This window comes from Sphingomonas gilva (assembly GCF_003515075.1).
Lineage (GTDB): Bacteria > Pseudomonadota > Alphaproteobacteria > Sphingomonadales > Sphingomonadaceae > Sphingomonas > Sphingomonas gilva.
In genome coordinates, this window is sequence record NZ_QWLV01000004.1 from 57281 (window position 1) to 113318 (window position 56038).

At 67.9% G+C, this 56038-nt stretch carries 58 protein-coding genes, 2 tRNA genes and 1 pseudogene (2 of these 61 cut by a window edge); 35 read left to right on the plus strand and 26 right to left on the minus strand.

Annotated features, from left to right (window positions below; genetic code table 11):
• Nucleotides 1-383, minus strand: partial view of a 50S ribosomal protein L10 gene (gene rplJ, locus D1610_RS10350; RefSeq protein WP_118864244.1) — the 5' portion only. Its footprint begins 133 nt before the window's first position; only the first 383 of its 516 coding nucleotides appear in the window; its start codon is at nt 381-383; its stop codon lies off the left edge, out of view.
• Between the two features lie 487 nt (nt 384-870).
• Between rplJ and D1610_RS10355 the strand changes: the two genes are divergently transcribed.
• Nucleotides 871-1119 (plus strand): hypothetical protein, encoded by a 249-nt coding sequence (locus D1610_RS10355; RefSeq protein ID WP_118864117.1) that lies wholly within the window; start codon nt 871-873, stop codon nt 1117-1119.
• Between the two features lie 17 nt (nt 1120-1136).
• Nucleotides 1137-2456 carry a L,D-transpeptidase scaffold domain-containing protein gene (locus D1610_RS10360; protein WP_118864118.1) on the plus strand — a complete coding sequence of 440 codons (1320 nt, stop codon included), beginning with the start codon at nt 1137-1139 and terminating at the stop codon, nt 2454-2456.
• A 4-nt stretch (nt 2457-2460) separates the two neighbouring features.
• Here the strand turns inward: D1610_RS10360 and D1610_RS10365 are convergent, their stop codons facing one another.
• The 7 genes from D1610_RS10365 to rplK all read right to left on the minus strand — a co-directional run bounded on the left by D1610_RS10365 (nt 2461) and on the right by rplK (nt 9118).
• A complete protein-coding gene (locus D1610_RS10365) occupies nt 2461-2847 on the minus strand; it encodes a Dabb family protein (protein WP_245942136.1) in 387 nt (128 codons plus the stop codon).
• A 59-nt stretch (nt 2848-2906) separates the two neighbouring features.
• Nucleotides 2907-5513, minus strand: coding sequence for an HWE histidine kinase domain-containing protein (locus tag D1610_RS10370; protein WP_118864119.1), 2607 nt, complete (start codon nt 5511-5513; stop codon nt 2907-2909).
• 2 nt (nt 5514-5515) lie between these two features.
• A complete protein-coding gene (locus tag D1610_RS10375; RefSeq protein WP_118864120.1) occupies nt 5516-6064 on the minus strand; it encodes a biliverdin-producing heme oxygenase in 549 nt (182 codons plus the stop codon).
• Nucleotides 6065-6072: 8 nt separating this feature from the next.
• A complete protein-coding gene (locus tag D1610_RS10380) occupies nt 6073-6369 on the minus strand; it encodes a hypothetical protein (protein ID WP_245942138.1) in 297 nt (98 codons plus the stop codon).
• Nucleotides 6370-6383: 14 nt separating this feature from the next.
• The gene (locus D1610_RS10385; RefSeq protein WP_245942171.1) at nt 6384-7772 is read right to left on the minus strand and encodes a L,D-transpeptidase family protein; all 1389 of its coding nucleotides are present in this window, start codon (nt 7770-7772) and stop codon (nt 6384-6386) included.
• A gap of 217 nt (nt 7773-7989) precedes the next feature.
• The gene (gene rplA / locus D1610_RS10390) at nt 7990-8682 is read right to left on the minus strand and encodes a 50S ribosomal protein L1 (protein ID WP_118864122.1); all 693 of its coding nucleotides are present in this window, start codon (nt 8680-8682) and stop codon (nt 7990-7992) included.
• 4 nt (nt 8683-8686) lie between these two features.
• Nucleotides 8687-9118: a 50S ribosomal protein L11 gene (rplK, locus tag D1610_RS10395; protein WP_118864123.1), complete on the minus strand. Its 432-nt coding sequence runs from the start codon at nt 9116-9118 to the stop codon at nt 8687-8689.
• Nucleotides 9119-9278: 160 nt separating this feature from the next.
• On the opposite strand from rplK, the gene D1610_RS10400 reads away from it, so the two are divergent.
• From D1610_RS10400 to D1610_RS10410, 3 genes are all read left to right on the plus strand, one after another.
• Complete coding sequence (locus D1610_RS10400; protein WP_118864124.1) at nt 9279-10238, plus strand: hypothetical protein; 960 nt, start codon at nt 9279-9281, stop codon at nt 10236-10238.
• Between the two features lie 130 nt (nt 10239-10368).
• Complete coding sequence (locus D1610_RS10405) at nt 10369-13356, plus strand: PAS domain S-box protein (protein ID WP_118864125.1); 2988 nt, start codon at nt 10369-10371, stop codon at nt 13354-13356.
• Between the two features lie 80 nt (nt 13357-13436).
• The gene (locus D1610_RS10410) at nt 13437-13988 is read left to right on the plus strand and encodes a hypothetical protein (RefSeq protein WP_118864126.1); all 552 of its coding nucleotides are present in this window, start codon (nt 13437-13439) and stop codon (nt 13986-13988) included.
• Nucleotides 13989-14224: 236 nt separating this feature from the next.
• Here the strand turns inward: D1610_RS10410 and nusG are convergent, their stop codons facing one another.
• The 6 genes from nusG to D1610_RS10440 all read right to left on the minus strand — a co-directional run bounded on the left by nusG (nt 14225) and on the right by D1610_RS10440 (nt 22201).
• Nucleotides 14225-14758: a transcription termination/antitermination protein NusG gene (gene nusG / locus D1610_RS10415; protein ID WP_118864127.1), complete on the minus strand. Its 534-nt coding sequence runs from the start codon at nt 14756-14758 to the stop codon at nt 14225-14227.
• 15 nt (nt 14759-14773) lie between these two features.
• Nucleotides 14774-14986 (minus strand): preprotein translocase subunit SecE, encoded by a 213-nt coding sequence (gene secE / locus D1610_RS10420; RefSeq protein WP_245942140.1) that lies wholly within the window; start codon nt 14984-14986, stop codon nt 14774-14776.
• 335 nt (nt 14987-15321) lie between these two features.
• Complete coding sequence (locus tag D1610_RS16860) at nt 15322-17433, minus strand: pectate lyase family protein (RefSeq protein WP_147414314.1); 2112 nt, start codon at nt 17431-17433, stop codon at nt 15322-15324.
• 296 nt (nt 17434-17729) lie between these two features.
• A tRNA-Trp gene (locus D1610_RS10430) sits at nt 17730-17806 on the minus strand.
• Between the two features lie 48 nt (nt 17807-17854).
• On the minus strand, nt 17855-20206 hold the full coding sequence (locus D1610_RS10435; RefSeq protein ID WP_118864130.1) for a putative bifunctional diguanylate cyclase/phosphodiesterase: 2352 nt from the start codon (nt 20204-20206) through the stop codon (nt 17855-17857).
• Between the two features lie 228 nt (nt 20207-20434).
• Nucleotides 20435-22201, minus strand: coding sequence for a fatty acyl-AMP ligase (locus D1610_RS10440; RefSeq protein WP_118864131.1), 1767 nt, complete (start codon nt 22199-22201; stop codon nt 20435-20437).
• Nucleotides 22202-22305: 104 nt separating this feature from the next.
• On the opposite strand from D1610_RS10440, the gene D1610_RS10445 reads away from it, so the two are divergent.
• From D1610_RS10445 to D1610_RS10465, 5 genes and pseudogenes are all read left to right on the plus strand, one after another.
• Nucleotides 22306-22839 carry a regulatory protein RecX gene (locus D1610_RS10445; protein WP_245942142.1) on the plus strand — a complete coding sequence of 178 codons (534 nt, stop codon included), beginning with the start codon at nt 22306-22308 and terminating at the stop codon, nt 22837-22839.
• Nucleotides 22840-22906: 67 nt separating this feature from the next.
• Nucleotides 22907-23479, plus strand: coding sequence for a cold-shock protein (locus D1610_RS10450; protein ID WP_342768333.1), 573 nt, complete (start codon nt 22907-22909; stop codon nt 23477-23479).
• Nucleotides 23480-23486: 7 nt separating this feature from the next.
• Nucleotides 23487-23990, plus strand: coding sequence for a DUF192 domain-containing protein (locus tag D1610_RS10455; RefSeq protein WP_342768334.1), 504 nt, complete (start codon nt 23487-23489; stop codon nt 23988-23990).
• A gap of 48 nt (nt 23991-24038) precedes the next feature.
• Complete coding sequence (locus tag D1610_RS10460) at nt 24039-24431, plus strand: NADH:ubiquinone oxidoreductase subunit NDUFA12 (protein WP_118864133.1); 393 nt, start codon at nt 24039-24041, stop codon at nt 24429-24431.
• 218 nt (nt 24432-24649) lie between these two features.
• A pseudogene (locus tag D1610_RS10465) lies at nt 24650-24883 on the plus strand (DUF2155 domain-containing protein); the annotation flags it as partial.
• A gap of 35 nt (nt 24884-24918) precedes the next feature.
• Here D1610_RS10465 and aat read toward each other — a convergent pair.
• From aat to aroQ, 5 genes are all read right to left on the minus strand, one after another.
• A complete protein-coding gene (gene aat, locus D1610_RS10470; protein ID WP_118864134.1) occupies nt 24919-25653 on the minus strand; it encodes a leucyl/phenylalanyl-tRNA--protein transferase in 735 nt (244 codons plus the stop codon).
• A 69-nt stretch (nt 25654-25722) separates the two neighbouring features.
• Nucleotides 25723-26067 (minus strand): arsenate reductase (glutaredoxin), encoded by a 345-nt coding sequence (gene arsC / locus D1610_RS10475; protein ID WP_118864135.1) that lies wholly within the window; start codon nt 26065-26067, stop codon nt 25723-25725.
• A 131-nt stretch (nt 26068-26198) separates the two neighbouring features.
• Nucleotides 26199-27548, minus strand: coding sequence for an acetyl-CoA carboxylase biotin carboxylase subunit (gene accC, locus D1610_RS10480; RefSeq protein ID WP_118864136.1), 1350 nt, complete (start codon nt 27546-27548; stop codon nt 26199-26201).
• A 6-nt stretch (nt 27549-27554) separates the two neighbouring features.
• Complete coding sequence (accB, locus tag D1610_RS10485) at nt 27555-28034, minus strand: acetyl-CoA carboxylase biotin carboxyl carrier protein (RefSeq protein WP_118864137.1); 480 nt, start codon at nt 28032-28034, stop codon at nt 27555-27557.
• Between the two features lie 42 nt (nt 28035-28076).
• Nucleotides 28077-28511 carry a type II 3-dehydroquinate dehydratase gene (aroQ, locus tag D1610_RS10490; protein ID WP_118864138.1) on the minus strand — a complete coding sequence of 145 codons (435 nt, stop codon included), beginning with the start codon at nt 28509-28511 and terminating at the stop codon, nt 28077-28079.
• A gap of 124 nt (nt 28512-28635) precedes the next feature.
• On the opposite strand from aroQ, the gene thiS reads away from it, so the two are divergent.
• The 3 genes from thiS (at nt 28636) to D1610_RS10505 (ending at nt 31042) form a co-directional block, all read left to right on the plus strand.
• On the plus strand, nt 28636-29640 hold the full coding sequence (thiS, locus tag D1610_RS10495) for a sulfur carrier protein ThiS (protein WP_118864139.1): 1005 nt from the start codon (nt 28636-28638) through the stop codon (nt 29638-29640).
• Nucleotides 29641-29747: 107 nt separating this feature from the next.
• Nucleotides 29748-29918 carry a CsbD family protein gene (locus tag D1610_RS10500; RefSeq protein WP_118864140.1) on the plus strand — a complete coding sequence of 57 codons (171 nt, stop codon included), beginning with the start codon at nt 29748-29750 and terminating at the stop codon, nt 29916-29918.
• A gap of 152 nt (nt 29919-30070) precedes the next feature.
• Nucleotides 30071-31042, plus strand: a complete 972-nt coding sequence (locus D1610_RS10505) for an ankyrin repeat domain-containing protein (protein WP_118864141.1) — start codon at nt 30071-30073, stop codon at nt 31040-31042.
• Nucleotides 31043-31071: 29 nt separating this feature from the next.
• On the opposite strand, the gene D1610_RS10510 is transcribed toward D1610_RS10505, so the two are convergent.
• Entirely contained in the window at nt 31072-32718 is a 1647-nt protein-coding gene (locus D1610_RS10510; protein ID WP_118864142.1) for a thiamine pyrophosphate-binding protein, read from the minus strand.
• Between the two features lie 59 nt (nt 32719-32777).
• Here D1610_RS10510 and D1610_RS10515 point away from each other — a divergent pair, with 59 nt between their 5' ends.
• From D1610_RS10515 to grxD, 14 genes are all read left to right on the plus strand, one after another.
• The gene (locus D1610_RS10515; protein WP_118864143.1) at nt 32778-33701 is read left to right on the plus strand and encodes an SMP-30/gluconolactonase/LRE family protein; all 924 of its coding nucleotides are present in this window, start codon (nt 32778-32780) and stop codon (nt 33699-33701) included.
• Between the two features lie 74 nt (nt 33702-33775).
• Nucleotides 33776-34483, plus strand: a complete 708-nt coding sequence (locus D1610_RS10520) for a CoA transferase subunit A (RefSeq protein WP_118864144.1) — start codon at nt 33776-33778, stop codon at nt 34481-34483.
• Nucleotides 34480-35520, plus strand: a complete 1041-nt coding sequence (locus tag D1610_RS10525; protein ID WP_118864145.1) for an HAD family acid phosphatase — start codon at nt 34480-34482, stop codon at nt 35518-35520. The genes D1610_RS10520 and D1610_RS10525 overlap by 4 nt, the downstream gene beginning before the upstream one ends.
• 2 nt (nt 35521-35522) lie before the next feature.
• The gene (locus D1610_RS10530) at nt 35523-36173 is read left to right on the plus strand and encodes a 3-oxoacid CoA-transferase subunit B (RefSeq protein WP_118864249.1); all 651 of its coding nucleotides are present in this window, start codon (nt 35523-35525) and stop codon (nt 36171-36173) included.
• Entirely contained in the window at nt 36170-37033 is an 864-nt protein-coding gene (locus tag D1610_RS10535; protein WP_245942144.1) for an alpha/beta hydrolase, read from the plus strand. The genes D1610_RS10530 and D1610_RS10535 overlap by 4 nt, the downstream gene beginning before the upstream one ends.
• Nucleotides 37030-37716, plus strand: coding sequence for a glutathione S-transferase family protein (locus D1610_RS10540; protein WP_118864146.1), 687 nt, complete (start codon nt 37030-37032; stop codon nt 37714-37716). Before D1610_RS10535 ends, D1610_RS10540 begins: the two co-directional genes overlap by 4 nt.
• 104 nt (nt 37717-37820) lie before the next feature.
• Nucleotides 37821-38555: a hypothetical protein gene (locus tag D1610_RS10545; protein WP_118864147.1), complete on the plus strand. Its 735-nt coding sequence runs from the start codon at nt 37821-37823 to the stop codon at nt 38553-38555.
• 38 nt (nt 38556-38593) lie between these two features.
• Complete coding sequence (gene leuC, locus D1610_RS10550; protein WP_118864148.1) at nt 38594-40042, plus strand: 3-isopropylmalate dehydratase large subunit; 1449 nt, start codon at nt 38594-38596, stop codon at nt 40040-40042.
• Complete coding sequence (locus tag D1610_RS10555; protein WP_118864149.1) at nt 40039-40884, plus strand: N-acyl homoserine lactonase family protein; 846 nt, start codon at nt 40039-40041, stop codon at nt 40882-40884. Before leuC ends, D1610_RS10555 begins: the two co-directional genes overlap by 4 nt.
• Nucleotides 40884-41462, plus strand: a complete 579-nt coding sequence (leuD, locus tag D1610_RS10560) for a 3-isopropylmalate dehydratase small subunit (protein ID WP_118864150.1) — start codon at nt 40884-40886, stop codon at nt 41460-41462. Before D1610_RS10555 ends, leuD begins: the two co-directional genes overlap by 1 nt.
• A 17-nt stretch (nt 41463-41479) precedes the next feature.
• Nucleotides 41480-42481, plus strand: a complete 1002-nt coding sequence (locus tag D1610_RS10565) for an NADPH:quinone oxidoreductase family protein (protein ID WP_118864151.1) — start codon at nt 41480-41482, stop codon at nt 42479-42481.
• A gap of 170 nt (nt 42482-42651) precedes the next feature.
• Entirely contained in the window at nt 42652-42978 is a 327-nt protein-coding gene (locus D1610_RS10570) for a DUF1476 domain-containing protein (protein ID WP_118864152.1), read from the plus strand.
• 6 nt (nt 42979-42984) lie between these two features.
• A complete protein-coding gene (locus D1610_RS10575; protein WP_118864153.1) occupies nt 42985-43215 on the plus strand; it encodes a BolA family protein in 231 nt (76 codons plus the stop codon).
• A gap of 11 nt (nt 43216-43226) precedes the next feature.
• Nucleotides 43227-43559: a Grx4 family monothiol glutaredoxin gene (gene grxD / locus D1610_RS10580; RefSeq protein ID WP_118864154.1), complete on the plus strand. Its 333-nt coding sequence runs from the start codon at nt 43227-43229 to the stop codon at nt 43557-43559.
• 47 nt (nt 43560-43606) lie between these two features.
• Here grxD and D1610_RS10585 read toward each other — a convergent pair whose 3' ends face one another.
• Nucleotides 43607-44005, minus strand: a complete 399-nt coding sequence (locus D1610_RS10585) for a hypothetical protein (protein WP_222926991.1) — start codon at nt 44003-44005, stop codon at nt 43607-43609.
• A 126-nt stretch (nt 44006-44131) separates the two neighbouring features.
• Between D1610_RS10585 and D1610_RS10590 the strand changes: the two genes are divergently transcribed.
• The 8 genes from D1610_RS10590 to D1610_RS10625 all read left to right on the plus strand — a co-directional run bounded on the left by D1610_RS10590 (nt 44132) and on the right by D1610_RS10625 (nt 51849).
• On the plus strand, nt 44132-44902 hold the full coding sequence (locus D1610_RS10590; RefSeq protein ID WP_245942147.1) for a helix-turn-helix transcriptional regulator: 771 nt from the start codon (nt 44132-44134) through the stop codon (nt 44900-44902).
• Between the two features lie 359 nt (nt 44903-45261).
• Nucleotides 45262-45630 (plus strand): BlaI/MecI/CopY family transcriptional regulator, encoded by a 369-nt coding sequence (locus tag D1610_RS10595; RefSeq protein WP_118864156.1) that lies wholly within the window; start codon nt 45262-45264, stop codon nt 45628-45630.
• Complete coding sequence (locus D1610_RS10600; RefSeq protein WP_118864157.1) at nt 45627-47093, plus strand: M56 family metallopeptidase; 1467 nt, start codon at nt 45627-45629, stop codon at nt 47091-47093. Before D1610_RS10595 ends, D1610_RS10600 begins: the two co-directional genes overlap by 4 nt.
• Before the next feature lie 306 nt (nt 47094-47399).
• Nucleotides 47400-48254, plus strand: a complete 855-nt coding sequence (locus D1610_RS10605; protein WP_118864252.1) for an MBL fold metallo-hydrolase — start codon at nt 47400-47402, stop codon at nt 48252-48254.
• Nucleotides 48239-48955, plus strand: a complete 717-nt coding sequence (locus D1610_RS10610) for a DUF4230 domain-containing protein (RefSeq protein WP_245942149.1) — start codon at nt 48239-48241, stop codon at nt 48953-48955. Before D1610_RS10605 ends, D1610_RS10610 begins: the two co-directional genes overlap by 16 nt.
• A gap of 170 nt (nt 48956-49125) precedes the next feature.
• A complete protein-coding gene (nadA, locus tag D1610_RS10615) occupies nt 49126-50136 on the plus strand; it encodes a quinolinate synthase NadA (RefSeq protein ID WP_118864158.1) in 1011 nt (336 codons plus the stop codon).
• Nucleotides 50137-50302: 166 nt separating this feature from the next.
• Nucleotides 50303-51148 (plus strand): carboxylating nicotinate-nucleotide diphosphorylase, encoded by an 846-nt coding sequence (gene nadC / locus D1610_RS10620; protein ID WP_118864159.1) that lies wholly within the window; start codon nt 50303-50305, stop codon nt 51146-51148.
• A complete protein-coding gene (locus tag D1610_RS10625; protein ID WP_118864160.1) occupies nt 51148-51849 on the plus strand; it encodes a ribonuclease T2 family protein in 702 nt (233 codons plus the stop codon). The genes nadC and D1610_RS10625 overlap by 1 nt, the downstream gene beginning before the upstream one ends.
• Here the strand turns inward: D1610_RS10625 and D1610_RS10630 are convergent.
• From D1610_RS10630 to rpsA, 5 genes are all read right to left on the minus strand, one after another.
• Nucleotides 51821-52264, minus strand: a complete 444-nt coding sequence (locus tag D1610_RS10630) for a DUF4112 domain-containing protein (protein ID WP_118864161.1) — start codon at nt 52262-52264, stop codon at nt 51821-51823. The genes D1610_RS10625 and D1610_RS10630 overlap by 29 nt on opposite strands.
• A gap of 6 nt (nt 52265-52270) precedes the next feature.
• A complete protein-coding gene (locus D1610_RS10635) occupies nt 52271-53695 on the minus strand; it encodes an ABC transporter substrate-binding protein (RefSeq protein WP_245942156.1) in 1425 nt (474 codons plus the stop codon).
• Between the two features lie 104 nt (nt 53696-53799).
• Nucleotides 53800-53886, minus strand: a tRNA-Leu gene (locus D1610_RS10640).
• A gap of 50 nt (nt 53887-53936) precedes the next feature.
• Nucleotides 53937-54215: an integration host factor subunit beta gene (locus tag D1610_RS10645; RefSeq protein WP_118864163.1), complete on the minus strand. Its 279-nt coding sequence runs from the start codon at nt 54213-54215 to the stop codon at nt 53937-53939.
• Between the two features lie 214 nt (nt 54216-54429).
• Nucleotides 54430-56038, minus strand: the 3' portion of a protein-coding gene (gene rpsA, locus D1610_RS10650) for a 30S ribosomal protein S1 (RefSeq protein WP_118864164.1). It continues 110 nt past the right edge of the window; only the last 1609 of its 1719 coding nucleotides appear in the window; its start codon lies off the right edge, out of view — the gene reads right to left on this strand; its stop codon occupies nt 54430-54432.

Below are 56038 nucleotides of genomic sequence, written 5' to 3' on the forward strand. Positions count from 1 at the left end.
GAGGGGAGGGTCGCAAGCGCCTTCACCCCGTCCACGTCGAGCACGGTGTCGCCCATCGCGCCGCCAACGATCTCGAACTTGTCGTTGGTCTTGGCGAATTCGACCGCGACCTTGGCGGCGGCGATCGGATCGACCGAGGTGGCGAGCGCCACCGGGCCGGTCAGCATCTCGCCGATCGACAGATAGTCGGTGCCATTGAGCGCGATCTTCGCGAGCTTGTTCTTCGATACCCGGTATTGGGCGCCGGCTTCGCGCATCTTCGTCCTGAGCGCCGACGACTGGGCGACGGTCAGGCCGAGGTTGCGGGTGACGACCACCACGCCGACCTCGGAGAAGGTGCGGTTCAGCTCGGCGACCGCTTCGACTTTCTGGGCACGATCCATGCCATTCTCCACGTCTGGCCCGTGGGAGGCGCGCCTCCCGCGAACCGGTTGCCGCCCCGCGCAGCCGCGAGGGCGGTTACTCGATAGTCCGAGGGGAAGGATCGTTCGGCCCGCATGAAGCGCAGGCAGATCCGGAAATGCGGCAAGCGCCGGTCCGGCAAAATCATTTCCCCGTCTAGGCGGCGCGATTAAGCTCCATGCGGAGCAGCCACTGTCTCGGACGGAAACCCGCGGGCGAACCCATGGGTAAGCGCGCGCCTTTAGCGCAAAGCGCACGCCAGTCAAGCGCGATCGCGCAATTTGGCCTCGCTCCCGGGAACCCCGTCGCGCCTCGCGGATTTTTGACTGTGCGGAGCGCCAACCGGCGCGCGCCGCGCACATCTGGTCGCTAGACGGATGGACCGGCGCGGCGCGGCAGTCTCTGGCGGGCGCGGGGGTTGGCGTATCGGCGCGCAGGGGTTCCAGGCGCGCCTTGAGGGAGGTTTATATGCGTATCCAATCCATCATGCTGGCGGGCTTCGGCGCTCTGGCGCTCGCCGCTTGCGCTCAACGAGAAGAAGAGATGGCGGCCCTGCCGCCGCCGCCGGGCGCGGTGCCCGGCAGCACCGCCGCTGATCGCGACGGAGACGGGATTATCGACGGCTATTACACCGCCGACGGCATCTATCATGCCAACTACACCCCGCCGCCGCCCCCGCCGCCCCCGCCGCCGACGCAGCTGGGGGAACGGGGCTGATCGCTTCGAACCGGGGAATGCGGCCCAGCCGCATTCCCCACCTCGTCCTGTTCGCCACGGCCGCCGCCTCGATTCCAGCGGCGGGTTCTCCTGCGCACGCGACGCAGGCGCAGGCCGCGCCCGCGGCCGATGCGCTCGCCAGCGCGATCCGCGAGGAAGCCGGCGGCGCGGTCAAGCGCTTCTACGAGGAGCGTCAGTTCCGTCCGCTCTGGGTGAAAGGCGGAAGGATAGGGCCGCAGGCCGATACGCTGATCGGCTATCTCGAAACCGCGCGGCTCGACGGGCTCAAGCCCTCTTCCTACGATATCGACGACCTGCGCGAGGCGATCGCGGCAGCGCGTGGCGGCGATCCGCTGGCGGTCGCCCGCGCCGAGGTCGAGCTGTCCGAGGCTTTCGCCCGTTACGTCCGCGATCAGCGCCGTCCGCGCGACGTCGACATGGACTATGCCGATAGCAAGCTGAAACCGAAGAAGCCCAAGGTCGAAACGGTGCTGCGCGCCGCGGCCTTCCCCAAGTCGTTCGAGGGCTATGTCAAGGATATGGGCTGGATGAGCCAGCACTATGTCCGGCTGCGCCGCCTTGCCGCCACCGCGCAGAAACAGGGCTTGTCGGAAGCGGCGGCGGAGCGGCTTCGCCTGAACCTCGATCGCGCCCGGCTGCTGCCCAGCCCCTGGACGCGCCACATCGTCGTCGATTCCTCCTCCGGCCAGCTCTGGTACTTCGAAGCCGGGGAGCAGGTCGGCACGATGCGTGTCGTCGTGGGCGCGAAGGAGACGCAGACGCCGATGCTCGCCGGCATGCTGCAATGGGCGATCCTCAATCCCTATTGGAACGTGCCAACCTATCTCGCCCAGAACAACATCGCGCCGAAGGTCCTGTCCGGCCGGACGCTCGCATCGATGCGGATCGAGGCGCTGACCGACTGGAGCGCGGACGCGCAGAAGCTGCCCGCCTCCTCGATCGATTGGGCAGCGGTCGCGTCCGGCAATCAAGAGGTGCGCCTGCGCGAGCTGCCGGGGCCGGCCAACTCGATGGGCCGCGTCAAGTTCCTCTTCCCCAACGAACAAGGGATCTACCTGCACGACACGCCGGCGCGCGATCTGTTGAAGAAGAACGACCGCCATTTCAGCAATGGCTGCATTCGCCTGGAAAAAGCGGCCGAGCTCGGCCGCTGGCTGCTGCAGAAGTCGATCCGCACCAGCTCGAAGACGCCCGAGCAGGCGGTGCCGCTGCCCGTGCAGGTGCCGGTCTACCTGACCTACATCACCGCCGCCGCCACAGAGAGCGGCCTCGCCTTCCGCCCGGACGTGTACGGCAGGGACGGGGGCGACGGCTGAACGATCAAACGCTCAGCGTGTCGTAGACCACCACCTTGCGCCACAAATGGCTGCAGTTCGCGACGAACGCCTTGTGCACGGGGTGGTCCTGATAGGTCTTCTGATCGGCGACGCTGTCGAAGAACAGCAACTCGGAGACGTCGTAGCTCGAATCGACCACCTCGCGATCTTCGGTCGGCGCCGGGACGCCGATGTGGAGGCCGCGAACGACGTCGATGACGGCAAGCTTCCTTATGCCCGCGATCAGCTGCTCGCGGTCTTCCGCGGAGCCTGCATTCCTCAACCAGAAGAAGACGTGATGGACCAGCTTCGCGGAGACGGGGCCGGCGTCTGAGGTTGCGGAGGCCGGCACGGCCACTACGCCCGCGCCGCCCAAGGCGATCATCGACATGACATTCCTGCGATTGGCTTCCATTGCATCTTCCCCATTCGTCAACCGCGGCCCCCGCGCTACTCGGAGACCGCTTGGCCGGCGTCCTCGGCGGTCGGCGCAGGAGGCGCCGAGCCGATCAGTTCGTCTATCGCCCGTGCGACATTTTCAAGCGTATAGGGCTTCTGGACGACAGTATGCCCGCGATACTCCATCGGAAGCTGGGCCTGCTCGCCATAGCCGGTCGCGAACAGGAACGGTACGCCTAGCTCCGTCAGCCTGTCGGCCACGGGGAAGCTGTTGCGGTCGCCCAGGTTGATGTCGAGCATCGCAATGTTCGGCCGGTGCGCCTCGATCGTATCCAGGGCTGCCTCCACCGTCGCCGCGGTCGATACCGTTTCGGCGCCCAGCCGGTTGAGGATATCCTCAGCGTCGAGTGCGATGATCAGGCTGTCCTCGATCAGCAAGACGTCGTGGCCAACGAGCATCCGGCCGGGCGGCGACGTCGGATGGCCGGCCGAGGGCCGCGGAAACTTGATCGCCGGTCCGGCAATGTTGCGCGGCTCGGACACATGCCGCGCCGGGATGCAGAAGCTCGCCTCGACCCCGGTCGGCGCATAGTCGACGCTGGCGGTGCCGCCCAGGTCATAGGGCACCGAACGATCGATGATCGTCGTGCCGAATCCCTTTCGCGTCGGCGCGGTCACCTCGGGGCCACCGGTCTCGCGCCAATTGAACACCAGATCGCCTGCCGGATTGCGACGCCATGAGATGGTCACCCGGCCGCCATCCGACAGGCTGCCGTATTTGGTCGAGTTGGTGACGAGTTCGTGGAGCACCAGCGCCATCGTCGAATAGGCCTGGGGATTGAGCATGACCGGATCGCCTTCGGAAGCGATGCGCTCATGCTGATCGACGAAGGCGCGCGCCTCGGCATCGATCAACGCCTGCAGCGGGGCCGGGCCCCAATGATCGTCGGTGATCTGGTTGTGCGCGCGCGCCAGCGCATGAATGCGGCCGTCGATCAGCTTGACGAAACCTTTGACGGCCTCGTCGCTAGGCTGCGATTGGCGGATCAGCCCGCGGATCACGCCCAGGATGTTGCGCACACGGTGGTTCAGCTCGGCGATCAGCAGCTCCTGCCGCGCGCTCGCCTGTTGCCGCTCGGCCGATGCTTCGTCGGCCAGTCGCAGCACGACTTCGATCAGCGTCGCGCGCAGCGTTTCGGCCACCCTGATTTCCGAGGCGCTGAACGGCTTCGATCGGCCCTGGACCAGCTCCTTCCATTCGGCAAAACTCTCCCGCGGAGTCAGACGGGGACCGTTGGGGCCGTATTCCACCGGCTTGTGCGGATCGCCCGCCCAGCGCACCGACCGCACCAGCTCGCCGCGGAACAGCACGACATAGTCGCGCGGAGAGCGCGAGATGGGGATCGCCAGCATGCCTGCGGCGGTCGATGCGAAGTTTTGCGCATCGGGCATGATCGACGCGATATGGTCGGTCGCATAGACCTTGCCGGACGCGGTGCTGTTCAGCGCGCGAACGACCTTGCGGAAATCCTCCATCTGCGGCGTCGTGCCGGAAAAGGCGTAGTTGCCGTTTATCCATACGCCGACCCCGTCCGCGGGGATCGCGCTGGTCAGGATGTCGCCCAGCCAGTCGGGATCCTTCAGCAGCGTTTCGTCGGATGCCACGGCGCCCAGCAGTTGGTCGGAGATGTCGCGCGCGCGCCGTTCGAACTCGACCGTTTCCTGGCGCTCGCGGCTTTCCAGCCGCATCGCGAACATTTGCGCGAACAGCTCGCTCACGGATCGCCGTTCGAAGGTCGGTACGCGCGGCGAATAATGATGGCAGGCGAACAGCCCCCACAATTTGCCTTCGACGATGATGGAGATCGACATCGATGCATCGACCCCCATGTTTTTCAGATATTCGATATGGATCGGGGACACCGATCGCAGCACGGACAAGGAGAGATCGATCGGCCGGCCCTTCTCGTCACGTTGCGGAACGATCGGCACCGGGGTTGCGTGCACATCAGCGATAAGCCGCAACAGATTGCGCTTGTACAGCTCGCGCGCCTGCGCCGGAATGTCGCTTGCCGGATAGTGAAGCCCAAGGAACTTGCCGATGCCGGGCTTGCAGGCCTCGGCCGCGACCTCGCCCGATCCGTCCGCGGCGAAGCGATAGACCATCACCCGGTCGAATCCGGTCAGCGCACGCACCTGTCGCGCGCCTTCGCGGAAGAAGGCAGGCAGGTCTGCGCAGCGGTCCAGCCGCGTCACCATCGATCGGACCATGCCGGTGGCGTCGCCATGTTCGTCGGATGCCGGTTCGGCCTCGATCACGATCTGCCCGCCGGATACGTGCAGGGCGATGTCGAACGGCTTGCGGCCGTCGATCAGGGAGCACTGGAACAGCCGCTCGACGGAATCGGGGCCCTGCAGCATCGCCGATCGGTTGCGTAGATCATGCACGCTTGCGGCGCGGCATATCTCGGCCAGCGGCCGTCCGATCAGTTCGTCCGGCGCCAGGCCGATGAACTCGGCGGTGTTGGCCGAGGCGCGCGCGACGTTCCAATCCGTGGTCAGCGCCAACAGGAAACCGATCGGCTGGATCGCGCCCAGGATGTGAATGGGCTCGCGATCGCAATTGGTCAGGTCGATCCGTTCGTTCTTGTCCGCCAAGCTCAATTCGCTCTCAAAAACATCCGTCCGCTACGCTCGAACAGCGCAAACACCTCGCTTGCCGCAGTTATCGCGGAATTCATGTCATCCGCGGCCTTCAACCGCTCGTCAATGATCGAGAGCAACCGACGCCAGCTTAATGAGTTTCCGCCCGATAAAAATGCGGTGGGAAAGTGGGCGGGCACCGAGCGCTTCAGCAGCGCACCGCCCAATCGGGACCCTTCAAGCACATAGATTGCGCCGAGCAGCGCAGCGTCGCCGTTCAATTCCAGCCGATCGAGCGGCGGCGGGGGGGATAGGCCAAACGCGATCAGATCGCCGCGGAGAAGCTCGGCGCGGCGTCGGCTCGGCCAATCTGGTACGACCGTCTCTGCCCGGCCGTTGTCGAGTGCGCGCTCGGTGGCGAACAGCGCGCCCGCCTGAGCCGTTAGGAACTGGCCATATCCCTCGCGTCGGTCGAGCGCCGCTGCCGAAAAGACCTTGTCGACCCGATCGTGGTGCTCTGCCGTGGCTGATCGCAGGGTCAGGCGGGCGGCGCCTGTGCCGATCATCCGGTCTTCTATTCCGTGACCGTCTGGTCGGCATCCTCGGCGGGGGTCGCATCGCGTTCCACGCGCGCGGTCATGCCCGTGGCCTCGGCGTCGGCCAGCACCTGCTCGTCGGGCGCGATCTCCTCGACTGGCGCGGCCTCCGCGACATTCGCTGGCGGCAGCGCGGGCGGGGCCGGGGGCGCGGGGGCGGGCTCGACCGTTTCCACCGGCGCGGGCTCGGGCGGCGCTTCTGGCTCCGATCCACAGCCCGCGAGCAGTGTCAGTCCGGCAAGCGCTGCGATCATGTGACGGGCGGGGAGGCGCATCGGCTTCGTCATCCTCATCTGGCGGCGACCTCTTCTATGGCGGACCGCCGCTCGATCTTCTCGGCGAGCTGGCTGTCCCAGTCATAGGGGTCGGCGCGGAAGTTCATCGTGCCGTCGGCACTGGCGTATGCCGTCCAATAGAGCAAGTACACCGTCGCCGGCTCGGGCAATTTCACGCGCTGCGTCTTGCCGGTGTCGACCGCCGCCTGGATCGCGTCTGCGCCCCAGGCGGGATCGTCGCGCAGCAGCAGCTGAGCCAGGTCGGCGGGCCGCTCGACGCGCACGCAGCCATGGCTCGCCAGCCGGTCGTAACGGCTAAAGGTCGATTGGCTCGGCGTGTCGTGCAGATAAACTGCATAGGGATTGTCGAAATCGAACTTGAAGCGGCCCAGCGCGCTTTGCGGCCCCGCCGCCTGCTGCAGCCTCGCGCCGTCGCCCTCGCCGATCACGCGGAAGCCGTTGGCCTTCAAGTACGCCGCGCCCTTGGGGAACAGCTCGCGCTTGGCGATGCCGGCGGGCACGTTCCACGGTGGGTTGATCACGATGGAATGCACTGCCGATTGCAGCATCGGCGTCTCGTCGCCGGGGCGGCCGGTGACGCCCTTCATCGACATGACCGGCCGATCGCCCTCGAACACCGTCAGCACCGCGGCGGCGATGTTCACCTGGATGCGGTTGGTGTCGAGTTCCGCGGGCAGCCAGCGCCAGCGCTCCAGATTGGCCATGATCTGGCGGACGCGCCGTTCGACCGGCACGTTGAGCGCGGCGCGCGTCTGCGGTCCGACCAAGCCGGCGGGGTTGAGGCCGTAGCGCCGCTGCGCGCGCACCACCGCTTCCTTCAACTCGGCATCGAAGCTGTCACCGGTGGCGATGACATCGGGATCCTCGACCGACAGCCGCTCACGCAGCTCGGCGACGGCCTTGCCCTTGGCGCCCAGCTCCATGTCAGCACCCGGCGTCAGCGGCTTCCATCCGCCCGCTTCGGCGATCGCGCGGTATCGCATCAGCCCGGCCTGCAGGCTGTCATAACCGGCATAGGGCGGCGGCAGATTGACGAACCAGGATGCGATCTGGTCGCGCCTCACCGCGTCGGCGAAGGCGGGCAGGGGATCATAGGCCGCCGGCCGTAGGCCCCAGTCCTTCTTGAAATCCTCCGCCGCGAGCCGTCCCGAATGAACCGCGCGGGCGTAATCGAGCGCGGCGCGTACCAGCGTGTCGTTGTCCAGCGGCGCATGTTCGGGAACCGGAAGGTAGCGCAGCCCCTGCGTATAGCCGCCTTCCGTCAGCCTCTGCTGGAGGTCAGCCGCTTGCGCTGGCGAGAGCGCCGGTAGCGGCTGCGCGCGGGCGACCGGTGGCATGGGCGCCGTCTGCTGGACGGGCGGCGGCAGCAGCGGCTCGGGCATTCCAGCCTGCTGCGCCTGGGCGATACCCGTAATACCGAGCGGCGCGACGAGCGCGAAGCGAAGAGCAGATGAGAAACGCGCCAATGCCGGTCCTGACCAAGTTGAGCGGAATCGACGGCTATCTAACGCCGATTGAACGCGAATTGAACGATCGCGAGCAAAGAAAAGGGCCGGCGGGCTTTCGCCCCCGGCCCCGATCCCAGGCGATTGTTCCGGCTCAGGCGCCGGCAACCTCCGCCACATCCACCTTGATCCCTGGGCCCATCGTGCTGGAGACCGCGATCTTGCGGACATATTTGCCCTTGGCGCCCGCCGGCTTGGCCTTGACCACCGCGTCGACCAGCGCGTCGAAATTCGCGCGCAGATCGGCTTCCGCGAACGACGCCTTGCCGATGCCCGAATGGATGATGCCGGCCTTCTCGACGCGGTATTCCACCTGGCCGCCCTTCGCCGCCTTGACCGCTTCGGCGACGTTCATCGTGACGGTGCCAAGCTTGGGGTTTGGCATCAGCCCCTTGGGACCCAGCACCTTGCCGAGGCGGCCGACCAGACCCATCATATCCGGGGTGGCGATGCAGCGGTCGAACTCGATCGTGCCGCCCTGAACGGTCTCGAGCAGGTCTTCCGCGCCCACCACGTCGGCGCCGGCCTCGCGCGCCTCTTCGGCCTTGGCGCCCTTGGCGAACACACCGACGCGGACGGTTTTGCCGGTGCCGGCGGGGAGGGTGACCACGCCGCGGACCATCTGGTCGGCGTGGCGGGGGTCGACGCCCAGGTTGAGGGCGACTTCGATCGTCTCGTCGAACTTCGCGGTCGCGTTGGTCTTGGCGAGCTTGATCGCCTCATCGACGCCGTGGAGCTTCTCACGGTCGATGGTGAGCGCTTTCTGCTTCTTGCTCTTGAACGCCATGATCTCAGCCCTCCACCACTTCGAGGCCCATCGCGCGGGCGGAGCCTTCGATGATGCGGGTCGCCGCGTCGATATCGTTGGCGTTCAGATCCTTCATCTTGGTCTCCGCGATCGCGGCGAGCGCCGAGCGCTTGATCCGGCCGGCGGACACCTTGCCCGGCTCCTTCGAGCCCGACTTGAGGTTGGCCGCCTTCTTGATCAGGAAGGTCGCCGGCGGGGTCTTGGTCTCGAACGAGAAGGACCGGTCGGCATAGACGGTGATCACGGTCGGGATCGGCGCGCCCTTTTCCATGTCGCCGGTCGAGGCGTTGAACGCCTTGCAGAATTCCATGATGTTGACGCCGCGCTGACCGAGCGCGGGGCCGATCGGCGGGGACGGGTTGGCGGCGCCCGCGGGCACCTGCAGCTTGATATAGCCGGTAATCTTCTTCGCCATGAGGCTTAACTCACTCTGTTCCAAGTTTAGCGGTCCGGACGAGCGCAAGCGCTCTCCCGCACGGATTCCAGTGGTTCTGGAAGCGCGCGCCATTAGCGCAAAGTCCGCGCGCATGCAAATGCGCCTTGCAAAGTAGGAAATCGGCGAACACACCGGGAACATGCCCAAGCCGCCGACCTATACGCAGACGCTGGAGAACCGCGCGTTCCTGAAGACGCTGACCCGCACGGGCAACATCCGTGAAGCGGCGCGCGCGATCGGCCGATCGCACGTCACGATGCTCGGCCGGCGCAAGGCGCACCCCGCCTTCGCGCAAGACTGGGACGCGGCGATCGCGGTGGCGCAGGGCCGGCTGCACGAGCGCGGCGGGCCGAGCGGACCGCACGGACGCGCCGCGCCGGCCGAAAGCCCCGCTGGCGCGCACCGGACGCTGGGCGGCGAGCCGGTGACGGTCCGGCGGCGCGACGGCAAGCTGCAGCTCCGCAGGGCCCAGCCGGGCAAGCTGACCAAGCAGTGCGAGCAGGCGTTCCTGGCCGCGCTGTCGGCGACGGCGAACGTCAGGCTGTCCGCCGCGGCGGCGGGCGCATCGCCGCGCGCATTCTACCGGCGGCGCCACACCAATCCCGCCTTCGCCCGCGAGATGCGCCTCGCGCTCGAGACAGGGTATGAGCGGCTGGAGATGGCGCTGCTCGAAAGCGCCGCCCCGGCCGCCCATGCCGACGACGCCTGGCGCAACAACGATCCCCCGCCGATCCCGCGGATGAGCGTGAACCAGGCGCTGCAGCTCTTGTACCTCCACCAGAAGGAGGCGCAGCTTGAGGCCGAGCCGGCGCACATCAAGAGGCGGCGCGGCGAATCGCAGGGCGCGCGCTCGATCCGCCTGTCGGCGATGTACGAGGCGCGGATGGAGCGCGATCGCGAGGCGTTCCGCGTCGCCGAGGCCGCCCGACGCGCCGCCGGCCGCCCTTCGCCCTTCGGCCCGCCGCCCCCGCAGCTGCCGGCGCTGGACCAGGTGCAGGGCTGGAGCAGGGCCGACCCGACCAGGACCCCCCATGACGAAACGCGCGCGCTGTTCGGCGGGTGGCGGATCGAGGACATGAAGCGGCGGGGGAAATCTTGATGCGTTTGATTTTGTTATGCACGCATCGTCCTTATGTCGGCTATGCGCATGAGGCAGCAGCCAATGGGATCCACGACGAAACGCCAGTCGCCCCCACGGCGTTCTATGCCGATCTGAGAAGAGGGACGATATGGCGGATGACAAGGGGGAGCCGGGCAAGCCGGCGATCACGGCCGCGGAGTGGCGGCAGATCGTCGACAGCGCGGTCGACACCGCGATCATCACCACCGATCCCGACGGCCGGATCACCAGCTGGAACGAGGGCGCGCGACGCATTCTTGGCTGGAGCGAGGCCGAGATGCTCGGCCAGTCCCTGGCGCGACTGATTCCGGGCGGCGCCGGCCCCGAGACGATCCAAACCGAAATGCGCGACGCGCGCCTTGCCGGACGCGGCGGCGGCGAAGAAGGCTGGCGGATGCGCAAGGACGGCAGCCGCGTCTGGGCGACGGGAGAGGTCACCCCGATTCGCGACGCCGCCGGCGAAGTGGCCGGGTTCACCAAGGTGCTCCGCGACCGTTCAAACCAGCGCGAGTCGGAAGAACGGATGCGCGAGGAGCGCCGCGCGCTCGAGATCCTCAATCGCGCCGGGTCCGCACTCGCCGCCGAGCCCGATCTGCAGAAGCTGGTCCAGGTCGTCACCGACGCCGGCGTGGAGTTGACCGGCGCGCAGTTCGGCGCGTTCTTCTACAATGTGCTGGACGAGGCGGGCGGGAGCTACATGCTCTATACGCTCTCCGGGGTGCCGCTGGAGGCCTTTTCCAGATTTCCGATGCCGCGCAACACGCAAGTGTTCGCGCCGACCTTCGAGGGCGTCGGCATCGTCCGCTCGGACGACATAACCCGGGACCCGCGCTACGGCCACAACGCGCCGCATCAGGGTATGCCCGAAGGGCACCTTCCGGTGCGAAGCTACCTCGCCGTGCCGGTGATCTCACGCTCCGGCGAGGTGATCGGCGGGTTGTTCTTCGGCCATGCCGAGCCCGGCGTGTTCACCGACCAATCCGAAAGGGGGCTGCAGGGTCTTGCCGGCGAAGCCGCGGTCGCGGTCGACAATGCTCGTCTGTTCCAGGCCGCCGAGCAGGAGCTTGCCCAGCGCCGCGCCGCCGAAAGCGAGCTTGCCGCAAGCGAAGACCGGCTGCGGCTCGCCAACGAGGCTGCCGATATCGGCACCTGGGATTTCGATCCCGAGAGCGGCGTGCTGCGGTGGGATGCGCGCTGCAAGGCGCTGTTCGGCTTGTCCCCCGACGCCGAAGTCAGCTTCGAGGGAAGCTTCCTCGCCGGTCTTCATCCGGAGGATCGCGTCCTTGCGCAGCAAGCGGTCGAAACCGCGCTCGAGCCCGCGGGGCCGGGGCGCTACGACGTGGAATATCGCACGATCGGCCTGGAGGACGGGGTCGAGCGTTGGGTGGGCGCCAAGGGAATGGCGGTGTTCGAAGATGGCCGCGCGGTTCGATTCATCGGAACGGTGATCGACCTGACAAGCCGCAAGGCGGCCGAAACCGAGCTGCGCGCGCTCAACGAACGGCTGGAGGAGCGTGTCGCCGAAGAGGTGGAGAAGCGCGGCGAAGCGGAGGAAGCGCTGCGCCAGGCGCAGAAGATGGAGGCGGTCGGCCAGCTGACCGGCGGAATCGCGCACGACTTCAACAACCTCCTGACCGTCGTGACCGGCAATATCGACATGGCGAGGCGTGCGCTGGAAGCCGCCGGCATCGATGACGCCCGCAGCCGGCGTTCGCTCGACAACGCGATGAAGGGCGCGGAGCGGGCGGCGTCGCTGACCCAGCGTCTGCTGGCCTTCTCGCGGCGTCAACCGCTTTCCCCCAAGCCGATCGATGCCGACAAGCTGTCGAGCGGCATGTCGGACCTGCTGCAGCGTGCCCTTGGCGAGGATATCCGCCTCGAGATCGTGAACGCGCCGGGCTTGTGGCGCGTTGAGGTCGATCCCAATCAACTCGAAAGCGCCATCTTGAACCTCGCGGTCAATGCGCGCGACGCGATGCCCGACGGCGGCGAGCTCATGATCGAGACCGCCAATGCCCGGCTCGACGAGGGCTATGCCGCGAGCCAGGCCGAAGTGCCGCCCGGCCAATATGTGATGATCGCGGTGACCGACACCGGCGCCGGCATGCCGCGCGACGTGCGGGAGCGCGCGTTCGAGCCCTTTTTCACCACGAAGGAGGTGGGCAAGGGAACCGGGCTTGGCCTTTCGATGATCTATGGCTTCGTCAAGCAGTCCGGCGGCCATGTGAAGATCTATTCGGAGGTGGGCCAAGGCACGACGATCAAGCTCTATCTGCCCCGATTGCTGCGCGAGCCGGAAGCCGACGAGGATCTTGTCGTGGCGACGTCCGGCTTCGAATCGAGCCCGCGCAAGGAGACGATCCTGGTCGTCGAGGATGACGACGACGTCCGCGCCTATACGGTCGAGTGCCTGCGCGAACTCGGCTATCGCGTGATCGAAGCGCATGACGGCCACTCGGCGCTTCGTCTGCTCGAACGCGAGGGGAGGCCGATCGACCTCCTGTTCACCGATGTGGTGATGCCGGGCATGACCGGGCGCGAGCTGGCCGAACTGGCGCGCGCGCAACAGGCGGACCTTCGCGTCCTCTACACTTCGGGCTACACCCGCAACGCGATCGTTCATGCCGGCCGGCTCGACCCTGGCGTCGAGATCATCAACAAGCCCTTCACCTATGAGGCGCTGGCGCAGAAGATCCGGGACATGCTGGACAATGGCCGCACCGAATGCGTGCTGATCGTCGAAGCGGAACCCACGGTCAGAACGCTGACCGCGGAAGCGCTGGGGGGGATCGGCTTTCGGGTCGAGGAAGCCGGCAACGGCAGGGAGGCGCTCGGCAAGGTGCGCGCCGCGCAGGGACGCTATGACGCGGTCGTCCTCGACGACGCGCTTTCGGATTATCCTGCCGATTCGCTTGCCCGCGAATTGCGCGCGCTTCATGCCAACCTTGCGCTGGTGATCGTCTCCGAGACGCGTGTCGACGCGCTTGCCCGCCAGTTCGCGGGCGACCGCTGCACGCATGTCCTGCGACGACCCTATTCGAGCGGGCAGCTCCGCGACACGCTTCGCCAGCTCGGGATCGATTGCGCCGACAGATGATCTCATGACCGATGCCGGGCGCTGGTCACGTCCGGCCGGTTGTGCGAAACGGATCCCCGTCCGCAACAGGCGAGGCCGCCATGAAGCTTTTGACGATAGCAGCCGCGTTCGCCGCGTTCGCTTCGATCCCGGCGACCGCGCCGGCGCAGGACGCGGTGGCGCCCGGCACGATCACGGTCGAGCCGCTGCCCGAGGAGGCGGCTTCGCCCGAGACGCGGCGGCTGTTCGCCGAGGCGGTGGAGCGCGCGCTGGTCGACCGGGAGTTCCTCGCGCTGCCGGGCGACAATCGCGGCCGCTACGTCGCGCGGATGACGGTGTCGCGCCGGGCGGAAGGGGAGGTCGCGGTCGACGCCGCCGAGGCGCCGGCGGACGGCGACGTCGGCAATTGGGGCGCGTCGCTCCGCGTCGCCATGCCCTCTGGCAAGCGGCAGATGCGTCCGCTGGTCGTCACCGAGCTGGGCATCGAGATCCTGCGGCGCGACGGCATGCAGCCGGTGTGGCGCGGCCGCGCGCTGACCGTGCAGCCTCAGGGGACGCCAGGCGACGCGCCGGCGGCGCTCGCGAAGAAGCTCGCCGGCGCGGCGATGCGGGTGTTCCCGGAGCAGATGGAGGGGGCGGTTTCGGCGCCTTGATGGGGGGCTAAATCCTCCCTCGCTTTAGCGGGGGAGGGGGGCGTAGCGGCGACCGGCGATCTGCCGGGGGCAGATCGCAGCCGCGAAGCCGGCTCGCGAAGCGAGCCGTGGGCGAAGAGCGGTGGAGGGGGCGACGCGGCAAAGCCGCGTCGTCGGTCGGCGCTCGCAGCGCCGCCGGCCGGTCTCGCGCTACGCGATCGGCTTCGCCGTATCGCTATCCAACATAAGCCTTCGGCTTATTTGGAGCGCTCGACCTGCTCGAAGTCGAGCTCCACCGGCGTCGCCCGCCCGAAGATCGACACCGCGACCTTGACCTTGGACTTGTCGAAATCGAGCTCCTCGACCAGGCCGTTGAAGCTGGCGAAGGGGCCGTCCAGGACCTTGACGCTGTCGCCGATCTCGTAATCGACCTTGACCTGGGTCTTGGGGCTCGCGGCGGCCTCCTCCTTGGTGTTGAGGATGCGCGCGGCCTCGGCCTCGCTGATCGGCTGCGGCTTCGACGCGCCGAGGAAGCCCGTCACCTTGGGGGTGTTCTTGACCAGGTGATAGACGTCGTCGTTCATCTCCAGCTTGGCGAGGACGTAGCCGGGGAAGAACTTGCGCTCGGACTGGACCTTCTTGCCGCGGCGCACCTCCGTCACCGTCTCCACCGGCACCTCGACGCTCTCGACCAGCCGGTCGAGCCCCATGCGGGTCGCCTCGGCCATGATCGAATCGCGGACCTTGTTCTCGAAGCCCGAATAGGCGTGGATGATGTACCAGCGCGACATGTGCTCTCGTCTTTCTTAGGCGGCGAGGCTGAGGAGGAAGGTGACGACGCGGCTGAACACCGAATCCACCGCGAAGAAGAACAGGCCGAGGAAGGTGGTGAGGATCACCACCATGATGCCGGTGCGCACCGTCTCCGCCCAGGTCGGCCAGGTGACCTTCGACGCCTCGTTCCGCACCTGGCGGATGAAGGTCGGGATGCCGCTGATGAAGTTCGTGGGTGAGGCCACCGGGGCGTTCCTTGCTGTTCGTTTCGACCATCGCCGGGCAAGAGGCCCCGGCCGGCCCATCAGGCCGTCGGCTCACCCCGCGATGTCGGATGTGGGTGCGCTGTAACGCGGTTCAATGCGGAGGGCAAGAAGTTGGGAGAGGGTGGCCGTCATGGAAATCCGCGCAGCAAAGCCGCTTCGGATGGAATAGGTTCCGAGCGCGCGCATAATGGACTGGCGCGATTGAAAATGCATTGAGCGTGCGGCGGCCCATAGAAAACCGGGACCGCTCGCTGCTTTAAGCGACCTCAATCATCTCAAGCAACGAGACCGATCAGGAAGCCGCGATTCTTTCCTTAAGCCGTTTTCCACACCACCGCCCTGAGAATGGTCGACGCGAGATTGATTGTTGCGGTTGTGGGGTTGAACAGGACGACCGTTACGATGTCCGTCGCTGAGACATAGCCGCTCAAGATCAATCCCTGTAGTGAAACGCCAAGCGAAACGTCGACGATGTCGCCAAGGTCAGCGTCTGCCACTGCGATTGTGGTGGAGGCGGTGCCAGCCGGCGCAATACTCGACCCGCCAAAGCTGGACGACGCGCTGACATATGACGCCATGGGCCGCCATCCCACAAGGCTTGTACCGCTATCCTTGACGTACAGACCTGCTCCCGCAGAACCATCGGTGCGTTGATACAGCGATCCCGGACTCGCGGTTATGGCGCCCTCCGGAGATCCCAGCCCTGCGGTGTTTGTCTGAATGCCGGGTCCTGGACGGAAATTCACCGAATAGGTCGATTTGATCCTGGTCGCCGCTGCTCCGAGATCATGAATGTTGTCGGTCGCCGGGCGAAACTGGAATGTTTCCTGATCGATCAACCAAGTGTTCAGGATCGCGGACGATGCTTTGTCCCATAGACTGAAAATCAGTCGCCCAGAGCGTGTTAGCGGAGAACTGTTGCTGGCCGCCACGCCGGTAATTTGCGCCCAGTCAAAGGGCGTTATGCCATCTGCCTTGTAGTCGGCGGCAAAAGCTAGTGATGCACCTCGCGCCGATCCTGCAGCGCCCTGGTTCCAGGCACGCACAGCCACCGGCGCACCAGTTGTCCGAACCGATGCAGTGACGCTGGCGGCGGTTACGCTGTCGAACTTCCAAGCATTGCTGGCTCCTCCCACATAGTTGCCAATCACAGGCGATCCGTGAAGGCCACCTATAAGCTGGCAACGAGGGGCAAGTAACTGGCTATGAGGTTGCGCTCCTTCCGAATAGCAGCCGACAAAAACACTGCAGCTGTTGTCGTTCAGGCAGGCATATGGTCCGCCTGAAACGAAGATCTTTCCTGCCGCGACCCAATCCGACCAACTCGGCAAGCCAGTGGCTGGCGCGGCTTGCGCCTGTCCGCGGATCCATACGAGATCGTCGGCTCCTGGTTCCGTCGAGGCTGCGAGTGCCTCCTGACCCGCCGCAAGCGACCAACGGTATCCATCATGCTGGACCCAGGATGTCGTGGTATTGGTGTAGCCGGGGGCGCCAACGTCCGATCGACCGTTGTTGGATGTGTGGCATCCGAGATAGCTGACGTTGAGGAATGCATCATCATAGATTCCCCAGCTGCCGTTGTCTTGCCCATCGAACCCCAGAACGACCGATGCATTTACATCGGCGCCTTCGATCCTAAGCCCGCATCCTCTATTCGCGGTCGATTTGCACCAGAGGATGTGGGTTAGATTGGCGTTGCCGTGGCGTGCAAAATCTGCGGAACCTGATGTGGCGACCACGTTGATGCCGTCGCCGCCACAACCGAAGGTCTGCACCTGTTCCAGATGTGCGCGGGCCCGCAATCGAATACCATGCGCATCGGTATCCGCAGCAGACGACATCGTTATTGTGATGTGCCGCAGGATCGTCGCATCACCGGATTTGCCGGTGTTGGGCACCTTCGTATCCAAATCGGTATCCGCACGCTGCACATAGAGAACCGTATATCCTCCGTCACCTTGAAGGATTGAGGCCCGACGGCTGCCTTGGACGCCGGTATCCCCATATATCTCGATCGCGCATTTGTTTATCTGCCAAGGCTGCGCGAGCCTGTACACGCCTCCAGGGATGTAGAGTCTTCCGAGCGCCAGGTTTGGTTCGAGCGGATCGCCATCAACGTAGGCATTAAGTTTTTCGAGTTTCACATCGAAATAATTCTTGGCATCTTCGAAGGATTGCCAGTCGTCGGCTATTCCATCCCCCACCGCGCCAAACATCTTTACATTGATTTCTTGTTCGTAGCTAAGGCCAAGCCGGATACCGTCCGCCGACGTCGCTTCCCCGGGCTCAGGCGCCTCCAAGGTCGTCATGACCCGATAGCGCGCACCGCCACCGTCCCCGTCCGTCGCGTAGCCCGAGGTACGAAACTCCATTCCACCACCAGCAAGATTTTGGCCGGGAATGGATGACCAGGTGCCGATAGTCATGGCTCTCTCTCTCCGACTCTTCTCGTTACGGCGCCGCCCCATCATTGCTGTGGCGCCTTGTTCCGTCTCTGCCGACGTCAATCGCTGTCTTGAACGGTACAGCTCCATTCGGAACAAAGCAAGAACATTTCCTGCGGATTTCGGCCGCGAGCAGAGATGCCGGATTCACCCGGATTTCAACCAGACGCTGATTTTGCTCAGTGCAATTCCAGCAAAGGGATATGTCGGAACATCCTCTCCAACGAAGCCGCAGGAGCTGAACCCGCCTGGCGGGTTACTTCACGATCCGGGATGGTTGGCAGGGGAGCTCGGATTCGAACCGAGGGCCTTCGGTTTTGGAGACCGACGCTCTAACCAGCTGAGCTACACCCCTACACGGCCAGCCGCGATCTAGCGGCAAGCGGGGCGCGCCGCAAGAACCCTATGCGGCTTCGCGGCCGCGGTCGCGGCAGGCGAGGGCGCGGGCCTCTTCGGTGGGCAGCGGACGGCCGAAATAATAGCCCTGCACCTTGGTGCAGCCGAGCGAGCGGATCATCTCGTACTCGGCTTCGTCCTCGACCCCTTCCGCCGTCGTCGCCATGCCGAGCGAACCGGCGAGCGCCACCACCGCGCGGATGATCGCGAGGCATTCGGGCACCTTCTTCGACGCGCCCTGGACGAACGAGCGGTCGACCTTGATCGTCGAGAAGCGCGTGCGGCTGAGATAGCCGAGCGAGGAATAGCCGGTGCCGAAATCGTCGAGCGCGAGGCGCACGCCGAGATCGAGGATCTGCTCCAGCACCTGCACCGCGCCGGTGCCTTCGCGCAGGAAGACGCTCTCGGTCACCTCCAGCTCGAGCCGGTGGGCGGGGAGGCCGCTGTTCGCCATCGCCGAGACGACGGTCTTGACGAAATTGGGATCGTGCAGCTGCTCGGGCGAGACGTTGACCGAGACGCGGGTGTGGCTGGGCCATTTGGCCGCCTCCTCGCAGGCGGTGCGCAGCACCCATTCGCCGATCGGCGCGATCAGCCGCGCATCCTCGGCGACGGGGATGAACTTGACCGGCGAGATCGGGCCCATCTCCGGATGGCTCCAGCGCAACAGCGTCTCGAACCCTTCGAGCGACCCGTCCTCGGCCGAGACGATGGGCTGGTAGGCGAGGTGCATCTCGCCGCGCTTCAGCGCCTGGCGCAGCGAGATCTCGAGCATCCGCCGCTCCTCGGCCTGGACGTGGAGCTGCGGCTCATAGGCGTGGAACACGCCGCCGCCCGCGTCCTTGGAGCGATAGAGCGCGAGATCGGCCGAGCGGATCAGCGTCTCGGCGGTGCGCCCGTCGCGCGGCGCGACCGCGACGCCGACCGACGCGCCGATATAGAGCGTGTGCTGATCGACCTCATAGGGCCGTGACAGCGTCTCGATGATGCGGTGGGCGAGCATCTCCAGCCGCGTCGAATCGCTTGCGTCGCGCACCACCACGGCGAACTCGTCGCCGCCCAGCCGGCCGCACAGCTCGTTCTCGCTCATGATCTGGGCGAGCCGTTCGGACACGCGGCTGAGCAGCCGGTCGCCCACCGGATGGCCGAGCGTGTCGTTGACCGCCTTGAAGCGATCGAGATCGATCATGAAGAAGGCGCTGCGGCTGCCCCATTTGTCCGCCTCGCTCATCGCGCGGGCGAGCGTTTCATGGATCATCAGGCGGTTGGGAAGTCCGGTCAGCGTGTCGAAGCGCGCCATGCGGTTGATCTTGTCGGCGGACTGGCGCGCCTCGGTGACGTCCGATCCGACGCCGCGGAGCCCCAGGAAATTGCCGCGCTCGTCGATGCGGGGAGAGGCCGAAAGCTCCCACCAGCGCTCCTCTCCGGCGACCTTCACCGGCAGCAGGATGTCGCGGAACGCCTCGCGGCTCTTGAGCTTCTCGGCGAAGGCGCGCAGCCCGGCGGAGAAATTGCCCGCCTCCCAGGTGTCGCCGGCGAGCAGCTGCAGGATCGGCTTGCCGTTGATGTCGGACGCCGCGAGCTGCAGCGCATGGGCGAAGCGCGGCGAGGCGTGGACGACGCGCCGCGCGCTGTCGATCTCCCACAGCCAGTCGGCGCCGTGATCCTCGAACTCGCGCAGCAGCAGGCTGACGGTCTCGTCGCGCTCCTCGATGGCGATCTCGTCGACGCACATCGTCGCCAGCGAATGGCCGCGCAGCAGGCAGCCATAGATCAGCGCGCCGATGAAGGTGACGGCGGCGACCAGCAGCACCGGCTGTTCGGAAAAGCCCAGGGTGACGCAGATCGACAGCCCCAGCACGCCGAGGAAGCAGACCGTCGCCAGCGGCACGCCGGCGAAGGCGATGGCGGAGGCGGTCATGATGGTCGACAGGATCACCCACAGACCCAGCATCTGCTCGGGCGTCGCGATCGAGGCCAGGCCCAGGGGCGGGATCGACCAGATCAGCGCGAGCACCACCGCTTCGATCACCGGTCCGCGGATCTCCGCCGGGGAGGCGTTGCGGGCATGTTCGCGGCGGCGGGCGATTCGCTTGAGCACGATGACCAACTGCGCGCCCAGCATCGCCGCCATCCATCCGCCGACCACCCAGCCGGGCAGCGTCGGCGTGAACAGCAGCGCGAGCAGGCTGGCGGCGACGACGTTGACCGCGAAGCGCAGCAGGGCCGAGTTGTTGGCGGCGTCGATCTGCGCCGCGCGTATCTGCCCCCAGTCGCGGTCGCTGGGGTCGGACAGGCCGAGCAGGGCACGCGCGTCGATACGCGTATTGGCGAAGTGAGAGGCGGCTTTGCTGGTCACCCGCGGGGATTAGTCCCGGCAGGGTTAGCGATCGGTTATGGTCGAGCGCCAACCATCAAAAAAATGCAACGGAAGAGCATCGACGACGAGCGTTGTTCTGACGAAATCATCAACGTCCAATGCGTTCGTCACCCTGAGCCTGTCGAAAGGTCCGGGGTGACGAGCGGTTGTCACAGGCCTTCAAGAAAGTTTGTGGCTTGGCATGGCTCATGCCGCCTGCGGCACTTCTCAGGCGGCGATGGCGTAGGGCTTGATCTCGCCGTTCAGATAGAGATTGCGCGCCTTCGCCCGGCTGAGCTTGCCCGAGGAGGTGCGCGGCAGCGTACGGGGAGGAACCAGTTCGACGACGCAGTTCATGCCGGTGATCGAGCGCACCCGATCGCGAATCGCATCGCGCAGGCGGCTGCGTTCGGCATTGTCGGAGGTGCGGCACTGGACCAGCACCGCCGGGGTTTCCTCGCCGCCCGGGGTGGTGATGGCGAAGGCGGCGATGTCGCCCGCCTTGAAGCCCGGAATCTGCTCCACCGCCCATTCGATGTCCTGCGGCCAGTGGTTGCGCCCGTTGATGATGATCATGTCCTTGGCGCGGCCGACGATGTAGACATAGCCGTCCGACAGATAGCCCATGTCGCCGGTGTCCAGCCAATCGCCCTGCATGCAGGCGGCGGTCGCCTCCGGATCGCGGAAATAGCCGTGCATGATCGACGGCCCCTTGCACCACACCTTGCCGATCGCCTTTTCGGGGAGCGGCGTGCCGTCCTCCTCGCGGATCTCGACCGCCATGTCCTTGACCGGCTTTCCGCAATTGACGATCGCGCGATAGCGCTGCGGCCGGCCGACGCCCTGCTCGCCGCCGGAAAGCTGGGTTTCCTCGACCAGCTCGACGATGATGCCCTCGCCCGGCGGCATGATCGACACCGCCAGCGTCGCCTCCGCCAGGCCGTAGGACGGCAGGAAGGCCGACGCCTTGAACCCCGCATCGGCGAAGGCGTCGACAAACGCCTGCATCACGTCCGGACGGATCATGTCCGCGCCGTTGCCCGCGACGCGCCAGCGGCTGAGATCGAAGCGGTCGGACGCCCTGGTCTGGCTCGACATGCGGCGCGCGCAGATGTCGTAGCCGAAGGTCGGCGAATAGGAGAGGGTGGTGCCGCTGTTGCGGCTGACCATGTCGAGCCAGGCGAGCGGGCGCCGGGCGAAATCCTCGGTCTTCAGATAGTCGACCGACACCTGGTTGGCGACGGGCGACAGGAAGCAGCCGACCAGCCCCATGTCATGATACCAGGGCAGCCAGGAGACGCAGCGATCGCTGTCGAGCAGGTCCATGCCATGCGCGTGCGCGGCGAGGTTGTTGAGCAGCGCCGCGTGAGTGACGGCGACGCCGTGCGGGAAGCGGGTCGATCCGCTGGAATATTGCAGATAGGCGATGTCGTCCGGGCCGGCGGCGGGCAGCGCCGCCTCCGCCGCCTCGCGCGCGAGGAAGGATTCGTAATCCACGCCCTCGACCCCGCTCTGGCGCGCGGCCTCGCCCGCCATCTGGGCGAGCTCTGCGGGGTAGAGCAGCATCTTCGGATCCGAGCTGGCGAGCTGGACCTTCAATTGATCGATATAGGAATCGCGTCCGCCGAAGCTGGTCGGCAGCGGCAGCGGCACCGGCCAGGCGCCGGCATAGACCGCGCCGAAGAACAGCGTCGCGAATTCGGCGCCGGTCTCCGCGACCAGCGCGATGCGGTCCTCGGGCTTGATTCCCGCCGCGATCAGGCGATGCGCCGCGGCGATCGCGTCGGCGCGCAGCTCGGCATAGCCATAGGCATGGGCGAGGTTGCCGCGCGCATCGTGGAAGTTCAGCCCGCGCGCGCCGGTGGCGGCGTAATCCAGCGCCTCGCCCAACGTGGCGAAATCGGAAAAGCGGCGCGGCAACGAATCGGTCGTGGGCGTGCCGGACACGCGATTCGTCGGGGCAATCGTCTCTTCAACCAGCACGTCGTTCCTCATCTTTGCGACCCGGTTGCGCCGGATATGGTCCGGCGCACCTGCGATAGAGCGGTGACAGGTGGCCGCGTTCAAATTCGGGTGCGACTATGGCACAAACAAGGCGCATGGCCCGTAACGATCCCCGCCGGCCGCGGCCGCCGCTCGATTCGCGCAGCCTGCGCGATCTGGCGCTGCACTATGCCGCGCGCTTCGCCACCACGCGGGCCAGGCTGGCGGCCTATCTGGCGCGCAAGCTGAAGGAGCGCGGCTGGGCCGGCGGGGCGCCGCCCGATCTGCAGGCGCTGGCCGACGAGTTCGCCGCCAGCGGCTATGTCGACGACGAGGCGTTCGCCCGTTCGCGCGCCGAATCGATGGGGCGGCGCGGCTATGGCGCGCGGCGCATCGCGGTCGCGCTGCACCAGGCGGGGATCGAGGAGGACATGCGGGCGGAAACGCTCCAAAGCGCAGAGGAGGGCGCGCTCGCAGCCGCGATCATTCTCGCCCGCCGCCGCCGTTTCGGGCCGTTCGGCGATGCCGCGAGCGATTCGGCCGCCCGCCGGAAACAGATCGCCGCGATGATCCGCGCGGGCCATGGCTTCGATGTCGCGCGGCGGATCGTCGATGCCCCGAATGAGGACAGTTTGCATGAAAATCCATAAAAATTCCGATACCGACTCCTCGATTCGCGCGCTTTCGTGATATCGTCTCCCTTCGGGGGAATGTGTGATGCGTGAGGACCCAGCGGTGGCGCGCGCCATCGACGATGAAATGGACAGCGAGGCCGAAGACGAGCTGCGCCTGTGGGGCACGCTCAAATGGTTCGACGTGACCCGGGGATTCGGCTTTCTGGTGGCCGACGACGCGGCGATCGGCGATATCCTGGTGCATTTTTCGGTGCTGCAGCCGCACGGCCGCCGGAGCCTTCCCGAAGGCGCGCGGGCGGAGGTGGTCGCGGTGCGCCGCGACCGCGGCTATCAGGCGCGCGACATCCTCGCGATCGATCTGTCGACCGCGATCGAGGCGGCGGGCGAGCGGCGCGCGCGCGATCCCGACCGGGTCGATCCGGTCGCGCTGATCGACAGCGCGGGCGATTTCGAGCCGGCCAGCGTCAAATGGTTCAACCGCCTGAAGGGATACGGCTTCCTGATTCGCGAAAGCGACGGCGCCGACATCTTCGTCCATATGGAAACCTTGCGCCGCGCGGGCGTTGCGGAGGTGGAGCCGGGCGACGTGATGCGCGCGCGCGTGGTCGACGGGCGCAAGGGGCCGCTGGCGGTGATGGTGGAAAAGGCCGATTGAGGTGATCGTGAAGCGTAGTTTTCTGGGAATTGCCGCCGCCCTGCTGATCGTCATGCCGGGGTGCAACGCCACCACCGATGCGGCGACCAGCGCCAATGGCGAGGCGGCGAAGCAGCTGGCGCCGGTCACCATCCGAACCGCCGACGGCAAGACGCACATTTTCCAGGCCGAGATCGCCGACACGGTCGAACTGCAGCAGCGCGGGCTGATGTACCGCACCGACCTGGGCCCGCAATCGGCGATGCTGTTCGCCCCCTATCCGCCCGAAGGCCCGCCGCGGGTGGCGAGCTTCTGGATGCAGAACACGCCGACCTCGCTCGACATCGTCTTCATCCGCGCCGACGGCACGATCGCCTCGATCGCCGAGAACACCGTGCCCTATTCGACCGACCCGATTCCCTCGGGCGAGCCGGTCGCGGCCGTGCTGGAGCTCGTCGCCGGGCGCACCGCCGAGCTGGGCATCTCGGAGGACGACCGGGTGAGCTGGCCGGGCGGACCGTCGGCCAACTGAGCCCTCCGCCCATTGCCGCGCCCCGGCGATGGCGGTAAGCGCGTGGCCATGAGCATCCTCGGTTCGATCTTCACCTGGTGGAACGGCGCCACCTGGGGCACCCATCTCGGCCTGCGCGGCAAGACGAAGATGGGCACCGATTCGCTTGGCAACGTCTATTGGCAGGGCGGCAAGGACACCGCCGGCAACCCGCGCCGCTGGGTGATCTACAACGGCGCCAACGACGCCAGCCGCGTGCCGCCCGAATGGCATGGCTGGCTGCACCACCAGGTCGCCGACGTGCCCGACAAGTCGCTGCCGCCGCCCCGCCGGTGGGAGAAGGAAGCCGCCGCCAACATGACCGGCACCAGCTTCGCCTATCGTCCCAGGGGCGCGCTGGAGGAGGGCGGCCGGCGCGCCGCCGCGACGGGCGACTACGAGGCGTGGAGCCCCGAGGGGTGAGGAACCGGCTGATCGCGGGCGCAGCGGTGCTGGGGCTGTTCGCCTTCGGCGCGACCGCGATCGCGCTGCAGGAGGACAACCAAGCCGCGCCCGAGCTGGAGAACGCGGTCGAGCCGCCGCCGCCTGCTCCCGCGCCCTCGCCACGGCAGCGCAGCACGGGCGGCGTCGAGACGATCGACGCGCCGATCGATGTCGACATCGACGCCGGCGCGACCCCGATGGCCGAGCGCGAGGCGGTGATCGGCCTGCTCAACAAGCGCAACGGCACCTCGCGCGACCTGACGCTGAAGCCAGGCCAGGCGGTGCGCATCGGCGACGCGGTGGTGCGCCTGTCGGCCTGCGAGCGCACCGCGCCGTGGGAACCGGAGAAGCTGACCGGCGCGTTCGTCCAGCTCGACGTGCGCGGGCCCGACGCCAAGTGGCGGCGCGTGTTCTCCGGCTGGCTCTACAAGGAGCAGCCGCGCTTCAACGTCGTCATCCACCCGATCTACGACGTCTGGCCCAAGAGCTGCACGATGGCCTTCCCCGACAAGGGGCCCGACACGATCGTGCTGGGCGAGGGCGGGGGCGGGGGCGGATCGGGCGGCGCGCGCAGGCCGTCGAGCGCGCCGAACCAGGGTGCGGGCGCCGAATCGGGCACGACCGCGACGCCGAGCGCACCCTCGGCCGAGGAAAGCGCACCCTCCAGCAACGCCATATAGTCGGCGCGCGTCACCTCGATCGCGCCCAGCGAGGCGAGGTGCGGGGTGAGGAACTGGCAATCGAGCAGGCTGAACCCGCCGACCCGGAGACGCGCGACCAGCCAGGCGAGCGCGACCTTGGAGGCGTCCGCCACCCGGCTGACCATCGATTCGCCGAAGAACGCGCCGCCCAGCGCGAGGCCGTAGAGCCCGCCGGCCAGCCGCTCCCCGTCCCACACCTCGATCGAATGGGCATGGCCCTGATGGTGCAGCGTGACGAAGGCGTTCTCGATCTGGCGGTTGATCCAGGTCTCCTCGCGGTCGGCCGCAGCCTCGGCGCACAGCGCGATGATGCTTTCGAAGGCGGCGTCGGCGGTGACGCGGAAGCGGTCGCGCACCAGCGTCCGGCGCAGCGAATGCGAAAGGTGGAAGCGGTCGAGCGGCAGGATGCCGCGCTTGCGCGGCTCGACCCAATAGACCCCGCCGGCATCGCGGCTGTCCGCCATCGGGAAGATGCCCATCGCATAGGCGCGAAGCAGCATCAGCGGGTCTAGCGGCGGGCCGGGATGGTGGGTCAGGCGCGTCGTCCTCGGCTGGGTTGCGCGGCCACGCTACAGGATTTCGCGCACCTTGTCCTGCGGCCGGCACAGGCGCACGCCCTTTTCGGTCTCGACGATCGGCCGCTCGATCAGGATCGGGTCCTCGACCATCGCATCGAGCACCGCCGAATCGCTGACATGGGCGAGATCGAGCATCTCGGCGAGGCGTTCCTTGGTCCTGAGGCCCTGGTGCGGGGTGATGCCGGCGCGATCATAGAGCCGCTTCAACTCATCGCGCGACGGCGGGGTCTTCAGATAGTCGATCACCTCGATCTCGACGCCGGGCTCGGCCTCGAGGATCTCCAGCGTCTTGCGCGAGGTGCCGCAGCGCGGATTGTGGTAGATCGTGGCTTTCATGCGCCACCAACTCCGTCACGCTGAACTTGTTTCAACCCGTCGCCCCCGCGGAGGCGGGGGCCTCGGTCGGCAAGCGCCACGTTCGGATGTGCCACAAACCCAAAGGCCCCTGCCTGCGCAGGGGCGACGGGCTAATCTCCTTGCCGCGCCAGCCACTCCTCCAGCCATTTGATCGTATAGTCGCCCGCTTGAAAATCGGGATCGTCGAGCAGCGCCTGGTGCAAGGGGATGGTGGTCGTCACCCCGTCGATGACGAACTCCTCCAGCGCGCGGCGCAGGCGGCGGAGCGCGCCGTTCCTGGTGGTGCCGTAGACGATCAGCTTGGCGATCATGCTGTCGTAATAGGGCGGCACCCGGTAGCCGGCGTAGAGCCCCGAATCGACGCGGACATGCATCCCGCCCGGCGCGTGATAGCCCTTCACCAGCCCCGGCGAGGGCGCGAAGGTCTTCGGGTTCTCCGCATTGATGCGGCATTCGATGGCGTGGCCGCGGAACTGCACATCCTCCTGGCGCAGGGTCAGCGGATGGCCGTCGGCGATGCGGATCTGCTCGCGCACCAGATCGAGCCCGGTGATCGCCTCGGTCACCGGATGCTCCACCTGCAGGCGCGTGTTCATCTCGATGAAGTAGAACTCGCCCGCTTCCCACAGGAACTCGATCGTCCCCGCGCCGCGATAGCCCATGTCCGCCATCGCCTTCGCCACGATCGCGCCCATCCGGTCGCGCTCCTCGGGGGTGATGACGGGGGAGGGGGCCTCCTCGACCACCTTCTGGTGCCGGCGCTGGAGCGAGCAGTCGCGCTCGCCGAGATGGATCGCGTTGCCGTTGCCGTCGCCGAAGACCTGGAACTCGATATGGCGCGGATTGCCGAGATATTTCTCCATATAGACGGTCGCGTCGCCGAACGCCGCCTTGGCCTCGGTCCCCGCCTGCTGCATCAGCGTTTCGAGGCTGTCCTCGGACGTGCAGACCTTCATGCCGCGCCCGCCGCCGCCCGACGCCGCCTTGATGATCACGGGGTAGCCGATCTCCGCCGCCAGCCGCCGCGCCTCCGCCACGTCGCTGATCGCGCCGTCCGAACCGGGCACCAGCGGCAGGCCGAGCGCGCCCGCGGTGCGCTTCGCCTCCACCTTGTCGCCCATGGTGCGGATATGCTCGGGCTTGGGGCCGATGAAGGCGATGTCGTGATGCTCGACGATCTCGGCGAAGCGGGCGTTCTCCGAAAGGAAGCCGTAGCCGGGATGGATCGCGTCCGCCCCCGTCACCTCGGCGGCGGAGATGATGTTGGGGATGTTGAGATAGCTTTCGGACGCCGCGGGCGGGCCGATGCACACCGCCTGGTCGGCCAGGCGGACGTGCATCGCATCGGCGTCGGCGGTGGAGTGCACCGCCACCGTCTTGATCCCCATCTCATGGCAGGCGCGGTGGATGCGCAGCGCGATCTCGCCGCGATTGGCGATCAGGACTTTCGAGATTGCCACGCGGCGTTACTCGACGACGACGAGCGGCTGGTCGAATTCGACCGGCTGGCCGTTGTCGACCAGGATCGCCTTGACCGTGCCCGCGCTGGGCGCGGTGATCGGGTTCATTACCTTCATCGCCTCGACGATCAGCAGCGTATCGCCCGCGGAGACGCTCTTGCCGACCGCGATGAACGGCGCCGCGCCGGGCTCCGCCGCCAGGTAGCAGGTGCCGACCATCGGCGACTTGACCGCGTTGGCGTGGCCCGCGGCGGGGACGGGCGCCGCCGTCTCGCTGGCGGCGGGGGCGACGACGGGCGCGGACGCAGGAGCGGGTGCGGCGTGATAGACCGGCGCGGGCGCGGCGGTCAGCGTGCGCGCGACGCGGACCTTGCGGTCGCCGTCCTGCACCTCGATCTCGGTCAGCTGCGTCGCGTCGAGCATTTCGGCGAGCTGGCGCACCAGCTCCGCGTCGATCTGCATTGCGCCCTTTGTCGTCTCGTTCATGGCGGCCCTTCTCGTGTGCCGTATGGGAAAGCGCGCCCTGTGTCAGAGACGCGCGGCGGCTTCAAGCGCGAGGGAGTAGGAAAGCGCACCGAACCCGGCGATCGTTCCCTTCGCCGCCATGCCGACATAGCTGTGACGGCGATATTCCTCGCGCGCCACGGGGTTGGAGATGTGCACCTCGATCACCGGCGTCCTGATCGACCGGATCGCGTCGTAGAGCGCGAGCGAGGTGTGGGTCAGCGCGCCGGCGTTGAGCAGCACCGCCTTCGCCCCCTCCGCCTGCGCCTCGTGCAGCCAGTCGACCAAATGCCCTTCATGGTTGGACTGGCGCATCTCGATCTCCAGCCCCAACGCGCGCCCGCGGTCTTCCAACTGGCCGGCGATATCGTCGAGCGTGTCCGATCCGTAGATCTCCGGCTCGCGCAGGCCGAGCAGGTTGAGGTTGGGGCCGTTCAGCACATAGACGGTATCGGCCACTGCCATCCCCTTGTCGGTTGCGGGCTGCCCGGTGCGGCCCCTATATCGCGCGCACCCCAATACCCGTTCGTGTCGAGCGAAGTCGAGACACGCTTTTCGGGCGCATCATCACGGAAACCGCGCTTTGCACACCGACGGCACCATCTCGATCACGGTCAACGGCGAGCACCGCCGCGTCGCCGACGGCATGACCATCGCCGATCTCGCTAACGAACTGGGCCTGGTGCCCGAGAAGGTGGCGGTAGAGCGCAACCTGGAGATCGTGCCGCGATCGACGCTGGCCGATGTGCGGATCGAGGACGGCGACGATCTGGAGATCGTCCATTTCGTAGGGGGTGGCGACCATGCCCGCCCGGTGGAGGACGACAGCTGGACCGTCGCGGGCAAGACCTTCCGATCGCGCCTGATCGTCGGCACCGGCAAGTATCGGGACTTCGCGCAGAACGCGGCGGCCGTCGAAGCCAGCGGGGCGGAGATCGTCACCGTCGCCGTGCGCCGGGTCAATGTCAGCGACCCCAAGGCGCCGATGCTGACCGATTATATCGATCCGAAGAAGGTCACCTATCTGCCCAACACCGCAGGCTGCTTCGACGCCGACAGCGCGATCCGCACGCTCCGCCTCGCGCGGGAGGCGGGGGGCTGGGATCTGGTCAAGCTGGAGGTGCTGGGAGAGGCGCGGACCTTGTATCCGGATATGAGGGAAACGCTCAAAGCCACTGAAATCCTGGTGAAGGACGGCTTCAAGCCGATGGTCTATTGCGTCGACGATCCGATCGCCGCGAAGCAGCTGGAAGAGGCGGGCGCGGTGGCGATCATGCCGCTGGGCGCGCCGATCGGATCGGGCCTCGGCATCCAGAACCGCGTCACCATCCGCCTGATCGTCGAGGGCGCGAAGGTGCCCGTGCTGGTCGATGCCGGCGTCGGCACCGCGTCGGACGCGGCGGTGGCGATGGAGCTGGGCTGCGACGGAGTCCTGATGAACACCGCGATCGCCGAGGCGAAGGACCCGGTGATGATGGCCGCGGCGATGAAGGCGGCGGTGGAGGCGGGGCGCCTGTCCTACCGCGCGGGGCGGATGGGGCGGCGGATGTACGCCGATCCCTCCTCGCCGCTCGCCGGATTGATCTGAAACACGCCGAACGGTTGGGCGCGCGCGGAACTATCGGCCTTTTGCCGCCGTTATCCTCTTGTGTTTGCAAGGCGCGCGCCCGCGCGCCGCACCGTTAGGAGGACATCATGGGCGAGCTCATCGACAAGGTGAAGGGCAACTTCAACGAGGCCGTCGGCAAGGCCAAGCAGGAGTCCAAAAATCCCGCCACGCGCGACGAGGGCGCGGCGCAGGAAGGCAAGGGCAAGGGCCAGCAATTCGCCGGCAAGGTGAAGGGCGCGCTCGGCGACGATATCTGACGTCAAGCCGTCGTCATGCGACGAAAGAGGCCGCTCCGGGCAACCGGGGCGGCTTTTTTTGCTGGCCGGCAGCGCGCCGACGTCAAGTTCTGCCTTGAACCCGCGAGCCGGGCGCGAAATAAAAGCCTCCTATTTCAGTGGGGAGAGATAGGATGACATATCGGAACCTCGCCATCGGCCTGGCGATGGCGAGCGCCAGTTGCGCGGGGGCGAACGCGCAGACAGTCGGCGAATCGCAGCTCATCGCAGCGGCGCAGGATTGCCGGGCGCAGGAAGCGGCGGCGCTTGTGGCGCGCGGCATCGATGTCAACGCGAAGAATCCGGCGGGCTACACCCCGCTGATGATGGCTGCAGGCAATGGCTGCGCGGCGGTAGTGCGGCTGCTGCTCGACAGCGGCGCGGATGCGGCGATCAGCCATGCGAGCTTCGGCGACGCCGCCGCTCAGGCCAAGATGAACCGCCATTCAGCCATTCAGGCGATGATTGAGGGACGCGCCACGGCGACCCGGTCGACGACGGCCGCGACCGGATCGGCGACGACACCGCCCGCGCGTCCGAAGGCCGCGGGGCCTGGATCAAGCGGCGGCTCGCGCGGCTGGCCCAAACCCGGCCGTTACCAGGTCGGGCAGCAGGTGCTGTTCAGCGGCACGGCCGGGAAGACCTGGGATTCGGGCGTCATCAAGAGCATCGATCCGGTATATGGCTATAATATCGAGGGTTCGAGCGGCAGCTACGACCCGTTTTTCGTCGTCGGGGCCGAGCGCGAACCCTTCTGGACCGGCTATTTCATCGGCGACTGGAAGGTGAGCGTGCCGATGGCGATGGGGACGGTGACCGACGGCCGTTACATCTATCGCACGGTCAGCGGCGGGATGCGGCTTCCGCCGCTCCGTATCGGTGCGGACGGAACCTATTCATGGCGCGTGCGGCAGGGGAAGGGCGAACAGTTGGTTCGGGGACGATGGGAGCCCAATCCCAAGGGACCGGGCGTGATCCTGAAGGCCGCGGAGAAGGGCGCCGACTGGCTGGTTTACAACAATAGCCGAACCGACAGCGCGCTCGGCCAGACGGTCATCCTGTCGAGCGACTGCTGCACCTATTATGACGGGACACGGCTGAAATAGGGAGCTGGGTGGAGGCGGCGCGCGAAAGCTCAGTCGCGCCTGATCCTCGTCAGCGTCGTTCCCGCCGTGATCACCTCGACATCGGTCTTCAGGTGCAGCAGCCGCACGCCGGTCTCGGCGAGCGCGCGGTCGAGCGCCGGGGCGAAGTCGGCGGTCGTCCCCACCGTCTCCGCCCAGCAGCCATAGGCGCGGGCAAGCGCGGCGAAATCGGGGTTGGCGAGCTCGGTGCCCGAGACGCGCCCCGGAAACTCGCGCTCCTGGTGCATGCGGATGGTGCCGTAGGCGCCGTTGTCGATCACCAGCACCAGCAGGTTCGCACCGTGCGCCGCCGCGGTCGCCAGCTCCTGCCCGTTCATCAGGAAGCAGCCGTCGCCGGCCAGCGCGACGACCATGCGATCCGGGTGGCGCAGCGCCGCGGCGGTGGCGGCCGGCAGGCCGTAGCCCATCGCGCCCGCGGTCGGCGCGAGCTGGCTCACCGGGCCGCAATAGCGCCAATAGCGGTGCCACCAGCCCGAATAATTGCCGGCGCCGTTGCAGATGATGCTGTTCGCCGGCAGCCGCTCGCGCATCGCCGCGACGCAGGGGCCGAGATCGAGCGCCACGCCCTCGCGCGGAGCGGGGTTCGACCAGGCGAGCCATTCGGCATGGGCCTCGGCGCCCGCGTCCAGCGCCGGACGGTCGATCATCAGCGCCGCCTCGGCGAACTCCGCCATGCCCGCGCAGATGGCGAGATCGGTGCGATAGGTCATGCCCAGCTCGTTCGCGTCGGGATGGACGTGCACCAGCCGCTGGCCGGGATGCTCGGGGGTGATCAGCGTGTAGCCGTCGGTCGTCGCCTCGCCCAGCCTCGGGCCGGCCACGAGCAGCAGATCGGCCGCCCTGACCCGCTCGACCAGCTTGGGGTTGGGGCCGTAGCCGAGATTTCCGGCCCAGACCGGGCAGTCGTTGGCGATGGCGTCCTGCCGGCGGAAGGCGGCGGCGACGGGAAGGCCGATCCGCGCCGCCCAATCGCCGAACGCCTGGCCCGCGCGCGCATCCCAGCCCGCCCCGCCGACGATGGCGAGCGGGCGCTCGGCGGTCGCCAGCAGATCGGCCAGCCGGGTCATCGCCGCCGCTTCGCAGCCCTGTGCGGCGCGCTCGACGCGCGGGCGGTCCGCCGCCTCGGCCTCGTCGAGCAGCATGTCCTCCGGAAGCGCGAGGACCACCGGGCCGGGGCGGCCGTTCATCGCCACGGCATAGGCGCGCGCGACATATTCGGGGATGCGGCGGGCGTCGTCGATCCGCGCCGCCCACTTGGCGAGGGGCGTGAACATCGCCTGGAAATCGACCTCCTGAAACGCCTCGCGGTCCCGCGTCCCCCGATCCACATCGCCGATGAACAGGATCATCGGCTGCGAATCCTGGCGCGCGACATGCACGCCGATGCAGGCGTTGGTCGCGCCGGGGCCGCGCGTGGCGAAGGCGACGCCCGGCCGCTGGGTCATCGCCCCGTCGGCGCAGGCCATGAAGGCGGCGCCCCCTTCCTGCCGGCACACCACCAGATCGATCCCCGGCGTGTCGTGCAGCGCGTCGAGCACGGCGAGGAAGCTCTCGCCGGGCACGGTGAAGATGCGGTCGCAGCCCTGCGCGACGAGTTGATCGACGAGGATGCGGCCCCCGGTGCGTGTCTTGGTCATGGCGGTTGCCTAACGCCTCGCAATGCGTGTTCATAGCGCCAACGACAAAGGAGAGGAGGATGACGGAGCTCGAGATCGTCGCGGACGGCCTGCGCTTTCCGGAAGGCCCGGTGGCGATGGCCGACGGCAGCGTGATCCTGGTCGAGATCGCCGCCGGGCGGATCACGCGGGTGCGGCCGGACGGATCGAAAGAGACGGTGGCGGAGCCCGGCGGCGGGCCGAACGGGCTGGCAATGGGGCCGGACGGCAAGCTCTATTGCTGCAACAATGGCGGCTTCGGCTGGATCGAGCGCGAGGGGCTGCTCGCGCCCCACGGCACCGCGTCCGATTATGCCGGCGGGCGGATCGAGCGGATCGACATCGCCACGGGCGCGGTCGAGACGCTCTACCGCGACGGCGATTTCGGCTGCGCGCTGCGCGGGCCGAACGATCTGGTGTTCGACGGCCATGGCGGATTCTGGTTCAGCGATCATGGCAAGAATCGCGCGCGAGAGCGCGATATCACGGGCATTTTCTATGCGAGGGCCGATGGCGGCCGGCTGGAGGAGGTCATCTTCCCGTCGGAGAACCCCAACGGCATAGGCCTGTCGCCCGATGGCGGACGGCTCTACGCGGCGGAGACCTACACCTGCCGGCTGATGGCGTTCAACGTGACCGCGCCGGGCAGGGTCGACGGCGCCGCCGGCCCGGGCGGACCCGGCATCCCGCTCCACCGCCCCGCCGGCTACAAATTCTTCGATTCGCTGGCGGTGGAGCAAGGCGGCAACATCTGCGTCGCCACCATCGGCGAGAGCGGGATCAGCGTGATCGCGCCCGACGGATCGCCGGTGGAGTTCGTGCCGACGCCCGACATCTTCACCACCAACATCTGCTTCGGCGGCACGGATATGCGCGACGCGTGGATCACGCTGTCGGGCACCGGAAGGCTGGCGAGGATGCGCTGGCCTCGCCCCGGCCTGGGCTTGGCGCTCCAGCAAAGTTGAATGGTCATTCAGGTTGGGTTGACCCGCACGGGGCGGCCCGACTATCGCCTGTGTCGGATGATGGGAGGCTTGCCGTGCAGAAACTCTATCCCGATGCCGCCGCCGCGCTCGATGGGCTGCTGCATGACGGCATGACCATCTGCGCCGGGGGCTTCGGCCTCTGCGGCATCCCCGAACGGCTGATCGACGCGATCCGCGATTCGGGGGTCTCCGGCCTGATCATCGCCAGCAACAACGCCGGGATCGACGGCGAGGGGCTGGGCAAGCTGCTGCGCACGCGGCAGGTCAGCAAGATGATCTCCAGCTATGTCGGCGAGAACAAGGAGTTCGAGCGGCAATATCTGGCGGGCGAGCTGGAGGTCGAGTTCTGCCCCCAGGGCACGCTTGCCGAACGCTGCCGCGCGGGCGGCGCAGGGATCCCAGGCTTCTATACCAGGACCGGCGTCGGCACGCAGGTGGCCGAGGGCAAGGAGATCAAGAATTTCGACGGCGAGGACTATATCCTGGAACGCGGCATCCGCGCCGATCTTTCGATCATCAAGGGCTGGAAGGCCGACGAGGCGGGCAACCTGATCTTCAGGAAGACCGCGAGGAACTTCAACCAACCCATGGCGACGGCAGGAAAAATATGCGTCGCCGAAGTGGAGGAGGTGGTGCCGGCCGGCAGCCTCGATCCAGATGCGGTCCACCTTCCCGGCATCTATGTGAAGCGCATGATCATAGGTAGCCCATACGACAAGAAGATCGAGTTCCGCACCGTACGCGAGAGGGCTGAGCCATGATCCGTCTACTGGCGCTTTGTTCGACCGCCACGCTGCTTTCGGGCTGCGTGGCCGCGGCGATTCCGCTGGCGGCGACCGGCACGCTGGCCGGCAAGTCGGTGCTCGATTCGGGATCGGAGGAATCGTCGGCTCCCGCTGCGCCGCCGGAAGCGGCCGCAGCACCTGTCCGCGTGGCGGAGCGGCCGCCGGCAAGCGCGTCTCCTGCTCCAAAGCCGGCTGCACCGTCCGCGCCGCCGGCTTCCGCGGCGCCGCTCGAGCCCGCATCGGCCATGCGCTATCTCTACGGATCGGGCGAGGCCGCCGCCACCGGCGTCCAGGCCTATAACGCGCTCGGCGAATGGCTCGCATCGCGTGCGCAGGACAAGATCGCCGGCCGTCCCGCGATCTCGACGGTCCTCGCCAAGGGGGCGACGCTCGACCGGCCGGGCTTCGTGCCCTGCGACGGCAAGCCGCTGGCGGTGGTGTTCGACATCGACGAGACCGTCCTGCTGAACGTCGGCTTCGAAGGCCATGCCGCGCGCACCGGCGCCGCCTATGACGAGGCGCGCTGGCAGCGCTGGGAGCAGACCGGCGCGAACCAGGTCTCCGCCGTGCCGGGCGCGCGCGAGGCGATAGAGGCGGCGCGGCGCGCCGGCATCGCGGTCGTGTTCAACTCCAACCGCTCTGCCGCCAATGCCGCCGCGACCGCCGCCGCGCTCGAGGGCGCCGGATTGGGGAGCGCCGTCCCGGGCGACACCTTGTGGCTGCGCGAAGACGGCGCCGAGGGCGGCAAGGACGAGCGCCGCTGGCGGATCGCCGACAAATATTGCGTGGTCGCGCTGGTGGGCGATCAGCTCGGCGATTTCAGCGACCTGTTCAACACCTATTCGCCGATCTCTGCGCGGCGGGCGGTGGCGGTCCAGCCGATGGTCGCGCCGCTTTGGGGCAGCGGCTGGTTCATCCTGCCCAATCCTGTTTACGGATCGGGGGTCGCTGGCGGTTTCGACCAGGTCTTCCCGGCCGACAAGCGCTGGTCCGATCCGATGGGAGACGAATGAAGATGGCCCAGGAAAGCAAGGGCTGGGATCGCAACCAGATGGCGGCGCGCGCCGCCAGGGAGTTGAAGGACGGCTATTACGTCAATCTCGGCATCGGCATCCCCACGCTGGTCGCCAACCACATCCCCGCGGGAATGACCGTTACGTTGCAATCCGAAAACGGGATGCTGGGGATCGGGCCGTTCCCCTATGCGGGCGAGGAAGATCCCGACCTGATCAACGCCGGCAAGCAGACGATCAGCGAGCTGCCGTCGTCGGTCTATTTCAGCTCGTCGGACAGCTTCGCGATGATCCGCGGCGGGCATATCGACCTGACCGTGCTGGGCGCGATGGAAGTCGCGGAGAATGGCGACATCGCCAACTGGATGATCCCGGGCAAGATGATCAAGGGCATGGGCGGGGCGATGGACCTGGTCGCCGGCGTCAAGAAGATCATCGTGGTGATGGAGCACACCAGCAAGAACGGCGATCCCAAGTTCATCCCCTCGTGCACATTGCCGCTGACGGGGAAGAACGTGGTCGACATGGTGATCACCGATCTTGCCGTGTTCCAGCGGCCCGATCACGACAGCCCGTTCAAGCTGATCGAGCTGGCGCCGGGCGTCACCGCCGACGAGGTCGCCGCCAAGACGACAGCGACCTACATCGCGTGAGGCCGGGCGTCCTCGGCATCGGGCTGGCGGCGACGCTGTCGGCCTGCTCGCCGCCGGGGATGCTCAACGGGCTCGACCGGATCACCGGCGGCGGATCGGGCGTCGAGCGCGCGGGCGAGGGCATCGCCTTCGGCACGCACGGCCAGAGGCTGGATGTCTGGCGGCCGGAAGCTGAGGCCGATCGGCCACGGCCGGTGCTGATCTTCTGGCATGGCGGCGGTTGGGTGAAGGGCCGGCGCCAGGAATACGGCTTTGCCGGCCGCGCCTATGCCGGGCGCGGTTACGTCGTCGTCGTGCCCGATTACCGCAAGGTTCCCGGCGTCCGCTTTCCCGCCTTCGTCCAGGACGGCGCGCAGGCGGTGAAATGGGTGCGCGACAATATCGCGCGCTATGGCGGCGATCCGGACCGTGTCGCGCTCGCGGGGCATTCGGCCGGGGCGTACACCGTGGCGATGCTCGCGCTCGACCGGCGCTGGCTGGGGGCGGAAGGCGTCGATCCGGGCATCGTCAAGGCGGGCGTGGGCCTCAGCGGCCCCTATGACTTCTACCCCTGGACCTCCCCGCGCGCGGTGGAGGCGATGAAGGGCGCCGCCGATCCGGCGATGACCCAGCCGATCACCTTCGCCCGCGCCGATGCGCCGCCGCTGCTGCTGGTCACCTCGAGCGACGACACCGTGGTCCGCCCGCGCAACGCGATCAACCTGGCGAAGAAGCTCGAATCGCTCGGCGCGCCGGTCGAATATCGTAACTATCGCGGCCTCAGCCACGAGGAGGTGGTCATGGCGATCTCGAAACCGTTTCGCGGCAAGGCATCGGTGCTGGACGACAGCGTCCGATTTCTCGACAAGGCGATGCCATGACCCTCACCCTCATCACCGCCAACCGCAATTATTCGAGCTGGTCGCTCCGGCCCTGGCTGCTGATGAAGGCGCTGGGCATCCCCTTCGAGGATCGCCTGGAACCGTTCACCAAGCCGAGCAATTACGAGGACTTCCGCGCATTTTCTCCCACCGGGCAGGTGCCCGTGCTGATCGACGGGGAGCGGACGGTGTGGGATTCGTTCGGCATCGCGCTCTACCTTGCCGACCGCTATCCGCAGGTGTGGCCGGCGAGCGAGGACGCCCGCGCCTGGGCGATGTCCGCCTCGGCGGAGATGCACGGCGGCTTCGCCGCGCTCAGGAGCGATTGCACGATGAATGTCGGCGTCCGAGTCGCGCCCAAGCCGATGTCCGACGCGCTCAGGAAGGATGTCGGGCGCATCGCCGAGCTGTGGGCGGAGGGGCTGGGCTGCTTCGGCGGCCCGTGGCTGGCGGGCGACGCCTTCACTGCGGTCGACGCCTTCTACGCGCCGGTCGCGTTCCGCGTGCGCACCTACGGGCTCGAGGTCGGCGTGGCGGGGCAGGGCTGGGTCGACAACATGCTCGCCCATCCGGCGATACGCGAATGGGAGACGGCCGCGCTGGCCGAGCATTGGCGCGAGGCGAGCCACGAGGCCGAGCTGGCGATCTGCGGCACGATCACGGCCGATTATCGCGCCCGCTGATCGGGTCTTTTGCGCCGCTCGATTGTGAAGTATGAACCCGCAGCCGTCGCCCGGACGAGGCGGCGCAATTGCGGTCGCACGAATCACTTGTCGGGGGGTGAGCGATGGCGACTGTGGCGCCCGCGCCGGTAAGGCCGCGGATCAAGAGCGAGAGGCTGTTCTACGCCGGCATGGCCTGGGCGATGCTGCTCGCCGTGCTGATCGGCTTCGGGCCGACCTATTACTGGCTTCCGGTCACCGGCGGCGGACGGCCGATCACGCCGCTGACTCACCTGCACGGGCTGGTGTTCAGCGCCTGGATATTGCTGTTCGTCACCCAGGCCACGCTGGTCGCGGCGGGCAATGTCCGGCTGCACATGCGGCTGGGCCTCGTCGGGATGGGGCTGGTCGCGGTGATGGTGATCGTCGCCGCGCTGACCGCGCTCAGCGCCGCTGCGCGCGGCTCCGCGCCGCCGGGCATGGACCCGATGAGCTGGCTCGCCATCCCGCTGATCGACATTCCGGTGTTCGCCGGGCTGTTCGGCGCGGCGCTGCTCAACCGCCGCAAACCGCAGGTGCACAAGCGGCTGATGCTGATCGGCATGATCGGCATGATGTCGCCCGCCTTCGGGCGGATGCCCTGGCCCGAGGCGATGATCGGGCCGATCACGATGTTCGGCATCCCCGATCTGCTGCTGATCGCGCTGATCGCCTGGGACATCGCGTCGAGCCGGCGCGTCCATCTCGTCACCATCATCGGCGCGAGCGTTCTGATCGCCTCACAGGCGCTGAGGCTCGCGGTCTGGCAGACCGACTGGTGGCTCTCCTTCGCGGCCTGGTCGAGCGCCTTCATGCGCTGAGCCTTGCGCGCGCGTGTGAAAGCGCTAACTGCGCTGGCATGGCCAGCCGACCGCGCACGCTCTACGAAAAGATCTGGGACGACCATGTCGTCGAGCGCCGGGACGACGGCACCTGCCTGATCTATATCGACCGCCATCTGGTGCACGAGGTGACCAGCCCGCAGGCGTTCGAGGGGCTGCGCGCGGCGGGGCGGCGCGTCCGCCGGCCCGATCTGACGCTGGCGGTGCCTGACCATAACCTGCCGACCACGCCGCGGCTCGACGCCGACGGTAGGCGCCTGCCGATCGCCGATCCCGAAAGCGCGCAGCAGCTCGCCGCGCTGGAGGCCAACACCGCCGAGTTCGGCATCCGCTATATCGACGCGGTCGCGCCCGAGCAGGGCATCGTCCATGTCGTCGGGCCCGAACAGGGCTTCACCTTGCCCGGCACCACCCTGGTCTGCGGCGACAGCCACACCTCCGCGCACGGCGCGCTGGGGGCGCTCGCCTTCGGAATCGGCACGTCGGAGGTCGAGCATGTCCTCGCGACGCAGACCCTGCTGCTGCAGCAGGCGAAGACGATGGAGGTGCGCGTCGACGGCACGCTGGGCTTCGGCGTCTATGCGAAGGACGTGGTGCTGGCGATCATCGGCCGGATCGGCGCGGCGGGCGGCACCGGCCATGTCATCGAATATACCGGCGACGTGATCCGCGCGATGTCGGTCGAGGGGCGGCTGACGGTCAGCAACATGTCGATCGAGGGCGGCGCGCGCGCCGGGCTGATCGCGCCCGACGAGACCACCTACGCCTATCTGCGGGGCCGGCCGATGGCGCCGGCGGGGGAGGTCTGGGACAAGGCGCTCGCCTGGTGGCGCGGCCTGCCGAGCGATCCGGGCGCGCGCTACGACCGCACCGTCACGCTCGCGGCGAGCGACATCGCCCCCTCGCTGACCTGGGGCACCAGCCCCGAGGACGTCGTGGCCGTGACCGGCCGCGTGCCCGATCCCGACAGCTTCGCCGATCCGGCCAAGCGCGAGGCGGCGAGGAAGAGCCTCGACTATATGGGCCTCACGCCGGGCACCGCGATGCAGGATGTGGCGGTCGAGCATATCTTCATCGGCAGCTGCACCAACAGCCGGATCGAGGACCTGCGCGCCGCAGCGGCGGTGGCCAGGGGCCGCCATGTCGCGAGCGGGGTGCGCCAGGCGCTGGTCGTGCCGGGATCGGGACTGGTCAAGCGCCAGGCCGAGGCCGAGGGGCTGGACCGCATCTTCACCGAGGCGGGCTTCGAATGGCGCGAGCCCGGCTGCTCGATGTGCCTGGCGATGAACCCGGACAAGGTGCCGCCGGGCGAGCGCTGCGCATCGACCTCGAACCGCAATTTCGTCGGGCGGCAGGGGCCGGGGGCGCGCACGCATCTGGTATCGCCGGCAAGCGCCGCGGCGGCGGCGATCGCCGGGCGGCTGGCCGATGTGCGGGATTATGTGAAGGAGGGGGCGGAGATATGAGGAGAGCCTTGTTCGTGCTCGTCGCGGGCACCATCGTCAGCGGCGTGGCGGCGTTCGCCGCGTCCGAGCCGGCCGCCAGGGTCACGCTGACCCGGCTCGATTGCGGCACGGTCGCCGCCAACGACCTCAACCAGTTCTCCGATACGGACGCCTATGTCGGCAAGTCGAAGAACCTCGCCTCCAGCTGCTATCTGATCCGCCACGGCGACGATCTGATGATCTGGGACACCGGCCTCCCCGCGGCGATCAAGGGCAAGCCGATCGATCCCAAGCTGCCGATGGACGCGACCGTCACCACGACTTTGGTCGAGCAGCTCGCGCAGCTGAACATCAAGCCCGAGCAGATCGGCCGCGTCGGCATCAGCCATTTCCATTTCGACCATATCGGCCAGGCGTCGAGCTTTCCCGGCGCGACGCTGCTGATCGGCGCGGCCGACTGGAACGAGCTTTCGGCCAAGACGCCCGACAAGCGGCTCAACCCCGATGCGGTGCGCCACTGGATCTCGGGCGGCGGCAAGGTCGAGCCGGTGCAGGGCGACCGCGACGTGTTCGGCGACGGCAGCGTGCGGATGATCGACCTGCCCGGCCACACGCCGGGGCATCACGGGCTGATGGTCAAGCTGAAGAACAAGGGCGATGTGCTGCTGACCGGCGACCAGGCGCATTTCACCGAGAATTACGAAAGCGAGGGCGTGCCGAGCTTCAACACCGACCGCGCCGACACGCTCGCCTCGTTCAAGCGGTTCAAGGACATGGCGAAGAACGCCAATGCGACCGTGATCATCCAGCACGAGCCGGCCGACATCGCCAAGCTGCCGGCCTTCCCGCAAGCGGCGGACTGATGGAGGCCGTCACCGCCGTTTCGGGCAGCGCCTATCCCTGGGGGGCGAAGAACGTCGACACCGACGTGATCATCCCCGCGCACTGGCTGAAGACGATCAGCCGACAGGGCATGGGCAGGGGCGCGTTCGAGACGGTGCGCAAGGATCCCGCCAACCTGTTCGACGATCCGCGCTACGCCGGATCGCCGATCCTGATCGCCGGCGACAATTTCGGCTGCGGATCGAGCCGCGAGCACGCCGCCTGGGCGCTCGGCGACATGGGCGTTCAAGCGGTGATCGCGCCGAGTTTCTCGGACATCTTCTCAGGGAATGCGGTCAAGAACGGTATCGTCCCGGTGGTGCTGCCGCAGGAAGCGGTCGACCGGCTGCTCGAGGTGGCGAAGGACCATCCGGTCACCGTCGATCTGGAGACGATGACCGTCACCACCCCCTTCCAGGACCGCTTCGTCTTCGAGCTCGACCCCTTCCGCCGCGATTGCCTGATGCGCGGGCTGGACGAGATCGGCCTGACACTGGCAAGGGATACCGCGATTTCGAAATACGAGTCGGCGGTCGAGGAGACGCGGCCCTGGCTCTGACATAGGGAGCAGGATCGATGAAGGCGCTACTTTCGAAAGCCGTTGGCGGGCCCGAGACGCTGGAGATGTCGGAGCTGCCCGATCCGGTCGCGGGGCCGGGCCAGCTGCTGGTCGCGGTCAAGGCCTGCTCGATCAACTATCCCGACGTGCTGATCATCGAGGACAAATACCAGTTCAAGCCGCCGCGGCCGTTCGCGCCGGGCAGCGAGGTCTCGGGCGTGGTCGAGGCGGTGGGCGAGGGCGTCACCGGCTGGGCGCCGGGCGACCGCATCCTCGCCACCACCGGATCGGGCGGGCTGGTCGAGAAGATCGTCATCGACGCGAGCCGGGTGTTCCGCCTGCCCGAGGGTCGCAGCTTCGAAGAGGGCGCGTCGCTGATCCTGACCTATGGCACAACGATCCACGCGCTGCTCGACCGCGGGCATCTGAAGGAGGGGCACAACCTCCTCGTGCTGGGCGCCGCGGGCGGCGTCGGGCTGGCGGCGGTCGAGCTGGGCAAGGCGTTCGGCGCGCGTGTCGTCGCCGCGGTGAGTTCCGAGGAGAAGGCCGCCGCCGCCAAAAAGGCCGGAGCGGACGAGACCATCGTCTATGGGCGCGCGCCGTTCGACAAGGACCAGTCCAAGGCGCTCGCCGAGCAATTCAAGGCGGCTGGCGGCAAGACCGGATATGACGTGATCTACGATCCGGTCGGCGGCGACTATGCCGAGCCGGCGCTGCGCTCGATCGGCTGGGAGGGGCGCTATCTCGTGGTGGGCTTCCCCGCCGGCATCCCGCGCCTGCCGCTCAACCTTACGCTGCTCAAGAGCTGCGACGTCTGCGGCGTCTTCTGGGGCGCCTTCGCCGCGCGCGATCCGGGGGCCAACCAGGCGCATATCGACCATCTGTTCCGCCTGTGGGAGGCGGGAAAGATCGGCCCCACGGTGTCGGAAACCTTCGCGTTCGAGGACGGCGGCAAGGCCATCGCCAAGATGGCGGCGCGCGGCGCGATCGGGAAGCTGGTGGTGAAGGTCGCGGATTGACCGTCGCCCTGCGAAGGCAGGGGCCTCGGGCCGCCAGGGCGGCGTCGATTGCGCCGCAAACCCAGCAGCCCCTGCCCTCGCAGGGGCGACGGCGACGTTGCGCTGACGGGATTGGCAATTGCCCGTCTGCCCCCTATCTCGGCGGAAACGCCAAGGGGAATGGTACGCCTATGACCACGTTCGACGATCGCGAGCGCGCTTTCGAGACCAAGTTCGCGCGCGACGAGGAGATGCAGTTCCGCATCATCGCGCGGCGCAACCGCCTGCTCGGCCATTGGGCGGCGGAGAAGATGGGGCTGACCGCGGAGGAGGCGGACGCTTATGCCGTCGCGGTCGTCCAGGCCGATTTCGAGGAAGCGGGCGACGAGGACGTGGTGCGCAAGCTGGTCGGCGACCTGACCGCGGCGGAAACCGATGTCGACGAGGCCGAGGTCCGCCGCGCGATCGAGGAGAAGACCGTCGAGGCGCGCCGCCAGCTGATCGAATCGCAGGGCTGATCCGCAATGCCGATGGACGCGAACGAGATCGAGGCGCTGATCAAGGCGGGGATCCCCGACGCCACCGTCGAGATCACCGATCTGGCGGGCGACGGCGATCATTATGCCGCGCGCGTCGTCTCCGAAAGTTTTCGTGGCAAGCCGCGCGTGGCGCAACAGCGCGCGGTCTATGCCGCGCTCGAAGGGCGTATGGGCGGCGTGCTCCATGCGCTGCAACTGACCACGGCCGCGCCGTGAAGGAATTGACCATGACCGAAGACCCCCAGGCCCGCATCGGCGAACTCGTCGCCAACAACGACGTGCTGCTGTTCATGAAGGGCAGCCCGCTCTTCCCCCAATGCGGCTTTTCCAGCCGCGCGGTCGCGATCCTCGATCATCTCGGCGTTTCGTACGAAAGCGTCGACGTGCTGCAGGACCAGGGCATCCGCCAGGGGATCAAGCAGTTCAGCGACTGGCCGACCATCCCGCAGCTCTATGTGAAGGGCGAATTCGTCGGCGGATCGGACATCATGATGGAGATGTACGAGGCCGGCGAGCTCGCCCAGCTGCTCGAACAGCACGGGCTGGCGAAGGCGGGCTGAGCTTCCCGAAATAGCCGCGTCGCCCCTCTGCAGGGGCGACGCGATTCTCACGCGGCGCTGACTCGAGCCGCCTGCATCCGCCGCAGACCCCAGGTCTCGAGCGCCGCCAGCACCGCGACCGCCGCCGCCTGCATCGCGACGAAGGCGATGCCCAGCGTCGTGATCCCCGCGACCATCTCGATGGTGATCGCGCTCTCCACCACCCACAGCACGTTGCCGAGGATGCCGATCACCGCCAGCGCGACCGGCGGCCGCTGACGCGTGCCGATAAAGGCGAACAGCGCGGCCACCGGCACCAGCGCCGCGCCCGCCCAGAACAGCAGCGGATAGGGCAGGCCCAGCAGCGGCGACAGCGCGCCCGCTCCCGCCAGCAGCAGCGCGGCGCAGGCGGCGCAGGTCGCGGCATCGGCCAGGAAAACGCGCTTCAGGAACAGGGCTTCGGACATGATGACCTCCATGTGTCTCGCGCCCCGCCATTGGAGCGACGATCACTGGCTAGGCGAATCGAGGTCATGCGGTCGATTACCTGTGGGGTAATGGCAGGATCGATGCGGCGGGTTATGGTCGTGCGCATGGACACGCAGACAATCGGCCAGGAAATCCGCCGCTGGCGCACGCATCGCCGGCGCAGCCAGCTCGACCTCGCGCTCGACACCGGCATCTCGACGCGGCACCTGTCGTTCGTCGAGACCGGGCGCGCGCGGCCCAGCCGCGACCTGATCCTCAACCTCGCCGAACAGCTCGACGTGCCGCCGCGCGGGCGCAACGCGATGCTGCTGCAAGCGGGCTTCGCGCCGGTGCATGGCGAGCGTGGGCTGGACGATGCGGCGATGGCGGCGGCGCGGGCGGCGATCTCGCACATCCTCGCCGCCTTCGCGCCGTTTCCGGCGCTGGTGGTCGATCGCCACTGGACGATGGTCGAGGCCAATGCGCCGGTGCTCGCGCTGATGGGCGGGGTCGCGCCCGAACTGCTTGCCGCGCCGGTCAACCCGCTCCGCCTCAGCCTGCACCCTGACGGCCTGGCGCCGCGGATCGCCAACCTGCCCGAATGGCGCGCATCGCTGTTCCGCCGGCTGGAGGAGCAGATCGCCGCGAGCGGGGACGAGGCATTGGCCGCGCTGCTTGCCGAGCTTCGCGCCTATCCCGGCGGCGAGGACGCCCAGGCCGTCACGCCCAACGCGATCGCCATTCCGCTGCTGCTCGACACCCCCGCGGGCCGGCTGTCGCTGATTAGCATGACCAGCGTGTTCGGCTCGCCGCTCGACGTGACCTTGTCCGAGCTCGCCATCGAATCGTTCCTGCCCGCCGATGCGGCGACGCTGGCGATTCTCAAGGCCGCCTGAAACGGGCGAGGGCGGCGCGACGGGGACCAACCCTTCGCGCCGCCCTCTTGAAGCGAGACCCCTTTGGAGAGTCGGGCAGCGTGATGCACCGCGCGTGCCATTTTGTCCAGACCGCGCGAAACCGGGGCTTGCGATGCTTAAGCCGAATTAACCGCGTACCGGTGGTGTAAAGTCTCTCGACACATCCGTCGCCCCGGCGGAGGCAGGGGCCGCCAGGCCTGGGGCACATCCAACGCCCGCGTTTTGCCGCCTGAGGCCCTGCCTGCGCAGGGGCGACATGCCATTCACCACCCGTTCAGCCACAAGTTTACAGATGTAGGCGTAACGACTACATCCGTGATCGTTGAGGGAGGGACGCGATGGCCGAACGCATCAGCGAAGCCGAGCAGGCGGTGATGGAGACGCTCTGGAACGAGGCGCCGCTCACCGCGCAGGAGGTGGCGGACCGCGTCGCGCCGGACCGCGGCTGGAGCCTCAACACCGTCAAGACATTGCTCGGCCGGCTGCTCGCCAAGGAGGCGGTCGCGCATGAGGAGGACGGCCGCCGCTACCTCTACCGGCCGCGGCTGGAGCGCGAGGCGTTCGCCCATGGCGAATCGCGCCGGCTGGTCGATCGCCTGTTCGGCGGGCGCGTCAGCCCGCTCGTCGCCCACCTCGCCGAGCGCGACGAGCTGAGCGACCAGGACATCGCCGAGATCGAGGCGCTGCTGAAGGCGCTCCGGTCATGAGCGGCGTCGTCCCCTGGCTGATCGAGACGCTGATCGCGTCGAGCCTGCTCATGGCGCTGGTGCTGCTGCTCCGCGCCCCCGTCCGCGCCGCCTTCGGCCCCGCCATCGCCTATGCGCTGTGGCTGATCCCGGCCGCGCGCATGGTCCTGCCGCCCGATCTGATGCCGCGCATCTGGCCGGAGGCGGCCAACCCGATCGCCGATGCGGGCGAGGTGATCCTGGTGATCGACTCGACCGTCGCGGCGGCCGCGCCGCCCGTCTGGTCATGGGGCGCCATCCTCGCGGCGCTGTGGCTGGCCGGCGGCGCGGCGTTCGTCGCCTGGCAGGTGATCGCCTTCGTCCGGCTGCGCCGCCGCCTGCTCGACGGCGCGACCGAAACCGCGCGCGTCGGCGGGGTGCGCGTGGTCGAGACGTGCGGCGGAGAGGGACCGCTCGCCTTCGGCATATTGGAGCGCTATGTCGCCTTTCCGGCCGATTTCCGCGCCTCCTACGACGAGTTCGAGCAGCGCCTGGCGCTGGCGCACGAGATCGCCCACCACCAGCGCGGCGATCTGGTCGCCAACGCGGCTGCGCTCGCGATACTCGCGGTCCACTGGTTCAACCCGCTCGCCTGGCGCGCCTTCCGCGCCTTCCGCGCCGATCAGGAAATGGCCTGCGATGCGCGCGTGATCGCCGCCGATCCGGGCATCCGTCACGCCTATGGCTCGGCGATCGTCAAGTCGGCGCGCGGCGGCGCAATCAGCGCAGCCTGCCACCTGCACACCATCGAACAGTTGAAGGGGAGATTGAGAATGCTGAACGCAAAGGCCAAGTCGCGCACCCGCGTCGCGATCGGCGCGCTGGCGACGATGCTGCTGACCGGCGCGGCGCTCGCCGCCACCGCATCGGGCGGCGAGGCGACCGCGGCGATCGAGAAGGCGAGCGAGCGGGTCGTCACCGCGCTTGTCGTTCCGCCGGTTCCGCCCGTGCCCGCCGTGCCGGCGGTCCCGCCGGCGCCCATCGCGCCGCAGGCCGTCGAAGCGCCGCCCGCGCCGCCCGCCCCACCGGCGCCGCCCGCGCTGAGCGATGAGGATCGCAAGATCGTCAAGCGCAAGATCAAGGTGATCCGCGACGGCAAGGAGATCGCCTGGAACGACGCCGACATCCCCCATATCGACTCGCGCGACTGCGGAGATGGCGAGGGCGACGGCAAGGCCAATGTCATCCGGCGTGAGGACGGCGGCAAGAAGGTCACGATCATCTGCACCAACCGCATCGAACGCCATGCCGCGCTTGCCGCGCGCCATGCGGTCGATGCCGAGAAGATCAGGCTCGACGCCATGCGGAGCGCCCTCGCCAGCCTGGACAGCGCGCGCGAATCGATCGCCGCAGCAGAACTGAGCGCGGAGGATCGCGCGGAGGCGCTCGCCGGCATCGAGGAAGCCCGACGCGAAATGGAAGCGGAGCTCCGCAAGGGGGAGTAACCGCGTCCGTCAGCCCCGGCAGGGAGCGGGGAGTGGAAGGGGCCGGGCGTGCGGGAACGTCCGGCCCCTTTTTCTTGCGTAGGGATGTTGGTCCATCGCTGCCTCAACCTAATCGTCACCCCGGACTTGTTCCGGGGTCCATGCCTCCGCAAGGGCTGCAGGGATTGGCGTTCGTGGCACGATGGACCCCGGAACAAGTCCGGGGTGACGAGGGCGGATAGATGGTTGCCAGCGCAATCCGGTTCACGGAGAAGCCGTGAAGCTCCGCGGCTTGCCATGGTGGCGCGCGATGGCCATGTCGGGACGATGGAACGCCCGCCCACCGGAACCGCGATCACGCTTTCTCCGCTGGTCCGCCGCGTGCTCGCGCCCAATCCCAGCGCCTTCACCTATTTCGGCACGCAGACCTATATCGTCGGGCATGGCGAGGTCGCGGTGATCGATCCCGGGCCCGACCTGCCAGAGCATGTCGACGCGCTGCTCGCCGCGATCGAGGGCGAGACGGTGGCGGCGATCGTCTGCACCCACACCCACCGCGACCATAGCCCGGCGAGCAGGCCGCTCAAGGCGGCTACCGCCGCGCCGATCGCCGGCTGCGCGCGGCTGGTGCTGGAGGATGGCGGCCCGCGCGCCGATGCGGCCTTCGACACCGATTACTGGCCCGACCGCGCGCTCGCCGACGGCGATGCGCTTGCCGGCCCCGGCTGGACGCTCGAAGCGGTGGCGACGCCCGGCCACACCAGCAACCATCTCTGCCTCGCGCTGCCGGAGGAGAAGGCGCTGTTCACCGGCGATCATGTCATGGGCTGGTCGACCAGCGTCGTCTCGCCGCCCGACGGCGACATGGCGGCCTACATGGCCAGCCTCGACCGGCTGCTCGGGCGCGACGACAGGGTCTATTACCCCGCGCATGGCGAGCAGGTCGACACGCCCCAGCGCCTCGTGCGCGGGATGATGGGGCACAGGAAGCAGCGCGAGGGCCAAATCATCCGCCTGCTCAGGGAACAGCCGCGCGCGATCCCGCAGATGGTCGAGAAGATGTATGTCGGGCTCGATCCGCGCCTCAGCGGCGCCGCGGGCCGATCGGTGCTGGCGCATCTTGTCGATCTGAGGCAGCGCGGCGTGGTGGTCGAAGAGGGAGACACATGGCGCAGCGCGTGATGACGCCGACGCTGCGCGTGCTGACGGCGGTCGCCGCGCTGATGGTGATCGGCTTCGTCGCCTGGCTGGCGTTCGGCGAGTACCGCGAGAGCTACGCCGTCACCGAGCCGGAGTCGGGCGGGCCGCCCGTCACCCAGATGGTCACCGCGCGGCTGGCGGGCATGAGCAGCCTGAAGGTCGCCGAGCTTTCGGGGACGATCCAGAGCACCGCCGCCGATGTCCGCGGCTTCGGCCTGCTCAAGTCGGACCGGGTGATCAAGATGCCCTATTCGGTCGATTATTTCGTCGACGCATCGGCGATCGAGGCGGACGACATCGAATGGAACGCGGAGACGCGCACGCTGATCGTCGACGCGCCCGACGTGACAGTGGGCAAGCCCAACACCGATGAGGGCGCGCGCACCCTGGTGCGCACCAGCGGCCTGTTCGTCACGCGCGAGGCGGGCGAGGCGCTCGCCCGCCAGACTTCGCGCAACGCGCAAGGACGGGTGACGAAAGAGGCCAATTCGCCCGAGCGCCTCGCCCAGGCGCGCGAATATGCCAGGCGCGCCGTGGCCCGCCTGCTCGCCGCCCCGCTCGAGCCGCTGGGCTATGGCGACGCCCGCGTGATCGTGACCTTTCCGATGGAACGGGGGAACCGCGACAACGAACAGATGGACCGCAGCCGGGCGATCGAAGAGGTTCTGGGTAACACCAACTAGCGTCGCCCCCTGCGCAGGCAGGGGCCTCAGGCGACAAGCGCGGCGTACGGATGTGCCACAAACCCAGAGGCCCCTGCCTGCGCAGGGGCGACGATTAGTTTCGATCGAATGAGAACCCCGGTTGCTCCTTGGTCGCGACTGCCTAAATGGGGGCCAACGGAGGATCGGTGATGGACGCACGCGGTGGCATCGGTGGCAGCCTGCAAGGGCTTGATCTGCGCGCCGAGATCGATCGGCTGCGCAAGGAGCGCAACGCCGTCATCCTCGCGCATTACTACCAGAAGCCGGAGATCCAGGACCTCGCCGATTTCGTCGGCGACAGCCTCGACCTCTCCCGCAAGGCGCAGGCGACCGACGCCGATGTGATCGCCTTTTGCGGCGTCCGCTTCATGGCGGAAACGGCGAAGATCCTGTCGCCCGAAAAGATCGTCGTGCTGCCCGACATGGACGCCGGCTGCTCGCTGGAGGACAGCTGCCCGCCCGAACAGTTCGCCGCCTTCCGCGCGCAGCATCCCGATCATATCGCGCTCACCTACATCAACTGCTCGGCGGCGGTGAAGGCGCTGTCGGACGTCATCGTCACCAGCAGCTCGGCGGAAAAGATCCTCAGCCAGATCCCGGCGGACCAGAAGATCATCTTCGGCCCGGACAAGCACCTGGGCGGCTATCTCGCGCGCAAGACCGGACGCGACATGCTGCTCTGGCCCGGCGTGTGCATCGTCCACGAGGCTTTCTCGGAAACCGAGCTCTTGAAGCTGAAGGCGCAGTTCCCCGACGCGCCCGTCGCCGCGCATCCCGAATGCCCCGCGCATGTGCTCGACCATGCGGATTATGTCGGCTCGACCAGCGGCATCCTCGAATTCGCCAAGACGATGCCGCAGGACACGCTGATCGTCGCGACCGAGCCGCACATCATCCACCAGATGGAAAAGGCGGTGCCGGAAAAGACCTTCATCGGCGCGCCCGGCGCGGACGGCAACTGCAACTGCAACATCTGCCCCTATATGGCGCTCAACACGATGGAGAAGCTCTACATCGCCCTGCGCGATCTCGAACCGCGCATCGAGATCGAGGAGGAGCTGCGCCTGAAGGCGAAGAAGAGCCTCGATGCGATGCTGGCGATGGCGTCGGCGACGGTGGGGATGGGCGATCTCGGGCCGGTGAAGGTCACCGGCGACTGATCGGCGCACGTTCCGCTTCACTGCCTCTGTCCTACATGGATCGATATGTGCAACATGGCGCGATGATCAGCCTTTCCTCTCTCCACCGCCGCGGCACCGGGGCTCGGCCGGGGAGGGGAAGGGAGGTGGCGCCTAGTCTCACCTTCCTCACCTTCCGGCGCCCGGCATGAGATTCGCGCTCGCAGGATTCGACCTCGACCGATTCGTTCGCGACACGCTGTCGGAGGATCTGGGAGAGGCCGGCGACATCACTTCCGCCGCCGTCATCCCGGCGGATGCCGTCTTCACCGGCGTGATGGACAGCCGCGAGGCGGCGACCATCGCAGGCTTGCCGTTGGCCGAGGCGTTCTTTCGCGCGCTCGATCCGGATGTGGAGATCGAGGCGCTGGTCGGCGAGGGGGAGCGCGTGCCGGCGGGCACCGATGTGATGCGGCTCAGGGGCAACGCCCGCGCGCTGCTCACCGCCGAGCGTTCGGCGCTCAACACCGTCCAGCACCTGACCGGCATCGCCACCATGACGCGCGCCTATGTCGACCGGATCGCCGGCACCGGCGCGATCCTGCTCGATACGCGCAAGACCATCCCCGGCCTGCGCCTGCTGGAGAAATATGCGACCCGCATGGGCGGCGCGACCAACCACCGCATGGGCCTGTGGGACGCGGCGATGATCAAGGACAACCATGTCGCGGTGGCGGGCGATATCGGCGAAGCGGTCCGGCGCGCGGCCGCGGCGGGGATCGAGCGGATCATCGTCGAGGTCGATTCGATCGACCAGATCGAGCCCGCGCTGGCGGCGGGCGCCACCCATCTGCTGCTCGACAACATGGCGCCGCCGATGCTGCGCGGCGCGGTGACGCTGGTCGGCGGCCGCGTGCCGACCGAGGCGTCGGGCGGCGTCCGGCTCGACACCATCCGCGCCATCGCGGAGACCGGCGTCACCTATATCTCGGTCGGCCGCCTCACCCAGTCCGCCCCCGCCGCCGATATCGGGCTCGATTTCCAGGCGGCGTGATGCGGTGGCTGGCGATCGGACTGGTTGTGCTCCCAGCGCCCGTCTTCGCGCAGACGCTGTCCTGCCCGATCCCGCGGGAGATTCCGCGCCCCTATGTCGAGCGCGTGCCCGATGACGAGGAGCCGGTGGTGCGGCCGGTCACCGGCTATGTCCTCGCGCTCAGCTGGTCGCCGCAATATTGCCGCGGCCGCGCGACCCGCCCGCGCGAGCGGCTGCAGTGCCGCGACGGCCGCTTCGGCTTCGTCCTCCACGGTCTCTGGCCGCAGGCGGCGGGCGGCGCCAATCCGCGCTGGTGCGCCTATGCGCCGCGCCTGCCCGAAGCGCTGATCCGCGAGAATCTCTGCATCAGCCCCTCGGCGCAGCTGATCCAGCACCAATGGGCCAAGCACGGCACCTGCGCGACGACCGACGCCCGCGATTACCTGCGCGCCTCGAAGAAGCTCTACGCCAAGCTGCGCTATCCGGACATGGCGTCGCTGGCCCGTCGCGGTACGACCGTAGCCGGTTTCCGCCGCGCCTTCGCGCGCGCCAATCGCTGGCTGCCTGAAGCCAGCCTCGGCGTGGCGACGACGCGCGACGACTATCTGGTGGAGGTCAAGATCTGCCTCGACGCCGCCTTCCGGCCGCGGCGCTGCAACGCCTATGATCGCGGCCGCAACGCGAGCCGGCCGCTCAGGATACGGGCGGCTGGTCGATCGTGACGGTGGCCGGATGATGCTTGTCCAGGTGCCGCTTGATGATGCGCAGGTTCTTGGTGTTGGATTTGTAAGCGAGGTCGAACAGGTCGCCGACCACCGGCACCGCGCCGACCAGCGTGTCGATGCCGATATGCCCCGCCATGCGTGCCAGCTGGAATTTGGACATGCCCAGGTTGCGGCCCTCCCAGACGATCCATGCGCCCATCGCCGCGGTGACGAAGTCGCCGACCACCGGCACAAGGCCCACCACGGTGTCCAGACCGACGCGGAATTTCGTGCCGGGGATGGTGAACAGGCCCTCCAGCAACTGCTCCATCGCCTCCACCCGCTGGCGGACCGACGCCGGGTCGCGGCCGATCTGCGGGAGGGATTTGGCGAGGCCCTCGATCGTGTCGGGGCCGAAGGGAGCGCGTGTCATGCCCTGTCAGTTGGTGTCGGCGCGCAGGTGATTCAACGGGTGCACCCCGCGCGGGTTGGCGGTCCATTGCCGCAGCCGCTGCGACACCAGCGACCAGCGCAAGGGGCGGGCGAGGGGGATGAACGCCGCGTCGGCGGTCACCGCCGCGTCGGCCTCGGCGATCCGCGCGGCGCGGTCCGCCATCGTCGGCGCGTCGCGCGCCGCCTCCAGCGCGAAGCTCGGCACCTCGCTGCACAGCCGGCACGCCTGCATCAGGAACCAGCGGGCATTGTCATGGGGTGCCACCATGTCGATCAGCCGCAGATCGGCGTCCGCGCTTTCGTCGACGCGTTCGACGGTCAGCCCGATGGCGCGCAGATCGGCGGCGATGCGCGCGAAGACCAGATTGCTTCCCGGCCCATCGGGCAGCGCCAGGCGGAGCGCGGGAGGATCGCCGTTGGCCGCGCGCCACACCGCCACCCGCGCCGCCGCCGCCAGACGGCGATCATTGGGGGAGGCGCTGATCCAGGCCGGCGGAACCGGCGGGCGGGCCGATTCATATTGCTCGGGCAGGATCGCCGTCTCCGCCTGCCAACTCGGCCCCAGCATCTCGACCAGCGCGGCGCGGTCGATCGCCATGGCGATCGCGGCGCGATCCTCGGGCGCCGCCAGAAATCCCTCGCGCTCGACGATCGCCAGCCCGAACAGGCCGGCGACCTGCTCGACGCGCAGACTGGCCGGATCGATCTCGACCTGGTCGAGCAGCGGCCAGTCGGCGAAGGTGCCGCCGGTCACCATGTCCGATTGGCGCGTGACGAAGCGGGCGATGGCCCGCGCCGCCCGCTCGCCGTGGAGGATGACGGTCTCGCGCGGATCGACTTCCGCGCCCGCTTCGGGCGGATCGTCGAGGCTGGGCGTCGGCGTCAGCGTCACCGAGCGGCGATCACGCTCGGCGATCTCGAACGGGCCGCTGCCGTCCAGCGTCTTCAGGTCGAAGATCGCCAGTTCGGGTTGTGCGAACAGCTTGAGCAGCTCTGGGCGCGGCGACCGCAGCCGCACCTCGATCACCTCGGGCGTCATCTCGACGATCTCGTCGATCGCGCCCAGCGAGGATTTGAGCGGGTTGCGCGATCCCGGCGCGATCGCCGCGCGCAGCCGGGCGACGACGGCGTCGGCGGTGACCTTCTCGCCGTCCGCCCAGCGCGCGTCGCGCAGGCGGAAGATGTAGCTCATGCCGTCGTCGATCACGATCCACCGGGCGGCGAGACCCGGCTCGACCTGTCCGGCGGCGTCGAAGCGCACCAGCCCCTGCGCGGTCGCCTGCATCAACTGGCGCGACGGCTCGCCGATCGACCGGCGCGACGGGGCGACCAGCTGCGGCGCTTCGCCTATCACGCTGACGGTCACGGGCCCCAGATCGCTGCGCCGGTCGCAGCCGGCGAGGGCGGCCATGAGACCAAGTCCGGCAAGAACATGAGAACGGAATCGCGCCATGCGCGCCCTCATGCCATCGCGGGCCAAGCGACGCCACCCGGCTGGGGTTCATGCCGAAAGGCTGGTGCGGACGGTGGGACTCGAACCCACACTCCCGTTGGGGAAGCGGATTTTAAGTCCGCTGCGTCTACCGGTTTCGCCACGTCCGCATGGGCGCGTCGTGGCGCGGGGAGAGGGGCGCCGTCAACTCACTCGTCGATCAGACGTTGAGGCGCGCGCGCATTTCCTTGCCGGGCTTGAAATAGGGCACCCGCTTGGCGGTGACCGCGACGGCCGCGCCCGTGCGGGGGTTCCGCCCGGTGCGCGCGTCGCGCGCGCGGGTGGAAAAGGCGCCGAAGCCGCGCAGTTCGACGCGGCCGTTCTCCGCCAGGCGTTCGGACACGCTGTCGAAGAAGCACGCCACGATCCGCTCGACATCGCCGTGCGACAGATCGGTATTCTCTTCGGCAATGGCCTTGATCAATTCCGACCGGATCATTCCGCCCTCCTCGGCTGGATTTATACGCCCGACATGAACCGAATCTGGCCCGTGTCAATCGGGGAAAGTTACGCGGGCGTATCGAAGCAGCACGCTAGCTGCTAAGCCCACGAATCTATAGGCGAATTGCGACACGCCGCCGCTTCGATGCGACGAAGAAGGGCGGGCCGCGCCGTAACGCGACCCGCCCCGTCCCCGGCTTCGCGGCCGCGGATTACTTCTTCGAATCGTCCCCGCCGGAGCGCGCCTTCAGCGCCTCGCCGAGGATGTCGCCCAGCGACGCGCCCGAATCGGATGAGCCATACTGCGCCACCGCCTGCTTCTCTTCGGAGATCTGCATCGCCTTGACCGAGAAGGTCGGCTTCTTCGAACGATCGAAGCCGGTGACCATCGCGTCGAACTTCTGGCCGACCTGATAGCGCTCGGGACGCTGCTCGTCGCGGTCGCGGCCGAGATCGGTGCGCTTGATGAAGCCGGTCGCGCCGTCGTCGCCCGCCTGCACCTCGAGACCGCCGTCGCGGACCTCGAGCACGGTGACGGTGACGATCGCGTTCTTCGCGAGCTTCGAGCCATCGGCCGCCCCGGCGACCGGTGCGCCGCGCTCAAGCTGCTTCATGCCGAGCGAGATGCGCTCCTTCTCGACATCCACGTCGAGCACGACCGCCTGCACGGTCTCGCCCTTGCGGTGCAGGTTGAGCGCGTCCTCGCCCGAGATGCCCCAGGCGATGTCGGACATGTGGACCATGCCGTCGACGTCGCCGTCCAGGCCGATGAACAGGCCGAACTCGGTCGCGTTCTTGACCTCGCCCTCGACGGTCGAGCCGACCGGATGTGCCTCGGCGAAGGCCTCCCACGGATTGTGGATCGCCTGCTTGAGGCCGAGCGAGATGCGGCGCTTGTCCGAATCGACCTCGAGCACCACGACGTCGACCTCCTGCGAGGTCGAGACGATCTTGCCCGGGTGGACGTTCTTCTTGGTCCAGCTCATCTCCGACACGTGGACCAGGCCCTCGATGCCGGGCTCCAGCTCGACGAAGGCGCCATATTCGGTGATGTTGGTGACGCGGCCGGAGAGCTTCGCGCCGACCGGGTACTTCTCCGCGGCGCCGTCCCACGGATCGCTTTCGAGCTGCTTCATGCCGAGCGAGATGCGCTGCGTGTCGCGGTTGATGCGGATGATCTGCACGCGGACGGTGTCGCCGATGTTGATCATCTCGCTCGGATGGCCGACGCGCTTGTAGGAGAGGTCGGTGACGTGCAGCAGCCCGTCGATGCCGCCCAAGTCGACGAACGCGCCGTAATCGGTGATGTTCTTGACCACGCCGTCGATGATCTGGCCCTCGGCCAGCGTCTGGATCAGGCCGGTGCGCTGCTCGGCGCGGGTCTCCTCGAGCACCGCGCGGCGCGAGACGACGATGTTGCCGCGCTTCCTGTCCATCTTCAGGATCTGGAAGGGCTGGGGGATGTCCATCAGCGGGGTGACGTCGCGGACCGGGCGGATGTCCACCTGGCTGCCCGGCAGGAACGCCACGGCGCCGCCCAGATCGACGGTGAAGCCGCCCTTGACGCGGCCGAAGATCACGCCCTCGACGCGCTTCTCCTCGCCGAACTCGCTTTCCAGCTTGTCCCACGCGGCCTCGCGGCGGGCGCGGTCGCGCGAGAGCATCGCCTCGCCGTTCGCATTCTCGACGCGGTCGACATAGACCTCGACCTCGTCGCCGACCTTCAGGTCCGCCTTCTGGCCGGGGCTGGCGAACTCGCGCAGCGGCACGCGGCCTTCGGATTTCAGGCCGACGTCGATCACGGCCAGGTCGTTCTCGATT

Excerpts from the sequence above, each read along its gene's own strand:
- D1610_RS10355 (WP_118864117.1), top strand. The coding sequence starts at position 871 with ATGCGTATCCAATCCATCATGCTGGCGGGCTTCGGCGCTCTGGCGCTC.
- D1610_RS10360 (WP_118864118.1), top strand. The coding sequence starts at position 1,137 with ATGCGGCCCAGCCGCATTCCCCACCTCGTCCTGTTCGCCACGGCCGCC.
- D1610_RS10365 (WP_245942136.1), bottom strand. The coding sequence starts at position 2,847 with ATGTCGATGATCGCCTTGGGCGGCGCGGGCGTAGTGGCCGTGCCGGCC.
- D1610_RS10375 (WP_118864120.1), bottom strand. The coding sequence starts at position 6,064 with ATGATCGGCACAGGCGCCGCCCGCCTGACCCTGCGATCAGCCACGGCA.
- D1610_RS10380 (WP_245942138.1), bottom strand. The coding sequence starts at position 6,369 with ATGCGCCTCCCCGCCCGTCACATGATCGCAGCGCTTGCCGGACTGACA.
- D1610_RS10385 (WP_245942171.1), bottom strand. The coding sequence starts at position 7,772 with ATGCCCGAGCCGCTGCTGCCGCCGCCCGTCCAGCAGACGGCGCCCATG.
- rplA (WP_118864122.1), bottom strand. The coding sequence starts at position 8,682 with ATGGCGTTCAAGAGCAAGAAGCAGAAAGCGCTCACCATCGACCGTGAG.
- rplK (WP_118864123.1), bottom strand. The coding sequence starts at position 9,118 with ATGGCGAAGAAGATTACCGGCTATATCAAGCTGCAGGTGCCCGCGGGC.
- D1610_RS10400 (WP_118864124.1), top strand. The coding sequence starts at position 9,279 with ATGCCCAAGCCGCCGACCTATACGCAGACGCTGGAGAACCGCGCGTTC.
- D1610_RS10405 (WP_118864125.1), top strand. The coding sequence starts at position 10,369 with ATGGCGGATGACAAGGGGGAGCCGGGCAAGCCGGCGATCACGGCCGCG.
- D1610_RS10410 (WP_118864126.1), top strand. The coding sequence starts at position 13,437 with ATGAAGCTTTTGACGATAGCAGCCGCGTTCGCCGCGTTCGCTTCGATC.
- nusG (WP_118864127.1), bottom strand. The coding sequence starts at position 14,758 with ATGTCGCGCTGGTACATCATCCACGCCTATTCGGGCTTCGAGAACAAG.
- D1610_RS16860 (WP_147414314.1), bottom strand. The coding sequence starts at position 17,433 with ATGACTATCGGCACCTGGTCATCCATTCCCGGCCAAAATCTTGCTGGT.
- D1610_RS10440 (WP_118864131.1), bottom strand. The coding sequence starts at position 22,201 with ATGAGGAACGACGTGCTGGTTGAAGAGACGATTGCCCCGACGAATCGC.
- D1610_RS10445 (WP_245942142.1), top strand. The coding sequence starts at position 22,306 with ATGGCCCGTAACGATCCCCGCCGGCCGCGGCCGCCGCTCGATTCGCGC.
- D1610_RS10450 (WP_342768333.1), top strand. The coding sequence starts at position 22,907 with ATGCGTGAGGACCCAGCGGTGGCGCGCGCCATCGACGATGAAATGGAC.
- D1610_RS10460 (WP_118864133.1), top strand. The coding sequence starts at position 24,039 with ATGAGCATCCTCGGTTCGATCTTCACCTGGTGGAACGGCGCCACCTGG.
- aat (WP_118864134.1), bottom strand. The coding sequence starts at position 25,653 with ATGCTGCTTCGCGCCTATGCGATGGGCATCTTCCCGATGGCGGACAGC.
- arsC (WP_118864135.1), bottom strand. The coding sequence starts at position 26,067 with ATGAAAGCCACGATCTACCACAATCCGCGCTGCGGCACCTCGCGCAAG.
- accB (WP_118864137.1), bottom strand. The coding sequence starts at position 28,034 with ATGAACGAGACGACAAAGGGCGCAATGCAGATCGACGCGGAGCTGGTG.
- D1610_RS10500 (WP_118864140.1), top strand. The coding sequence starts at position 29,748 with ATGGGCGAGCTCATCGACAAGGTGAAGGGCAACTTCAACGAGGCCGTC.
- D1610_RS10505 (WP_118864141.1), top strand. The coding sequence starts at position 30,071 with ATGACATATCGGAACCTCGCCATCGGCCTGGCGATGGCGAGCGCCAGT.
- D1610_RS10510 (WP_118864142.1), bottom strand. The coding sequence starts at position 32,718 with ATGACCAAGACACGCACCGGGGGCCGCATCCTCGTCGATCAACTCGTC.
- D1610_RS10515 (WP_118864143.1), top strand. The coding sequence starts at position 32,778 with ATGACGGAGCTCGAGATCGTCGCGGACGGCCTGCGCTTTCCGGAAGGC.
- D1610_RS10525 (WP_118864145.1), top strand. The coding sequence starts at position 34,480 with ATGATCCGTCTACTGGCGCTTTGTTCGACCGCCACGCTGCTTTCGGGC.
- D1610_RS10530 (WP_118864249.1), top strand. The coding sequence starts at position 35,523 with ATGGCCCAGGAAAGCAAGGGCTGGGATCGCAACCAGATGGCGGCGCGC.
- D1610_RS10540 (WP_118864146.1), top strand. The coding sequence starts at position 37,030 with ATGACCCTCACCCTCATCACCGCCAACCGCAATTATTCGAGCTGGTCG.
- D1610_RS10545 (WP_118864147.1), top strand. The coding sequence starts at position 37,821 with ATGGCGACTGTGGCGCCCGCGCCGGTAAGGCCGCGGATCAAGAGCGAG.
- leuC (WP_118864148.1), top strand. The coding sequence starts at position 38,594 with ATGGCCAGCCGACCGCGCACGCTCTACGAAAAGATCTGGGACGACCAT.
- D1610_RS10555 (WP_118864149.1), top strand. The coding sequence starts at position 40,039 with ATGAGGAGAGCCTTGTTCGTGCTCGTCGCGGGCACCATCGTCAGCGGC.
- leuD (WP_118864150.1), top strand. The coding sequence starts at position 40,884 with ATGGAGGCCGTCACCGCCGTTTCGGGCAGCGCCTATCCCTGGGGGGCG.
- D1610_RS10565 (WP_118864151.1), top strand. The coding sequence starts at position 41,480 with ATGAAGGCGCTACTTTCGAAAGCCGTTGGCGGGCCCGAGACGCTGGAG.
- D1610_RS10570 (WP_118864152.1), top strand. The coding sequence starts at position 42,652 with ATGACCACGTTCGACGATCGCGAGCGCGCTTTCGAGACCAAGTTCGCG.
- D1610_RS10575 (WP_118864153.1), top strand. The coding sequence starts at position 42,985 with ATGCCGATGGACGCGAACGAGATCGAGGCGCTGATCAAGGCGGGGATC.
- grxD (WP_118864154.1), top strand. The coding sequence starts at position 43,227 with ATGACCGAAGACCCCCAGGCCCGCATCGGCGAACTCGTCGCCAACAAC.
- D1610_RS10585 (WP_222926991.1), bottom strand. The coding sequence starts at position 44,005 with ATGTCCGAAGCCCTGTTCCTGAAGCGCGTTTTCCTGGCCGATGCCGCG.
- D1610_RS10590 (WP_245942147.1), top strand. The coding sequence starts at position 44,132 with ATGGACACGCAGACAATCGGCCAGGAAATCCGCCGCTGGCGCACGCAT.
- D1610_RS10595 (WP_118864156.1), top strand. The coding sequence starts at position 45,262 with ATGGCCGAACGCATCAGCGAAGCCGAGCAGGCGGTGATGGAGACGCTC.
- D1610_RS10600 (WP_118864157.1), top strand. The coding sequence starts at position 45,627 with ATGAGCGGCGTCGTCCCCTGGCTGATCGAGACGCTGATCGCGTCGAGC.
- D1610_RS10605 (WP_118864252.1), top strand. The coding sequence starts at position 47,400 with ATGGAACGCCCGCCCACCGGAACCGCGATCACGCTTTCTCCGCTGGTC.
- D1610_RS10610 (WP_245942149.1), top strand. The coding sequence starts at position 48,239 with ATGGCGCAGCGCGTGATGACGCCGACGCTGCGCGTGCTGACGGCGGTC.
- nadA (WP_118864158.1), top strand. The coding sequence starts at position 49,126 with ATGGACGCACGCGGTGGCATCGGTGGCAGCCTGCAAGGGCTTGATCTG.
- nadC (WP_118864159.1), top strand. The coding sequence starts at position 50,303 with ATGAGATTCGCGCTCGCAGGATTCGACCTCGACCGATTCGTTCGCGAC.
- D1610_RS10625 (WP_118864160.1), top strand. The coding sequence starts at position 51,148 with ATGCGGTGGCTGGCGATCGGACTGGTTGTGCTCCCAGCGCCCGTCTTC.
- D1610_RS10630 (WP_118864161.1), bottom strand. The coding sequence starts at position 52,264 with ATGACACGCGCTCCCTTCGGCCCCGACACGATCGAGGGCCTCGCCAAA.
- D1610_RS10635 (WP_245942156.1), bottom strand. The coding sequence starts at position 53,695 with ATGGCCGCCCTCGCCGGCTGCGACCGGCGCAGCGATCTGGGGCCCGTG.
- D1610_RS10645 (WP_118864163.1), bottom strand. The coding sequence starts at position 54,215 with ATGATCCGGTCGGAATTGATCAAGGCCATTGCCGAAGAGAATACCGAT.